Annotated in this window: 52 protein-coding genes (1 of these 52 only partly in view); 19 read left to right on the top strand and 33 right to left on the bottom strand. The window is 61.9% G+C overall.

Annotation, left to right across the window (positions count from 1 at the left end; genetic code table 11):
• From ACQ7C1_RS27920 to ACQ7C1_RS27885, 8 genes are all read right to left on the bottom strand, one after another.
• Positions 1–364, bottom strand: the beginning of a protein-coding gene (locus ACQ7C1_RS27920) for an LLM class flavin-dependent oxidoreductase (protein WP_430960605.1). Its footprint begins 707 nt before the window's first position; only the first 364 of its 1,071 coding nucleotides appear in the window; the start codon lies at positions 362–364; its stop codon lies off the left edge, out of view.
• Between the two features lie 313 nt (positions 365–677).
• A complete protein-coding gene (locus tag ACQ7C1_RS27915) occupies positions 678–1,016 on the bottom strand; it encodes a hypothetical protein (RefSeq protein ID WP_430960604.1) in 339 nt (112 codons plus the stop codon).
• 95 nt (positions 1,017–1,111) lie between these two features.
• A complete protein-coding gene (locus ACQ7C1_RS27910; RefSeq protein ID WP_430960603.1) occupies positions 1,112–2,209 on the bottom strand; it encodes an ABC transporter substrate-binding protein in 1,098 nt (365 codons plus the stop codon).
• A 50-nt stretch (positions 2,210–2,259) separates the two neighbouring features.
• Positions 2,260–3,300 carry an ABC transporter permease gene (locus ACQ7C1_RS27905; RefSeq protein ID WP_183699998.1) on the bottom strand — a complete coding sequence of 347 codons (1,041 nt, stop codon included), beginning with the start codon at positions 3,298–3,300 and terminating at the stop codon, positions 2,260–2,262.
• An 18-nt stretch (positions 3,301–3,318) separates the two neighbouring features.
• On the bottom strand, positions 3,319–4,815 hold the full coding sequence (locus tag ACQ7C1_RS27900; protein ID WP_221127221.1) for a sugar ABC transporter ATP-binding protein: 1,497 nt from the start codon (positions 4,813–4,815) through the stop codon (positions 3,319–3,321).
• Positions 4,816–4,919: 104 nt separating this feature from the next.
• Complete coding sequence (locus tag ACQ7C1_RS27895; RefSeq protein ID WP_430960602.1) at positions 4,920–5,813, bottom strand: NAD(P)-dependent oxidoreductase; 894 nt, start codon at positions 5,811–5,813, stop codon at positions 4,920–4,922.
• On the bottom strand, positions 5,803–6,360 hold the full coding sequence (locus tag ACQ7C1_RS27890; protein WP_430960601.1) for a gluconokinase: 558 nt from the start codon (positions 6,358–6,360) through the stop codon (positions 5,803–5,805). The genes ACQ7C1_RS27895 and ACQ7C1_RS27890 overlap by 11 nt, the downstream gene beginning before the upstream one ends.
• Positions 6,361–6,373: 13 nt before the next feature.
• Complete coding sequence (locus ACQ7C1_RS27885) at positions 6,374–7,138, bottom strand: SDR family oxidoreductase (RefSeq protein WP_430960600.1); 765 nt, start codon at positions 7,136–7,138, stop codon at positions 6,374–6,376.
• A gap of 135 nt (positions 7,139–7,273) precedes the next feature.
• Here ACQ7C1_RS27885 and ACQ7C1_RS27880 point away from each other — a divergent pair, with 135 nt between their 5' ends.
• Positions 7,274–8,215: a 2-hydroxyacid dehydrogenase gene (locus tag ACQ7C1_RS27880; RefSeq protein WP_430960599.1), complete on the top strand. Its 942-nt coding sequence runs from the start codon at positions 7,274–7,276 to the stop codon at positions 8,213–8,215.
• A gap of 10 nt (positions 8,216–8,225) precedes the next feature.
• Positions 8,226–9,257 (top strand): L-idonate 5-dehydrogenase, encoded by a 1,032-nt coding sequence (locus tag ACQ7C1_RS27875; protein WP_430960598.1) that lies wholly within the window; start codon positions 8,226–8,228, stop codon positions 9,255–9,257.
• Here ACQ7C1_RS27875 and ACQ7C1_RS27870 read toward each other — a convergent pair whose 3' ends face one another.
• A complete protein-coding gene (locus tag ACQ7C1_RS27870) occupies positions 9,258–10,331 on the bottom strand; it encodes a LacI family DNA-binding transcriptional regulator (RefSeq protein ID WP_430960597.1) in 1,074 nt (357 codons plus the stop codon). It lies immediately after the preceding gene.
• A gap of 220 nt (positions 10,332–10,551) precedes the next feature.
• On the opposite strand from ACQ7C1_RS27870, the gene ACQ7C1_RS27865 reads away from it, so the two are divergent.
• Positions 10,552–11,478, top strand: a complete 927-nt coding sequence (locus tag ACQ7C1_RS27865; RefSeq protein ID WP_430960596.1) for an SMP-30/gluconolactonase/LRE family protein — start codon at positions 10,552–10,554, stop codon at positions 11,476–11,478.
• A 56-nt stretch (positions 11,479–11,534) separates the two neighbouring features.
• On the opposite strand, the gene ACQ7C1_RS27860 is transcribed toward ACQ7C1_RS27865, so the two are convergent.
• Together ACQ7C1_RS27860 and ACQ7C1_RS27855 are read right to left on the bottom strand one after the other, a co-directional pair.
• Positions 11,535–13,646 (bottom strand): vWA domain-containing protein, encoded by a 2,112-nt coding sequence (locus ACQ7C1_RS27860; RefSeq protein WP_430960595.1) that lies wholly within the window; start codon positions 13,644–13,646, stop codon positions 11,535–11,537.
• On the bottom strand, positions 13,643–14,167 hold the full coding sequence (locus ACQ7C1_RS27855; protein ID WP_430960594.1) for an RNA polymerase sigma factor: 525 nt from the start codon (positions 14,165–14,167) through the stop codon (positions 13,643–13,645). Before ACQ7C1_RS27855 ends, ACQ7C1_RS27860 begins: the two co-directional genes overlap by 4 nt.
• Before the next feature lie 263 nt (positions 14,168–14,430).
• Between ACQ7C1_RS27855 and ACQ7C1_RS27850 the strand changes: the two genes are divergently transcribed.
• The gene (locus ACQ7C1_RS27850) at positions 14,431–15,342 is read left to right on the top strand and encodes an alpha/beta hydrolase fold domain-containing protein (protein ID WP_430960593.1); all 912 of its coding nucleotides are present in this window, start codon (positions 14,431–14,433) and stop codon (positions 15,340–15,342) included.
• A 3-nt stretch (positions 15,343–15,345) separates the two neighbouring features.
• Here ACQ7C1_RS27850 and ACQ7C1_RS27845 read toward each other — a convergent pair whose 3' ends face one another.
• From ACQ7C1_RS27845 to ACQ7C1_RS27800, 10 genes are all read right to left on the bottom strand, one after another.
• Complete coding sequence (locus ACQ7C1_RS27845; protein ID WP_430960592.1) at positions 15,346–17,349, bottom strand: CocE/NonD family hydrolase; 2,004 nt, start codon at positions 17,347–17,349, stop codon at positions 15,346–15,348.
• Positions 17,350–17,369: 20 nt separating this feature from the next.
• Positions 17,370–19,001 (bottom strand): ABC transporter ATP-binding protein, encoded by a 1,632-nt coding sequence (locus ACQ7C1_RS27840; RefSeq protein WP_430960591.1) that lies wholly within the window; start codon positions 18,999–19,001, stop codon positions 17,370–17,372.
• Positions 18,994–19,821: an ABC transporter permease gene (locus ACQ7C1_RS27835; RefSeq protein WP_085780699.1), complete on the bottom strand. Its 828-nt coding sequence runs from the start codon at positions 19,819–19,821 to the stop codon at positions 18,994–18,996. Before ACQ7C1_RS27835 ends, ACQ7C1_RS27840 begins: the two co-directional genes overlap by 8 nt.
• Complete coding sequence (locus ACQ7C1_RS27830; protein ID WP_184460015.1) at positions 19,818–20,825, bottom strand: ABC transporter permease; 1,008 nt, start codon at positions 20,823–20,825, stop codon at positions 19,818–19,820. The genes ACQ7C1_RS27835 and ACQ7C1_RS27830 overlap by 4 nt, the downstream gene beginning before the upstream one ends.
• 95 nt (positions 20,826–20,920) lie before the next feature.
• On the bottom strand, positions 20,921–22,510 hold the full coding sequence (locus ACQ7C1_RS27825; RefSeq protein WP_430960590.1) for an ABC transporter substrate-binding protein: 1,590 nt from the start codon (positions 22,508–22,510) through the stop codon (positions 20,921–20,923).
• A 115-nt stretch (positions 22,511–22,625) separates the two neighbouring features.
• Positions 22,626–23,408, bottom strand: a complete 783-nt coding sequence (locus ACQ7C1_RS27820; RefSeq protein ID WP_430960589.1) for a carnitinyl-CoA dehydratase — start codon at positions 23,406–23,408, stop codon at positions 22,626–22,628.
• Positions 23,409–23,415: 7 nt separating this feature from the next.
• Positions 23,416–25,470: an acetate--CoA ligase family protein gene (locus tag ACQ7C1_RS27815; RefSeq protein WP_430960588.1), complete on the bottom strand. Its 2,055-nt coding sequence runs from the start codon at positions 25,468–25,470 to the stop codon at positions 23,416–23,418.
• Positions 25,471–25,474: 4 nt separating this feature from the next.
• Complete coding sequence (locus ACQ7C1_RS27810) at positions 25,475–26,635, bottom strand: acyl-CoA dehydrogenase family protein (protein WP_285194039.1); 1,161 nt, start codon at positions 26,633–26,635, stop codon at positions 25,475–25,477.
• A gap of 10 nt (positions 26,636–26,645) precedes the next feature.
• Positions 26,646–28,136 carry a carnitine 3-dehydrogenase gene (locus ACQ7C1_RS27805; protein ID WP_430960587.1) on the bottom strand — a complete coding sequence of 497 codons (1,491 nt, stop codon included), beginning with the start codon at positions 28,134–28,136 and terminating at the stop codon, positions 26,646–26,648.
• A 7-nt stretch (positions 28,137–28,143) separates the two neighbouring features.
• Complete coding sequence (locus ACQ7C1_RS27800) at positions 28,144–29,046, bottom strand: 3-keto-5-aminohexanoate cleavage protein (protein WP_430960586.1); 903 nt, start codon at positions 29,044–29,046, stop codon at positions 28,144–28,146.
• A 97-nt stretch (positions 29,047–29,143) separates the two neighbouring features.
• Here ACQ7C1_RS27800 and ACQ7C1_RS27795 point away from each other — a divergent pair, with 97 nt between their 5' ends.
• A complete protein-coding gene (locus tag ACQ7C1_RS27795; protein WP_430960585.1) occupies positions 29,144–30,142 on the top strand; it encodes a GlxA family transcriptional regulator in 999 nt (332 codons plus the stop codon).
• Here ACQ7C1_RS27795 and ACQ7C1_RS27790 read toward each other — a convergent pair.
• Positions 30,117–30,992, bottom strand: a complete 876-nt coding sequence (locus ACQ7C1_RS27790; protein WP_085780691.1) for a LysR substrate-binding domain-containing protein — start codon at positions 30,990–30,992, stop codon at positions 30,117–30,119. The two genes, ACQ7C1_RS27795 and ACQ7C1_RS27790, sit on opposite strands and share 26 nt — an antisense overlap.
• A gap of 110 nt (positions 30,993–31,102) precedes the next feature.
• Between ACQ7C1_RS27790 and ACQ7C1_RS27785 the strand changes: the two genes are divergently transcribed.
• Positions 31,103–31,999 carry a DMT family transporter gene (locus ACQ7C1_RS27785; RefSeq protein ID WP_097599139.1) on the top strand — a complete coding sequence of 299 codons (897 nt, stop codon included), beginning with the start codon at positions 31,103–31,105 and terminating at the stop codon, positions 31,997–31,999.
• A gap of 154 nt (positions 32,000–32,153) precedes the next feature.
• On the opposite strand, the gene ACQ7C1_RS27780 is transcribed toward ACQ7C1_RS27785, so the two are convergent.
• A complete protein-coding gene (locus ACQ7C1_RS27780; protein WP_085780690.1) occupies positions 32,154–32,588 on the bottom strand; it encodes a hypothetical protein in 435 nt (144 codons plus the stop codon).
• A gap of 718 nt (positions 32,589–33,306) precedes the next feature.
• Between ACQ7C1_RS27780 and fdhA the strand changes: the two genes are divergently transcribed.
• Positions 33,307–34,497, top strand: coding sequence for a formaldehyde dehydrogenase, glutathione-independent (gene fdhA, locus ACQ7C1_RS27775; RefSeq protein WP_020922845.1), 1,191 nt, complete (start codon positions 33,307–33,309; stop codon positions 34,495–34,497).
• Between the two features lie 79 nt (positions 34,498–34,576).
• Here fdhA and ACQ7C1_RS27770 read toward each other — a convergent pair whose 3' ends face one another.
• Positions 34,577–35,383, bottom strand: a complete 807-nt coding sequence (locus ACQ7C1_RS27770; protein ID WP_430960584.1) for a transporter substrate-binding domain-containing protein — start codon at positions 35,381–35,383, stop codon at positions 34,577–34,579.
• Between the two features lie 118 nt (positions 35,384–35,501).
• Here ACQ7C1_RS27770 and ACQ7C1_RS27765 point away from each other — a divergent pair, with 118 nt between their 5' ends.
• The 3 genes from ACQ7C1_RS27765 (at position 35,502) to ACQ7C1_RS27755 (ending at position 38,924) form a co-directional block, all read left to right on the top strand.
• A complete protein-coding gene (locus ACQ7C1_RS27765) occupies positions 35,502–37,871 on the top strand; it encodes a putative bifunctional diguanylate cyclase/phosphodiesterase (protein WP_430960583.1) in 2,370 nt (789 codons plus the stop codon).
• 75 nt (positions 37,872–37,946) lie between these two features.
• Positions 37,947–38,531 (top strand): cysteine hydrolase family protein, encoded by a 585-nt coding sequence (locus tag ACQ7C1_RS27760; RefSeq protein WP_430960582.1) that lies wholly within the window; start codon positions 37,947–37,949, stop codon positions 38,529–38,531.
• 138 nt (positions 38,532–38,669) lie between these two features.
• Entirely contained in the window at positions 38,670–38,924 is a 255-nt protein-coding gene (locus tag ACQ7C1_RS27755; RefSeq protein WP_430960581.1) for a hypothetical protein, read from the top strand.
• 110 nt (positions 38,925–39,034) lie between these two features.
• On the opposite strand, the gene ACQ7C1_RS27750 is transcribed toward ACQ7C1_RS27755, so the two are convergent.
• Positions 39,035–40,291, bottom strand: a complete 1,257-nt coding sequence (locus ACQ7C1_RS27750) for an MgtC/SapB family protein (protein WP_430960580.1) — start codon at positions 40,289–40,291, stop codon at positions 39,035–39,037.
• Positions 40,292–40,525: 234 nt separating this feature from the next.
• Here ACQ7C1_RS27750 and ACQ7C1_RS27745 point away from each other — a divergent pair, with 234 nt between their 5' ends.
• Positions 40,526–40,897: a hypothetical protein gene (locus tag ACQ7C1_RS27745; RefSeq protein ID WP_430960579.1), complete on the top strand. Its 372-nt coding sequence runs from the start codon at positions 40,526–40,528 to the stop codon at positions 40,895–40,897.
• 11 nt (positions 40,898–40,908) lie between these two features.
• Here ACQ7C1_RS27745 and ACQ7C1_RS27740 read toward each other — a convergent pair whose 3' ends face one another.
• Positions 40,909–41,208, bottom strand: coding sequence for a hypothetical protein (locus ACQ7C1_RS27740; protein ID WP_430960578.1), 300 nt, complete (start codon positions 41,206–41,208; stop codon positions 40,909–40,911).
• A gap of 189 nt (positions 41,209–41,397) precedes the next feature.
• Here ACQ7C1_RS27740 and ACQ7C1_RS27735 point away from each other — a divergent pair, with 189 nt between their 5' ends.
• Positions 41,398–42,231 carry a universal stress protein gene (locus ACQ7C1_RS27735; protein WP_430960577.1) on the top strand — a complete coding sequence of 278 codons (834 nt, stop codon included), beginning with the start codon at positions 41,398–41,400 and terminating at the stop codon, positions 42,229–42,231.
• An 83-nt stretch (positions 42,232–42,314) separates the two neighbouring features.
• On the opposite strand, the gene ACQ7C1_RS27730 is transcribed toward ACQ7C1_RS27735, so the two are convergent.
• Both ACQ7C1_RS27730 and ACQ7C1_RS27725 read right to left on the bottom strand, forming a co-directional pair.
• Entirely contained in the window at positions 42,315–42,770 is a 456-nt protein-coding gene (locus tag ACQ7C1_RS27730) for a pyridoxamine 5'-phosphate oxidase family protein (protein WP_430960576.1), read from the bottom strand.
• A 205-nt stretch (positions 42,771–42,975) separates the two neighbouring features.
• Complete coding sequence (locus ACQ7C1_RS27725) at positions 42,976–43,314, bottom strand: TraR/DksA family transcriptional regulator (protein ID WP_430960575.1); 339 nt, start codon at positions 43,312–43,314, stop codon at positions 42,976–42,978.
• 232 nt (positions 43,315–43,546) lie between these two features.
• Between ACQ7C1_RS27725 and ACQ7C1_RS27720 the strand changes: the two genes are divergently transcribed.
• Entirely contained in the window at positions 43,547–44,371 is an 825-nt protein-coding gene (locus tag ACQ7C1_RS27720) for a universal stress protein (protein WP_430960574.1), read from the top strand.
• 102 nt (positions 44,372–44,473) lie between these two features.
• Here the strand turns inward: ACQ7C1_RS27720 and ACQ7C1_RS27715 are convergent, their stop codons facing one another.
• Positions 44,474–45,541: an ABC transporter ATP-binding protein gene (locus ACQ7C1_RS27715; protein ID WP_430960573.1), complete on the bottom strand. Its 1,068-nt coding sequence runs from the start codon at positions 45,539–45,541 to the stop codon at positions 44,474–44,476.
• 335 nt (positions 45,542–45,876) lie between these two features.
• Between ACQ7C1_RS27715 and ACQ7C1_RS27710 the strand changes: the two genes are divergently transcribed.
• From ACQ7C1_RS27710 to ACQ7C1_RS27685, 6 genes are all read left to right on the top strand, one after another.
• Entirely contained in the window at positions 45,877–47,517 is a 1,641-nt protein-coding gene (locus tag ACQ7C1_RS27710) for an extracellular solute-binding protein (protein WP_430960572.1), read from the top strand.
• 73 nt (positions 47,518–47,590) lie between these two features.
• The gene (locus ACQ7C1_RS27705) at positions 47,591–48,709 is read left to right on the top strand and encodes a carbohydrate ABC transporter permease (RefSeq protein ID WP_221112907.1); all 1,119 of its coding nucleotides are present in this window, start codon (positions 47,591–47,593) and stop codon (positions 48,707–48,709) included.
• Positions 48,709–49,620, top strand: a complete 912-nt coding sequence (locus tag ACQ7C1_RS27700; protein ID WP_183700060.1) for a carbohydrate ABC transporter permease — start codon at positions 48,709–48,711, stop codon at positions 49,618–49,620. Before ACQ7C1_RS27705 ends, ACQ7C1_RS27700 begins: the two co-directional genes overlap by 1 nt.
• A gap of 17 nt (positions 49,621–49,637) precedes the next feature.
• Positions 49,638–50,687: a LacI family DNA-binding transcriptional regulator gene (locus tag ACQ7C1_RS27695; protein WP_430960571.1), complete on the top strand. Its 1,050-nt coding sequence runs from the start codon at positions 49,638–49,640 to the stop codon at positions 50,685–50,687.
• Positions 50,688–50,811: 124 nt separating this feature from the next.
• The gene (locus ACQ7C1_RS27690; protein ID WP_011427726.1) at positions 50,812–51,273 is read left to right on the top strand and encodes an RbsD/FucU family protein; all 462 of its coding nucleotides are present in this window, start codon (positions 50,812–50,814) and stop codon (positions 51,271–51,273) included.
• Positions 51,270–52,196, top strand: coding sequence for a ribokinase (locus ACQ7C1_RS27685; RefSeq protein WP_430960570.1), 927 nt, complete (start codon positions 51,270–51,272; stop codon positions 52,194–52,196). The genes ACQ7C1_RS27690 and ACQ7C1_RS27685 overlap by 4 nt, the downstream gene beginning before the upstream one ends.
• A gap of 58 nt (positions 52,197–52,254) precedes the next feature.
• On the opposite strand, the gene ACQ7C1_RS27680 is transcribed toward ACQ7C1_RS27685, so the two are convergent.
• The 4 genes from ACQ7C1_RS27680 to ACQ7C1_RS27665 form a co-directional block, all read right to left on the bottom strand.
• Positions 52,255–52,980, bottom strand: coding sequence for a response regulator (locus tag ACQ7C1_RS27680; RefSeq protein WP_430960569.1), 726 nt, complete (start codon positions 52,978–52,980; stop codon positions 52,255–52,257).
• Positions 52,981–53,532: 552 nt separating this feature from the next.
• Entirely contained in the window at positions 53,533–54,213 is a 681-nt protein-coding gene (locus ACQ7C1_RS27675) for an NnrU family protein (RefSeq protein ID WP_430960568.1), read from the bottom strand.
• A 56-nt stretch (positions 54,214–54,269) separates the two neighbouring features.
• Positions 54,270–54,965 carry a Crp/Fnr family transcriptional regulator gene (locus ACQ7C1_RS27670; protein ID WP_210633550.1) on the bottom strand — a complete coding sequence of 232 codons (696 nt, stop codon included), beginning with the start codon at positions 54,963–54,965 and terminating at the stop codon, positions 54,270–54,272.
• Entirely contained in the window at positions 54,955–55,920 is a 966-nt protein-coding gene (locus tag ACQ7C1_RS27665; RefSeq protein WP_430960567.1) for an SUMF1/EgtB/PvdO family nonheme iron enzyme, read from the bottom strand. Before ACQ7C1_RS27665 ends, ACQ7C1_RS27670 begins: the two co-directional genes overlap by 11 nt.
• Between the last annotated feature and the right edge of the window lie 315 nt (positions 55,921–56,235).

Raw genomic sequence — 56,235 nt, 5'->3', positions numbered from 1 at the left:
TGTCGCCATAGGCGGCCAGATCATCCTTGCCTGAGACGATGTTGATCCGCACGCGACCGCCCGTGAGGTGGTCGAGCGTCGCCGCTGCGGACGCGAAATTCGCCGGCTGCCAATAACCCGGACGGATTGCAATCAGCGGCTCGAAGGTGGTGGTGCGTGCGGCGAGCGAGGCGGCGACGGTGAACGTGTCGGGGCGGCCCCAGCCGGTGCCGATGAGCGCGCCCTTCCAGCCATGCTCCTCCAGCGCCTTCGCATGGCTAGTCAGCGTGTCGAGGCTGTTGTGATTGTCGACGGCGGAATCGCCGCGATGGCCGGGCCTGACATCGTTTGGAATATACCAGAGAAATTCGGAATTATTGCTCATGCGATGCTGCGGATCTTCGTGGTTGGAAGAAGAAGGCCTCCCGGCGAATCATGCGGTTATCTGCCTCGCCGAGGCGCCCATGCGGGGTAAGATGGAGCATTACCCACTAAATCAGTAGACTATTTTATTTAATAATGGCGGCGCTGATGAAAAATTGTGCCACAGGTCGGTGCCCGCGGGCTTGGCAGCGTCCCAATAGGAAAAACGCCTGGAATGCTTGTTCGCAGACGCTTTAAGATTGTTCGATCCCTGTTCTCGATCTTACGGCCGGGCAGCGTCCGTCGCTCCAGTCGGCGCGGAAAATGCCCGGCGGTCAGGCAATGGCCGGCGGGTATTCGTTGGCCCGGAAGACGTGATGATGCACCTTGCCGGTGAAGAGCTGCAGGAGTTCGCCGGTGACCTCGCGGCTCTCGAAGCGCACATCGGAGCGAAGCGCTGCGTTCACCGCATCCATATCGGGATAACGTATGGCGAGAGCCATGGCATAGACCGGAGCGCCTTCGTCGCGCTCCATGCCATCAAGCACCCGGACTTCCTCGGCGCCTGGAAATTTCGTCCAGAGAGGGACGAGCCGCTGCCTGACAAAGGCCCGGAATTCCTCTTCTCGGCCGGGATGGATTTGGCCTTCAAACAAAGCATAACGAATGATCATGGGTTCTCTTTTCCAAAACTCGCCGGAGCTGGATCGATATTGGCGTGGTGTCAGCGGGGGTAAGGGCGTATCCGCAGATACGCCCTTGGGAAGGCTTATTTGCCCCAGATTTTCTTGTATTGATCGCGATAGCCGTTGTCGGGATCGAAGCTGTTCTTCGGCCCGCCGTCGAATTCGACGTTCGCGCTGGTCACCACGTGCAGCGGCGACACGTAGCCCGACCACGGCGCACCCGCGAAAGCGCGGTTCAGTTCGTCGACGAGCTGCCAGCCCTGGAGGTTGAGCGGCTCGGCGACCGTGACGGCCTGATACTGCTTGGCGCGAATGCGCTGATAGGCGCTCTCCGAACCGTCACCCGCGGCGACGTTGACCGGCTTTCCGTCGCCGGCAATGCCGGCCGAGGCGAGCGACGGTCCCATGAAGTCGTAATAGAGGTCGTTGATCGCCAGCGAATGCGTCCACTTGGCGCCGTACTTCTGCAGCAGCGACGTGGTCAGCTGCGGCATGCGCTGCGAGGTTTCGGCAATTGGCGTGTCGACATATTCGAGCACCGTGCCGCCGAGATCTTCGATCTCCTTCTTCATGCGGTCTGCCTTGGCAATCGCGATCGCATAGGTGGAGTCGGTGAAAATAATGACGCCGGGCTTGCCGCCGGCATCGGCAAAGGCCCAGTCCGCCGCAGACTTGGATACTTCCATTGCATCGGTAGTCACGTTGGCGAAGACGCCGACTTCCGGAACCGGACCGACGGCCGAGGCGGCGTGCCAGGAGACCATCGGAATGCCGGCAGCCTTTGCCGCTTCCATTGCCGGCTTCTGCTCGACGGCGTCGAAGCCGTTGATGATGATGCCATCGGGCTTCAGCGCCATGGCTTGGCCGAAGGCCGCCGTCCGGCCGCCGATCGAACCAGCGCCGTCGAGCACTTTCACGGTCCAGCCGAGCGCGCTGGCCGCTTCCTGCACGCCATTGGCCACGCCGAGGATTCCGCCGTTTTTCATATCGGCCGCAAGAATGACGATGTTCTTTCCGGTGGCGCCTTTGGGGCCGCTCGTCGGGCCATCCCATGCGCTCACCTTGGACGCATATTTCTCGACCACCGCTTTGGCGTCGGCCATGGAATCGGCCAGTGCCGGCACGCTGAGCATAAAGGCGACGGTTGCGACCGTTGCCTGCAATAAAGTCCTGCGCTTCATGTTCACTCCTCCATTTTGTTTGTTATGAAATGCCGGCCGGGCCGGCATCCTCATTTGGATGCGGGTGTGATCCTCCTCACAGCTCCGCGCTTGCGCTGGGCGTAGCCTGCGATGCCGATGGCAATCAGCAGGGTCACGCCGTTGAACAGCGGTTCGACGAAAAACGATCCGCCGAATTGCTGAATTCCAGATATCCCCACCGCCAGGATGATGACGCCGATCAAGGTGCCCCAGACGTTCACCCGTCCCGGCTTGATCGTCGTCGATCCAAGGAAAGCGCCGACAAGCGCCGGCAGCAGATATTCGAGGCCGACGCTCGCCTGGCCGATGCGCAGCTTCGAGGCCAGCAGGACCCCGGTCAGGGCCGCCAGCAGACCTGACGTGACGAATGCGCCCATCACGAATTTGCGGACGGGAATGCCGTTGAGGGCCGCGGCCTTGGGATTGGCGCCGATGGCATAGAGATAGCGGCCGATCGGCAGGTATTCGAGCACGATCCACATGCAGATCGCGATCAGCAGCACGTAGAAGCCGGTGATTGGCAGGCCGAACAGCATAGTGCCGTTCAGCGCGTAGAAACCTTCAGGCAGGACGCCGACCACCTGCCGGCCGCCGGTGTGCCAAAGGGCAAGCGCATAAAGGACCGTACCGGTGCCGAGGGTGGCGATGAAGCTGTCGATCTTGGCGACCTCGACGAGCAGACCGTTGATGAAGCCGGTGAGGACGCCAAGCGCGAGAACGATGAGGACGGCGACCGGCCAGGGAAGGCCGTAGACCGTCTGCAGGCTGATTGCGAGAATATGCCAGAGCACGATGCCGTAGCCGACCGTCAGGTCGATGCGGCCCGACGCCATCGGGATCATCGCGGCGAGCGACAGGAGCGCAATGATCGCCTTGTCGGAGACGATCGAACGAACATTCAGGACCGTCGGAAACGTATCCGGCAGCATGATCGAAAAGAGCAGGATCAGGCCGACTGTCAGGATCACCAGACCATAAACCGGAATCAGGCGCCCGATCTTCTGTCCGGCGGACAAGCCGGCCATTTCGCTCTTGGTCGGCTCCAGCGCGGTGGATTCAATGGATTGCATGGCTGTTCTCCCGATGGCTCAAGCAGCTTCCGATGCGGATGCGGCCGTGATGACCGCCTCCGTCGTCAGGGCGCTTCCAGTCAGTTCGCTGACGATTTTGCCGCGCGAGAAAACCAGCGCGCGGTGGCAGATATGGGCGATTTCCTCGAAATCCGTCGACACAACGACGACTGCGAGACCAGCTTCCAGCGCCTGCGTGATCAGGCGGTAGATTTCCGCACGCGCGCCGATGTCGACTCCGGCGGTCGGATCTTCGGCGATCAGCAGCTTCCGGCCGGTCGCCAGCCAGCGGCCGACGACGACCTTCTGCTGGTTGCCGCCCGACAGAGCTTCCACCGGCAGATCCGGATCGTTCGGCCTGAGGCCGACGGACTGGCCGATCGCATGGGCAAGGTCGGCTTCGCCGCGCGGAGACAGGAAGGAAAAAAGCCCGCGTCCGACGGCGCCGGGGTTGATATAAGTATTTTCCCGAATGGACAGCGAGAGCGCGACGGATTCCTCCGTCCGGTCGCGGGCGATCAATCCGATGCCCGACGCCATTGCGCTCAGCGGGCTCGAAAGGTCTGGAGTTTGGTCATGCAGCAGGATCGTGCCGCCGAAAGGCTCGCAGCCGAACAAGGCGCGGCCGATCCGTTCCTGACCGGCGCCGCGCAGGCCGGCGAGGCCCAGAAGTTCGCCCTGTCTTATATCGAACGATATCGGGCTCGTGCCGGCGCAGACGAGATCGCGCACCTTGACGATCGCCTTGCCGGGCTTGATCTCGGTCTTCGAAAAGAGACCGTCGCCGCTGCGGCCGATGATCATCGTCACCAGTTCGTCGGGAGTGGTCTCGCTGACCGGCTTCTGCCCGACCATGCATCCGTCGCGCAGGACGGCGACGCGATCGGCGATGCGGAAAATCTCGTCCAGCCTGTGGGAGACATAGATCATGCCGACGCCGCGCTCCTTCAGGGGACGGATCGCGTTGAACAGCCGATCGACTTCGTCGGCGGGCAAGCTCGCCGTCGGCTCGTCAAGCACCAGAACGTCGGCTTCGACGGCAAGCGCGCGGGCAATGGCGACGAGGGATTTTTCGGTGCGCGACAGAGCCGAGACCCGCGTCGTCGGATCGAAATCGCAGCCGACCAGCTTCAGGGCCTCTTTCGCGCGCGCCTGCGTCCTGTTCCAGTCGATCAGACCCCGGCGCATCGAGAAGCCCTGCGACAGGCCCATATTCTCGCCGACCGTCATCCACTCGATCAAGCCGAGATCCTGATGGATAAAAGCCACCGGCTGCCGCTCGTTCGGCTTCGGCGGGCGATGATGGTAGCTCTGCCCGCGAAACAGGATGTCGCCGTTATCGGGCTTGTAGATGCCGGCCAGGGTCTTGATCAGCGTCGATTTCCCGGCGCCGTTTTCGCCGAGCAGCGCCAGGATCTCGCCCTCGCGCAGGTCGATCGAGACGTCACGCAGCGCCTGCGTGCCGCCGAAGCTTTTGGTGATCGATTGGAACTCCAGCAGTCTCTTGGCTTCCACTGTGGCTCCTCCCAAAGCTGCAGCTGTCGTCATGAACGGATGTTATCGATAACATCGCCGAATAGTCAAGCGGAAAGTGACAATCTCGCAAGCCTGAAATGAGGTCAGTCGGCGGCAAATCCGTCGAGCAGGCGCATCATCTCGGCTGAGTCCTTCGGCCCAAGGCCGGCAGCGCAAAGCAGGCGATGAATCTCTACGACCGCACCCGTCATCGGCAGCGGCGTTTTTGTCTTCAGTGCAAAGGCCTGAACCGAGTCCAGATCCTTCAGCATGTTGTCGATCCGGCCTGTCGGCGAGAAATCCCGGGCGGCGAATTTCGCCATGAATTCCTGCAATATCCGGCTGTCCGCCCTGCCGCCGGCAAGGGCGGCCGGAATGGCGGAGGGATCGACACCGCCGGCTTCCGCCAGCTTGACGGCTTCAGCGACCGACTGGAACAGCACGGCGCAGAACAGCTGGTTGATCAGCTTGGTGGTCTGCCCGGCGCCGGATGCGCCCATAAGCGTATAATTGGCAGCAAGATGCCGCATCACCACGCGCGCCCGCTCGAAATCCTCGAGGCTTCCACCGGCCATGATGGTGAGCTTGCCACCGAGCGCACCGGGCACGCCGCCCGAAAGCGGGCAATCCACCCATGCCATGCCCGTTTCCCGCCGCAGCCGCTTCGCCATGTCGGCGGTCTCGGCCGGGTCGATCGAAGACATATCGATCAGCAGCCTATCAGCGCTTGCCGCCGCCGCAACCCCCTTCTCGCCGAAGACGACGGCGCGGACGATATTTGCGTGATTGAGGCTGAGGACGCAGAATTCCGACCGCGAGACCGCATCCTCCACCGAAGCGGCCGCGTGGGCGCCCTTGGCTGCCAACGCCGCGACCTTTTCAGTATCGAGATCGAAAACCGATACTTTGTGGCCGGTTTCGATCAATCGCGTGGCGATCGCCGCTCCCATGATGCCCGCGCCGATGACGGCGACATCTGCTCTGTGGTCATCCTGCATGATAATCTCCTCCCTTGACGGCCACGCCTCGCAGCCCCTCACAAGCCAGCGCCACCATATCATCCAAAGCCATATCGATCGCCACCGTCACGACACCGGGCTCACCGGTCGGCGGCTCCAGCGTCTGCAGCTGGCTGTCGAGCAGCGATGCCGGCATGAAGTGGCCCTGACGGGCCTGCATCCGCGACAACAGCAGATCACGCGACCCCTCCAGAAAAACAAAGGCCAGGCGCCCATCGGCCGCCTGCCGCAGCCTATCCCGATAACTTCTCTTCAGCGCCGAACAGGAAATCACCAATCCCTGCGACGCCTCTTGCACCGTCCTTATTTCCTCGCCGATCCGGTCGAGCCAGGGCAGGCGGTCATCGTCGGTGAGCGGGATGCCCTTGGCCATTTTCTCGACATTGGCAGCCGGGTGGAGTTGGTCGCCTTCCAGGAAGGGCATGCCGTATTGCACGGCGACGCGCTCTCCAACCGAGGATTTGCCGCAGCCGCTGACGCCCATGATCACGACGGCCAAGGGTAGTGCCTTTTTCTCGAGGTCCATGGACTGATCTTTATCAGAGGCAGGTCGTGATGCCGCCGTCGACATAAAGCGTATGGCCGTTGATGAAGGACGAACCGCGCCCCGAAAGGAAGACGGCGGCACCTACCAGTTCCTCGACATTGCCCCAGCGTCCGGCCGGCGTCCGCTTTTCGAGCCAGGACGAGAATTCCGGATTATCGACGAGCGCCTGGTTGAGCGGCGTCTTGAAATAGCCCGGCGCAATCGCGTTGATCTGCAGGCCGTGCTTGGCCCAGTCGGCGCACATGCCGCGGGTCAGATTGCGCACCGCGCCCTTGGTCGCCGTATAGGGAGCAATGCCCGGACGGGCGAGCTCGCTCTGAACCGAGGCGATGTTGACGATCTTGCCGTGCCCGCGGGAGATCATCGCTTTGGCGGCCGCCTGGCCGACGTAAAACACGCTGGAAATATTGGTGGTCAGCAGCAATTCCCATTTGTCCGCCGGGAAATCTTCCAGCGGCGTGCGGAACTGCATGCCGGCATTGTTGATCAGGATGTCGAGCGGACCGATATCGGCTTCGATCGCGGCGATACCCTGCGCGGCAGCCTCCTTGCTGGTGACGTCGAAGATCGCCGCATGGGCAGAAAGACCTTGAGCCTTGAGGCTTTCGACTGCGCGTTTGACGCTTTCGGGCGTGCGGCCGTTGATGACGACCTCGGCGCCATGCTGCGCCAGGCCCTCGGCCAGCGCATAACCGATCCCCTGGCTCGAGCCGGTGATTAGGGCAAGCTGCCCGGTCAGATCAAACAGGTTCTTCATGCAAATCACTCCTCCGGTGTCGCTGCGAATGACGGCTTATACCGCCACTTGCGGTGAAACTCACTTGACATCCCTTTCTCGGATTATATGTTATCGATAACATAATCAACAGCCAAAATGCGGGATGGAGACGAAATGCCAGACGTAGAAATCTTGATGGCCGGGGCCTATCCGGAGTGGGACATGGTCGATCTGGAGGCGAGCTACCGCGTCCACCGCCTGTGGGAAGCCGCGGATCGGCAGGAACTGATTTCGAAAGTCGGCAGCAATATCCGCGCCGTCGCGACGCGCGGCGAACTCGGCGCTTCGGCCGAGCTGATGAAGCAACTGCCGAGGCTGGAGATCGTTTCCTGCTACGGCGTCGGCACCGACGCGATCGACCTCTCCTATGCCCGCGCCAACGGCATTCGCGTGACGAATACACCTGACGTGCTGACGGAAGACGTCGCCGATATCGCGATCGGACTGCTGCTTTCCACGGCACGCCAGATTCCGCAGGCCGACGTTTTCGTCCGCACGGGCCAGTGGGGCAACGTTCCCATGCCGCTGGTAACGCGGGTTTCGGGCAAGAAGGTCGGGATCGTCGGCATGGGGCGGATCGGCAAGGCGATCGCCAAGCGGGCTGCCGCTTTCGGCTGCGACATCTCTTATTTCGCCCGCAATAGGGACCAGGATGTCGCCTATGGTTATGAAGCCAATCTGGTCGCGCTTGCCAATTGGGCCGACTTCCTGATCGTCATCGTTCCCGGAGGGGCCGCGACCATGAAGATCATAAACGCCGAGGTGCTGGAAGCGCTCGGTCCGGAAGGCATGCTGATCAATGTTTCGCGCGGAACGACCGTCGACGAGGAAGCGCTGATCACAGCGCTTCAGAACCGCACCATCCAGGCCGCCGGCCTTGACGTTTTCCTCAACGAGCCGAAAATCGATGCGCGCTTCCTGACGCTGCCGAACGTCGTGCTGCAGCCCCATCACGGCTCCGGCACCATCGAGACCCGCAGGGCCATGGGCAAACTGGTCAGAGACAATCTCGCCGCGCATTTTGCCGGTCGCGCGCTTCCGACTCCCGTCGTATGAGGATCCCGATATGAAAGCCATCGTCATTCACGCCGCCAAGGATCTCAGGATCGAAGAGCGCGAGCTGGAGGTTGCCGGAGCTGGGCAGGTGGAGATATCAATCGAAGCCGGCGGCATCTGCGGCTCCGACCTGCATTATTACAATCATGGCGGCTTTGGCGCCGTCCGCCTGCGCGAACCGATGATCCTCGGCCACGAGATCGCCGGCACCGTCAAGGCGCTGGGTGCCGGCGTGAGCGACCTTGCCATTGGAGACCGCGTTGCGGTTTCCCCGAGCCGGCCCTGCAGCCATTGCCAATATTGCCTGAAGGGACAGCAGAACCACTGCCTGAACATGCGATTCTACGGCAGCGCCATGCCGATGCCGCACATTCAGGGCGGCTTCCGCCAGCGGCTGGTGGCGGAGCGCTGGCAATGCCACAAGGTCGCCGACGGCATTTCCATTCATGAGGCCGCTTTCGCCGAACCCTTTGCCGTGACGCTGCATGCGGCAAGCCGCGCCAGATCGCTGCTCGGCAAGCGGGTGCTGGTCACCGGCTGCGGCCCCATCGGCATGCTGGCGATCGTGGCCGCCCGCGTTCTCGGCGCCCGCGAAATCGTCGCGACCGACGTCACCGATAGCGTCCTGGCAATTGCCCGCACCAGCGGCGCCGATCGCACGATCAACGTTGCCACGCATGCCGCCGACCTTGCCGCTTACGGCGCCGACAAGGGATATTTCGACGTCATGTTCGAGGCGTCGGGTAATGAACGGGCCGTCCGCGCCGGTCTCGAGGTGCTGAAGCCCCGTGCCGTTCTCGTCCAGCTCGGTCTCGGCGGCGATGTCTCCATTCCGCAGAACATGATCGTTGCCAAGGAAATCGAGATGCGCGGCACATTCCGCTTCCACGAGGAGTTCGGGCTCGCCGTCGAGCTGATCAACGCCCGCCGCGTCGATCTGAAGCCGCTGCTGACAGGCGTCTTCGGGATCGACGAGGCCGTCGCCGCTTTCGAACTGGCAAGCGACCGCAGCAAATCGATGAAGGTGCAGATCGCTTTCTGACTATGCAGCGCGGGCGCGGTCCGTGCTTTCGCGCAGCACGACCCTGTAGCTCGTCAATGTGATCTCGTCGCCGGTCGCCTCGCCGCTGCCCTGGAGGGCATCGAGCAGGCGGGCGGCGGCCTGACGGCCGATGCCGTAACAGTCGACATTGATGGTGGTGATGCTGGGATGACAGATCGACGAGATCTCGTAATCGCCGAAGCCGGCAATAGCGATATCACCCGGCACCCTCATCCCCCTGCGCTTGCATTCCATGATCGCGCCGAAAGCGGAAAGGTCGGAGACGCAAAGAACCACTTCCGTGTCCGGCCAGCGCTCCAGCAGGCTCACGACCGCCTGGCCGCCCTGTTCCATGGTGATGGGCGGAACGCCGAAGGAAATTGCCCGGCCCGGCCCCAGGCCCAACTCCTCGACGGTCTTCAGGAAACCGCTTCGCCGCTGGCTGCCGCGCGTATCGCGCGCCGTCGTTCCGCCGATATAGCCGAACCTCCGATAGCCCTGGCTGGCCAGCGTCCGCACCAGCAGCGACATCGCCTCGCTATTGGAAAAGCCGACGACATGGTTGATCGGCTCCTCCGGAAGCTCCCAGGTTTCCACCACCGGAATGCCTGCCTTATCAAGCATGCGTCGGGCGCGGTCGGTGTGCGAACCGCCTGTCAGGATGATGCCTTCGGGACGCCGGCGCAGCATCGCTTCGATCAGTTTTTCTTCTTTCTCGGCGGAATAGTCGGTATAGCCGAGCAGAAGCTGAAGGCCGGTATTCTCCAGCGCATCGGTAATGCCGCGGGCGGTGTCGGAGAAATTCGAATTGTTGATGGAGGGCACCAGCGCCGCGATGAAGCCGCTGCGCCGCGAGGAAAGACTGCCGGCCGAAAGGTCGAGCACGTAGCCCAGCGCATCGACGGCTTCCATGATGCGCTTGCGCGTCTCTTCGGAAACACTCGCATCCTGCCGAAAGGCGCGCGAAACGGTCATGGCCGATACGCCGACATATTTGGCGACCTCAGCCATCGTCAGCTTTTGGGCGTCTCCAGTCTTGAGGCGCTTGACCTTTGGCTCATCGTCGTTTTTCACTGCTCTCTGCTTTCAAACAACGCCGGAATTGTGTAATTCAGCACACGATAAAGTTATCGTTATCATCGCACAATCGATTTTATCGAAGAAGTATGCGGTTCCACAGCCGGAAAAGCCTGCTTCTCACCGGATTTGCTAGGTTACCGGCGCCTTGGCGGCTATACGAATCCCCGAAATCCGAGCAAGATGATATCGATAACAATCTTGAGGAGGAAGACTTATGTTCGGTGAAATCGAAGGTACCGGGTTCGAGGTCCTCGACCCGCGCTTTGAAAGCTGCTTCGTCGGCCATGCTCGGGTCGAACGCCTCTGGACGGGCGGCCGCTGGCTGGAGGGACCGGCCTGGTTTGCCGCCGGACGCTATCTGGTCTTCTCGGATATCCCGAACAACCGCATGATGCGCTACGACGATACCAGCGGACATACCTCCGTCTTCCGCTCGCCCAGCAACAACTCGAACGGCAACACCGTCGATAATCAGGGCCGGCTGATCACCTGCGAGCATCTGGCACGCCGGGTCACCAGGACGGAGTTCGACGGCAAGGTCAGCGTGCTCGCCGACCGGATCGCGGGCAGGCGGCTCAATTCTCCGAATGATGTGACCGTCAAGTCCGACGGCACAATCTGGTTTACCGATCCGAGCTACGGCATACTTCACGACTATGAAGGCGACTACGGCGAAGAGGAAATCGGCGGATGTCATGTCTACCGGCATGATCCGGAAACTGGCGTGACCGATCAGATGACGTCGGATTTCATCAAGCCGAACGGTCTGGCTTTCTCGCCCGACGAGTCGGTTCTCTACGTCGCCGACACCGGTGCATCGCACTTGCCGGGTGGTCCGCGTCATATCCGAAAGCTCGCGGTATCAGGCGACGGGACGCTGAGCGACCTCGGCGTGTTCGCAGAATGTACTGTCGGCATGTTCGATGGGTTTCGCGTGGACCGGAAGGGCAGGATCTGGACAAGTGCGGCTGACGGCGTGCACGCCTATGATCCGGATGGCACGCTGCTGGGCAAGATCCATATTCCCGAGATCGTCTCCAACGTGACTTTCGGCGGAGACAAATTGAACCGCCTCTTTATCACCGGGACTACGTCTCTCTACGCCGTTTATCTCACGGCCAATGGGTCGAGACCGGGGTAAACTCATGCAGCGCGGCCGCGCTTTCGGGCGGCCGCGCTTTCTGGGTGCTCCGCAGCTCACCGTTGACTGAGACCGTCGGCCAGCCTGATGAGCCCGAGGAAATCCGACCTGTAGCCGAAGGGATCCGCCCCCCGCGATGCCGCGGCCAGATCGGCAACCGCCTGATAGGAATAAGTGTCGAGGGCGGGGAGGCGGCTCAGTTTCTGGCCGAAGGCGGCGACGGCCACCGAGAAGCGGACATCCTGTGGCGCGGCATCGACGCTGGCGACCGCATTGACGTCGCCGACCGGCGTGGTGATGAGCGCGCTCTTATCCTCGCCCGGCCGCTTGTAGCGTATCTTGACGAAGGCGATCTCGCCCCGGTGGGCATTGTCCGGCGTTATGGTCGGCGCCTTCCCTTCCGCGCCATAACGCAGGTCGTCGTTCATGACCGCGGGGCTTCCCTTGGGCGTAATCTCGTAGATCGCCGTGACGCTGTGGCCAGAGCCGATATCGCCGGCATCGACGCGGTCATTGTTGAAATCCTCGCGGTTAAGGGCGCGCGTCTCGTAGCCGATCAGCCGATATTCGGCGATCCGTTCCGGATTGAACTCGACCTGGAACTTGACGTCCTTGGCAATCGGAAACAGTGTCGATCCGGCCTCTTCGACGAGCGTCTTCTGCGCTTCCGCCAGGGTGTCGATATAGGCGGCGCTGCCATTGCCGTTCTGCGCCAGCGTCTGCATCAGGGAATCGTTGAGATTGCCGCGTCCGAAGCCGAGTACGGTCAGGAAGATGCCGTCCTTGCGTTTCTCTTCGATGATGCGCTTCAGGTCCTCGTCGCTCGACGGGCCTACATTGAAGTCGCCATCGGTTGCCAGCATCACGCGGTTGACGCCGCCCTTGACGAAGGCCTGTTTGGCAAGATCGTAAGCCGCCTCGATGCCCTCGGCGCCGCCGGTCGAGCCGCCGGGCTCCAGTCTGTCGATCGCCGAGAGGATTTTCGATTTTTCGGCCACGCGTGTCGGTTCCAGCACCGTGCCGGCATTGCCGGCATAGGTAACGATCGAGACGGTGTCGTCGGCCTTCAGCCTGTTTACCAGCAGACGGAAGGCGCTCTTCAGCAGCGGCAGCTTGTCCGGCTCGTCCATCGAACCCGAAACGTCGATCAGGAAAACCAGATTGGCACGCGGCGTCGTCGCCGGCGCGATATCATAGCCCTTGATCGCCACATGCATCAATTGCGTGTCGTGGTTCCACGGTGTCGGCATCACCGTTACGGTCGCCTTGAAGGGCTGATCTGCGCTCTCGGGGCGCGGCCAGTCATAGGGGAAATAGTTGATCATTTCCTCGACGCGAACCGATTGCGGATCGGGCATCGCCCCGCTCGTCAACGATCGGCGGACAAAGGAATAGGAGGCGCTGTCGACATCGGCGGAGAAGGTCGAAACCGGGTCGGTTGCAACGCTCTTGACCGGATTTGCCGCAGCATTGGCAAAGCGCTCGCGATTGGCATCGGGCTGGATCTGCACACGCCCTTCCGCCGGCGGCAGAGGCGAGGGGGCGACTGCCATCGACTCTGCCAATTGCGGCTGGGGGGCGCCGGGAGCGGCCGGCGCGACGCGTTTGGCCGCGCCGAGCGCCGCAGCCGAGCCCTCGGACTTCGTCAGCGGGGCGATCTCGCCGGCATCGAATTCAGAAGGCGCAGCGGGTTTAGCGGCGGCCGGCTGCTCCTCGTCCTGCAAGCCTCGGGTGCTATCAGCCGCCGATGATTGAGCTGCCGGCTGCTTCTCTTTCGCCGGTGCTTGGGCAAGCTGAGGTGCGACCTCGACGGGTTCGGCCGGCTCTGGCGCATTATTTTGCGAGACGTCACTCGCGATCTTTTCCTGATCGACGATCGGCAGTCCGTTGTGATTCAGCGCTATCACGAGATAACCGGCAGCGGGAATGACGAGCAGCGTCGCAAGGGCTGAACCGGCAAGGAATTTCTTGTTCATGGCAGGGCTCCATATCCATTTGATGACGGAGCTTTGACGCCAGCCATTCAGATTTCCTTGGGCTGCGGCAGTATCATTTCCTGCGTCGTCGAAGGCCTGCATGGCGGCGGCAAGCGCACGTGCGCGCGCCTCCGGATCGGCTGCCGGCGGCGTGGTGCGGGAGAGTTTTTCCAGTTCCTTGTCCACGGTCATACCTCTTCCTTGCCGAGCATGGCCTTCAGTCTCTTGCGCGCTTCATGCACCTGCCAGGAGACGGTCGTTTCCGAGCAGCCCATAATATCGGCGGCAGCGGAATGACTGAGGCCTTCGCCATAGACGAGCAGCACCGCGTCGCATTGCCTTTCCGGCAAAGCGCGCACGGCCGCCCACAATTCGCTCGATATCTCATCGTCATTCTTACTGGGCGCATCGGGCAGCGGTTCGGCGGCATAAGCACGGAACGTCTGTTCTTCTCGAGCCAGCTTGCGCCTATGGTCGCGGGCGGCGTTCAGCGTCAGGGTGTAGAGCCATGTCCTGAAGCGGCTGGTGCCGCGAAAGCCGCGGATCGCCGCGCCGAGCTTGACACAGACGTCCTGAGCGATGTCGTCCGCATCGGTGGAACTGCCCGACCACCGCCACGCCGTCGCATGGACGAAATCATAATGGCGCGAGACCAGCTGCCCAAAGGCCTCCCGGTCACCGCGCTGCGCCCGTTCTATGAGCTCCGCATCCAATGCGCACCTACCCCCAAGCTATCAAGCAAGATGCTATTTCGGGATTGAGACGTTTCTCCGATGGCGTTCCTTGGGTCGACGGCAAAAAAATTATGGCTTTTTCTGAAGCGGCGGCAAGTCTCCGCCCCGCAGGCCAAAAATAGTGGACGCCGCGACATCCATGGGTCGCGACCAGACAGATTGCCTCCGTTTTGAAGGCGCATGATGATGGCAGAGTCGGCCAAGGGCATGGATCTGCATGTCCCAAATCGAAAGGACTCTTCATGTCCGCTCCATCGCCTGTCCCTACCGAAAAAGCCATCCTGCAGTTTCTCGAGATTTGCGATAGTTTCTATCCCGCCGACGCGGTCGAAGCGTCGGTCGAGCAGCAGCGAAACTGGTACGATGCCCTTTGCGCCCGGTTCGACCGCCCGCTGCCGCCTGAAATGATTTTTGCCGACGGCATGGTCCAGCGCATTGCGATCCGGCGCTACCGTCCCCGCAAGATCAGCACGCACACGGTACTTCTCTATCTCCATGGCGGCGGTTTCGTCGTCGGTTCGCTGGAGAGCCATCATGCCATCTGCGCGGAGATTGCCGATTTTGCCGGTGCCGAACTCGTTTCCGTCGATTATCGCCTGGCTCCCGAATATCGCTGGCCGGCACAGACGGATGACGCCTTTGCCGTGCTGAAGCATCTGCTTTCGGCCAACAACAAGGTCGTGCTGATCGGCGACAGCGCCGGGGGCAATCTTGCGGCGGGCCTTGCACTGCGGGCACGCGACGAAGGCCTACCGGGCGTCGTCGGTCAGGTCCTGATCTACCCGGCGCTCGGCGGAGACCTGGCCGCCGGCTCCTATGTCGAGATGGCTGCGGCGCCTGGCCTGACCACGGCCGATGTTGCCTATTATCGCGAGATCCTGCAGGCGCCGGCAGGCAGCGAGATCGCCGAGCCGCTGAATGCGTCTTCGCTTGCCGGACTGCCGCCCACCTACATCACGGTCGCGCATTTCGATCCGTTGAGAGACGACGGCCGCCAGTATGCGGCCCGGCTTGCAGCGGAGGGTGTCGAGGTCTCCTTTCGGGAGGAGCCGCAGATGGTGCATGCCTGGCTTCGCGCCCGTCACATGAGTGAAGGCGCGCGCGACGGCTTTCACGCCGTCTGCGAGGCGGTTCGGCATTTCGCATCAGCCTGACGATCACATCAGGTCGCGCGCGATCCGCTTTTCGGCAAAGATCTTTTCGAAGATCTGCACATCGTCCTCGAAAGCGGTGACGACGGCGCTGACGATCCAATCACTGCCGGTGCAGGCAATCCGCGCGGTCGCGACCGTGCGCACGAACCAGCCGGGCCGGTGCATGTCGCAAGTCCAGGTCGAGGTGCCGGTCATCGACAACGGGTCATCTGGCGAAATCGACCAGACCTCTTCGCGCAATTGCCGCGTCGACAGGCCGGTTTCCGGGTGTCCGTAAAGCCCGGTCTCCTCGTGGATGCAATAATCCGTGCGGTTGGCCGAGAGGTCACGGACGACCTGACGCTTCGTCACGGCGCCCGCATGCTCGATATATTTGGGCAGGGGATCGGGATTGGCCGGTTCATCGATTTCGATCTTCCGGTGGTCCCCGAGCAAGGGCAGCGCCAGGCCGAGCGAGGCGATATCAATCTCGACCCCTTGATCATCGGGCGGCGGCAGGATCATCGGCCAATAGGCGGTCGAAAGCGAAAGGCGGATTCGATGGCCCTTGCGGAAGCGATAGCCGCATGCATCGAGCACCAGCCGGATCGCCACTTTCTCGCCCGGCGTGAGAGGCTTGGGATCGGCATTGCCATCGCGGTGCGTGAGATTGACGACGCCGAAGGCGACACGGGTGGCCGTGCCGTCCGGATGGACATCGACCAGGCGGGCGCAGAGATTGCCGCCTGTTGCGTGGGGGCGCAACGCAAGCGTTACGACGGGCCGGCCGAGATAATCATGATCCTCTGCAAGCGGCACCGTGTCGAAGACCAGCGAGCCGGAATCGTCTGAGCGTTGGTCGATGGCCATTTCGGCGTCGGGCTTCAGCGTAAAATACTCTCCGGACGCCGTGCCGGTGTCGAGGGGAGAATGGAGATGGACGGGATGCTCGGGCGCATGCGGGATCGGCATGCCTTGCGTCAACCGGCCGAATTGCTCGACATAGAAGCATTGCATCCGCGGCGGCGTCCACATGTCCTTGGCGATCCAGAAGCCTGGATCGCTGTCGCGTCGGGCGGCAGGCCTGACGGCATCGAGAATATAGGCGCGAGCCTGCGGCAGTCGGTCGATGCCATTGTCGTCGCCGCGCAGCCATTTGTTCCACCAGGCGATCGCTTCGCTGTGGAAGTCGACGCGCGGCTTCGGCCAGGCGAAGTGCGGATATTTGTGGACCCATGGGCCGATCAGGGCCTTCGCCTTTCCGCCGAGACCTTCGACCGCCATCAGAGGCGTATTGCGGTAGCCGTCCGCCCAGCCGGCAATGACGAGCGCCGGGATATCCACCTGCGAAAAATCCTCCGAGATCGAACCGTGACGCCAGAAATGGTCGCGCCGCTGGTGCGCCAGCCACTCCTCCATGAAGAACGGTTCGCCGGCGAGGCGCTCCAGCCACATTTCCTTCCAGCGTTCGCCGACAAGTGCCGGATCGGGCGGGCGCGACTGGTAGCCGAGCATGGTCGCCGCCCAGGAGAGCTGCGCGGAGAGGTGGCAGCCGTTCTTATAGTGGATGTCGTCGTTGTAACGGTCGACGGTCGAGGCGATCGAGATGACGGCTTTGAGCGCCGGGGGGCGCAGTGCCGCGACCTGAAGGCTGTTAAAGCCGCCCCAGGAGATGCCCATCATCCCGACCGAACCGTTCGACCACGGCTGCGCGGCAATCCAGGCGATCAGCTCGCAGGCATCGGCAAGTTCGCGCTCGGTATATTCGCCGTCGATGACGCCTTCGGATTCTCCGGATCCGCGGATATCGACGCGCACGCCGGCAATGCCTGCGGCCGCGAAGACCGGATAGGTCGACTCGTCGCGGGGGCTGGTTCCGTCGCGCTTGCGATAGGGCAGGAATTCGAAGACGGCGGGAACCGGATCTTCTTCTGCGCCGTCGGGCATCCAGATGCGCGCGGCAAGCCGCGTTCCATCCTTGAGCTCAATCCATTCATTCTCGATGGTGGTGAAGCCGCGGGATGTCATGCTCACTCCTTCATTCACATTCAATTGCCGGCGCTTTCCATGCGGCGTGTCGCAAGCACCCGTTCCAGCCAGCCGATTTCCATTTCGGGCACGGATTTCAACAGCAGGTCGGTGTAGTCGTCAAAGGGCGGCGACAGTGCCGTCGACTTCGGGCCGAACCGCACCAGCTTGCCGCGATGCATCACCGCGACGCTGTCCGCGATCGCCCGGACGATGGCGATGTCGTGGGTGATGAAGACATAGGAAAGCTGCTCTTCCTCCTGCAGGCGCAGCAGCAGCTTGAGGATGCCCTCGGCCACCAGCGGATCGAGCGCCGAGGTCGGCTCGTCGCAGAGGATGAGTTCCGGCTTGGCGGCAAGGGCTCTCGCGATCGCCACGCGCTGCTTCTGACCGCCGGATAGTTCAGCCGGATAGCGGTCGATGAAGCCATTACCCATTTCGATCTGATCGAGCAATTCCTTCACTCTGGCGGTCTTCTCGCCACCTCTCAGGCCATAATAGAAAGTCAGCGGGCGGCCAATGATGTCGCGCACCGTCTGGCGCGGGTTCATCGCCGTGTCGGCCATCTGATAAATCAGTTGGATGCGTCTCAGATCCTCGTTCGGCCGGCTCTTGAGATCGGGCATCAACGGTTTCCCATCAAAGACAATCCGCCCGCTGCTAGGCGGCAAGAGGCCGGTAATGGCGCGCGCCAGACTCGATTTACCCGAGCCGGATTCGCCGACGACCGCAAGCGTCTGCCCCCTCGGCACATGCAGCGAAACATCGTGCAGCACCTTGAAGCCGTTGGAATATTCGGCGCTGAGATTTTCCACTTTAAGAAGGGCCGCGGATTGGTCCGACGCTTCCTCGCGATACGCCTGCCGGACATTGACGAGGGCGCGCGTATAATCTTGCCGCGGCGCCTCGATGATCTGCTGAACGCTGCCATATTCCACTTGGCGGCCATGGCGCAGGACCATAATGTCGTCGGAGATCTGGGCGACGACGGCAAGGTCGTGGGTGATGTAGAGCGCGGCCGTATGCGTTTCCTCGATGGCATGCTTGATCGCCGCCAGCACGTCGATCTGGGTGGTGACGTCAAGCGCCGTCGTCGGCTCGTCGAAGACGATAAGCTCGGGGTTCGAGCAGAGCGCCATCGCCGTCATTGCGCGCTGCAGCTGGCCGCCGGAAACCTGATGGGCAAAGCGCTCACCGAAGCTTTCGGGATTGGGTAATCCGAGAACACGGAACAAATAAAGCGCCCGTTTGCGCGCCTCGTCTTTGGTCATCAGACCATGTTTGACCGACGCTTCGATCACCTGATCGCCGAGCCTGTGCGCCGGATTGAAGGCTGCCGCCGCCGATTGGGCGACGTAGCAGACCCGGGCGCCGCGGATTTTCTGGATGCCGTTCTTGCCGAGCGCCAGAATGTCGGTACCGCCGAGCCGCACCTCGCCGCCGGTGATTTCGGCGCCGCCGCGGCCATAGGCCAGTGCCGAGAGGCCGATGGTCGACTTGCCGGCGCCGGATTCTCCGATCAGGCCGAGAACCTTGCCCTTCTGAAGATCGAAGGAAACGCCGTCGACGATCGTCACGCGCTTCGGCGGTTCGCCCGGCGGATAATTGGTCGCCTCGATCTTCAGATTGCGGACGGAAAGAAGCTCAGGCATCGCCGCGCCCTCCCTTGAGGCTGGATGTGCGTTTCAGGAGCCAGTCGACGACCAGATTGACGCAGATGGCGAGCACGGCGATCGCCGTACCCGGCACGAGGGCGGCCGATATGCCGAAGATGATGCCATCCTTGTTGTCCTTGACCATGCCGCCCCAATCGGCGGCGGGCGGCTGAATGCCGAGGCCGAGGAAGGAAAGCGTCGAGAGGAACAGGATCGAGAAGGCGAAGCGCAGCCCGAACTCGGCCAAAAGCGGCGACAGCGTGTTCGGCAGGATCTCGCGAAAGATGATCCAGAGCTTGCCTTCGCCACGCAGCTTCGCCGCCTCAACGAATTCCATCACCGCGACATCGAGCGCCACGGCGCGGCCGAGACGATAGACGCGGGTGGAATCCAGAACGGCCATGACGAGGATCAGGACGACGATGTTCTGCGGCAGGACCGCCAGCACCACGAGCGCGAAGATCAGTGTCGGGATCGACATCATCAGGTCGTTGAAGCGCGAAAAGACCGTGTCGATCAGCCCGCGCGACACCGCTGCCGTAAAACTCAGGATGACGCCGAGCGAGAAGGAGATGATCGTGGCGGCGGAGGCGACCAGCAGCGTCGTGCGCGCGCCATAGATCAGCCGCGAGAGGATGTCGCGACCGAGATTGTCGAGGCCGAAGAGATACTTATCGTCAGGCAGTTGCCAGACGTCGCCGACGACCTGCGTTTCGCCATAGGGAGCAATCCAGGGCGCAAAGAGCGCAAAGATGAAGGCGAGTGCGATGCCGGCCATGCCGATCCAGGCGGTGATGGGGATGTCTCTTGCTCTCATCTCGGATGCCTCAGCCTGGGATTGGCGATGATCGCCAGAATATCGGCCGTCATGTTGAGGAAGATGTAGACGGCCGCGAAGATCAGGCCACAGGCCTGCACGACTGGCATGTCGCGCACGGTGACTGCATCGACCATATATTGCCCCATGCCGGGATAGACGAAGACCACCTCGACGACGACGACGCCGACCACGAGATAGGCAAGGTTCAACGCGACGACGTTAATGATCGGCGCCAGTGCATTCGGAGCGGCGTGTTTGACGATGGCGCGGAAGGCGCTCAGACCCTTCAGTTCGGCGGTCTCCATATAGGCCGAGGACATGACGGAGAGGATCGCTGCCCGCGTCATGCGCATCATGTGCGCGAGCACGACGAGAACCAGGGTCGCCGTCGGCAGGGCGATCGCCTTCAAGCGCTCGACCAAGCCCATGCTGTCATAGACCGTCGCCGGGAAGGTCGCCATGCCGAACTTCACAGCGAAAAACAGGATCAGCAGGTAGCCGATGAAGAATTCCGGCAGCGAGATCGCCGCCAGCGAGATGACGTTGATGATCTTGTCGGGCATTCGATTGCGAAAATGCACCGACAGCATGCCGAGGCCGACGGCGAGCGGCACTGAAATGACAGCCGCGAAACCCGCCAGGAAGAGCGAATTGCCGAGTCGCTTGCCAATCTGCTCGCTCACCGAGTTCTTGCTGGCCCAGGAGGTGCCGAAGTCACCCTGAACGGCGCTGCCGAGCCATTCGACATAACGCGTCGTCACCGGGCGATCGAGCCCGAGGTCCCGACGGATATTGGCGACCGCCTGCGGCGTCGCCGACTGGCCAAGATAGGTGGTGGCAAAATCGCCGGGCAGGGCTTCCAGCCCGCCGAAGATCAGGATGGACACCGCAAAGAGCAGGACAATGCTGAGCACGAAGCGCTCGAGAATGAGGGCCAACAGCGGAAAACGCTGCCGGAACCGGAGACCGGGCAGGACATTGCTTGGGGCAGGATTGGTCATGGCGAAGACCTAGCGCTGAAACGTCGGGAGGACCGCGGGTTTTGTCCCACGGTCCCGGCTTCGTTAGGGATCGGAAGGGCGTGCGCCCTTCGCCGCTAGGCGTCCAGCCAGACACGGGTTGCGACGTAACCGTTCGACATATCGTTGCCGATGTCATGGACATATCCCTTCACCTGCTTGGTGGAGGCGTTCACGAAGTCGTTGAACATTGGCAGGATCACGCCGCCCTCGTCGCGCACCATCATCGCCATGGTGCGGTACATATCCTTGCGTTTGGCTTCATCAAGCTCGGCACGCGCCTGCAGCAGGAGCTTGTCGAAGTCAGGGCGCTTGAACTTGGTGTCGTTCCAGTCCGCCGTCGAGAGATAGGCGGTGGAATACATCTGATCCTGCGTCGGACGGCCGCCCCAGTAGGAGGTCGAGAAGGGCTGGACGTTCCAGACATTGGTCCAGTACCCGTCACCCGGTTCGCGCTTGACCTCGATCTCGATGCCCGCCTTCTTGCAGCTTTCCTGGTAAAGGACAGCCGCATCGACGGCGCCGGGGAAGGCGACTTCGGAGGTGCGCAGGAGAACCGAACCGCTATGACCTGACTTCTTGTAGTGGAAGGCGGCCTTGTCGGGATCGTAGGTGCGCTGCTCGATTCCCTCGGGGAACAGCGCATAGGTGCTGTTGATCGGGAAATCGTTGCCCACCTTGCCGTAACCGCCGAGGATCTTCTGCACCATGGTTTCGCGGTCCATGGCGTATTTGAGCGCCAGGCGCAGGTCGTTATTGTCGAACGGCGCCTTATCGCAATGCATGATGAAGACATAATGGCCGCGGCCGGCTGTCGAGAGAATCTCGACGTTGGGTGCGCGCTTCAACAGGCTGACCGTCTTCGGGTCGACACGGTTGATGTAGTGCACCTGGCCCGACGACAGGGCCGCGATGCGGGCGGTGGCGTCGTTCATGCCGATGATCTCGATCGAATCGACGTAGCCGCGGTCGGTGCGCCAGTCGTCCTTGTTCTTCTCGAAGGTAGCGCGGACGCCGGGCTCGAAGCTCGTCAGCTTGTAAGGTCCGGTACCGATCGAGGCCAAGGGATCGTCGACGCCGCCATTCGGCTGGATCACCAGATGGTAATCCGACAGCAGCAGCGGCATATCGGCATTGCCTTCACTGAGCGTCAGGACGAGATTGGCGCCATCGGCCTTGATCTCCTTGATCGAGCCGAGAACGCCCAGCGCGCCTGATTCCGAGCTTTTGTCGGTGTGGCGCTTCAGCGTTGCAACGACGTCGTCGATCGTCAGTTCCTTGCCGTTGTGGAACTTGACGCCCTTGCGGATCTTGAAGGTCCAGGTGACCGCATCCTTTGACGGCTCCCAGGATTCGGCGAGCGCCGGCACGGCAGCCCCAGTCAGCGGATCGGATTCGACCAGCATATCGCCCCAGCAGCGGCCGACGCAGAACATGAACTGCGACAGAAATTTCGCCGGATCCTTGGAATCGGTGGCGGCACCGCCTTCGAGGCCGAGCTTCAGGTGACCACCGTGCTTCGGTTCGGCGGCTTCTGCGCTTTCGGTGAAGAGTTTGTCGGCAACGGCAAGTGTGATGCCGGCCGCCATGGCGCGTCCCATGAATTCGCGGCGGCTGAGCCCGCCGGCGGTGACGCGGCTTGTGAGATATTTGGTGTAGTCGTTCATTCCCCTGTTCCTTCTTTGGTGCGTTGACAGAACTTCCGGGCAGAATCGCAGGCGGTTTCCTCTCCGCCTCCGGTGCCCGCATCATGCGGGAAAATGCGCGGTTGCTGCCGCCTCCTTATCGTCCTTTCCAAATGGGGCTTCGCTTCTCCGCGAAAGCCCGCGCGCCTTCCAATTGGTCTTCGCTCGAATAGAGCCGATCGACGGTCGCAAACTGCCGCTTGGTGATCTTGTTCATGGCAGTCTGGAACGTCGAACCCTCCGCTTCGCGAACGATTTCCTTGATGGCCGCATAGACGAGCGGCGGCCCGCTTTCGAGCAGCCGGGCAAGCTCCCAGGCTCTCGCCATCAAGCGATCGGCGGGCAGGATTTCATTGACGAAACCCCAGCGATGCGCTTCGTGGACGTCGAGCCAGCGACCCGTCAAAAGCATGTCCATCGCGATATGATAGGGGATGCGCTTCGGCAGCTTGATCGAAGCCGCATCGGCGACCGTGCCCGACCGGATTTCCGGCAGGGCAAAGGTCGCATGCTCGGCGGCGATAATGAGGTCGGTCGAGAGCGCGATCTCCAGTCCGCCGCCGCAACAGATGCCGTTGATCGCCGAGATGATGGGCTTGTTGAGGTCACGCAGTTCCTGCAGCCCGCCGAAGCCACCCACGCCATAGTCGCCGTCGACCGCATCGCCCGACGCAGCCGCCTTCAGATCCCAGCCGGCGCAGAAAAACCTTTCGCTCGCACCCGTGACGATGGCAACGCGCAAGTCGGGGTCGTCGCGGAAATCTCGGAAGATCAATCCCATGGCGCGGCTGGTCGCGAGGTCGATGGCGTTTGCCTTCGGCCGGTCGATGACGACTTCCAATATTCCGCCGTCACTTCGTGTACGAATGTAGTCGCTCAAACCTGCGCTACCTCCTTCGCCGTATGAGAGCATCAACTGCAACAACACCGCGCCCTTCGGGAAGAACCATCAAGGGATTAATGTCCAGTTCCTCAAGGCGCACCGCATTCTTTACGACATATTCTGCCGTAGCTGCGACGGCGTCTATAGTGGCTTCAAGATCGCCGCGCGGACGCCCGCGATAGCCATGGATCAACTTTGCGATTTTAAGACATGAAATCGCCGCACCAATATCGGCTTTCGTCGCCGGAAGCGGCAGGACGACGGAATCTTCGAGCAGTTCGACGAAGATTCCGCCCGCTCCCAATGTCAGCGACAATCCGAAGACCGGGTCCCGGCTGGCGCCGACAATGAGCTCGGCGACTGGCGGATCGATCATTTTCTCGACGAGATAACCGCCATTCGGCGGCATCGCCGCCGCCGCACTCGTCACCGCCTGTGGATCTTTGAGGTTGAGCACGACGGCGCCGGCCTCGGTCTTGTGCGCAATGCCGAGCCCCTTCAGTACGACGGGAAAACCGAGCCGCTCGGCCTGCTCGGCGGCTTCGCGAGGAGAAAAAGCCTGCAGCCCCCGGGGAACAGGGAGGCCGCAGGCAGCAAGCTCGGTCTTCGCATCGGCTTCCGACAGCGTATCGAGCTCGCCATCAATGGGGACGACGTTGAGGAGCGGCAGGGGAGGGGGACGATCCCAGGCCTCGCCGATCCCAGCGGCAACTTCCGCCGCGGTGATGGCTTCGTCGATACCCGAGAAGGCGACGATGCCCTTTGACATCAGACGAGCGGCAACCGGCTCCGGCATGTTCTCGGGAAGGGTCGCGAGCACGCCGGCCAGCGCACCGATCGCGGAGGCTGCGGCGATGACTGCGTCTGTCGTCGTCGTCCACTCGGATGAATCACACCGGTCGTCGCGGGGAAAATCTAGAACCACGAGATTGAGTGCGCAGCCACCTTTGAACATGGCGCTGAATGCCTCCGTCTGACGCGCGAGATCGCCCCAGACGAAGGTGTGGTAGTCGAGCGGGTTTGCAAGCGCTACCATCTCGCCGAGGACCTCGCGCAGGCGCGGCAACTGCTGCGGCTGCAGGGCGGGGAATTCCACTTTCCGGCCGACGGCGGCATCCGCCATCAAGGAAGCCTCGCCGCCCGAGCAGCTCATGGACGAAATCGAATAGCTTGGGAGAGGGCCGGCAAGATGCAGCAGTTTCAGAGTTTCGAGCAGCGCCGGCAGGCTCTGGACGCGGCCGAGACCGAGGCGAGCGAGCACGGCATCGGCCACCGCATCGCTGCCGGCAAGCGAAGCTGTATGCGACACGGCCGCGTGTTTCGCCTGCTCGGACCTGCCGACCTTCAACACGACGACAGGCTTCTTCGACCGACGGGCCATAGCGGCAAGGCGTTCCAGGCCGGCAAGCTCGCCGAACCCTTCGACGTGAAGGCCAACCGCCGTGACGCGTTGATCCTCAATGAGCGCGCAGGCGACATCGGCAAGCGATGTCTGCGCCTGGTTGCCCGATGTGACCACATAGGCGATCGGCAGTCCGCGCGTCTGCATGGTCAGGTTGAGGGCGATATTGGAGGACTGCGTAAGGATCGCGACACCGCGTTCGACGCGCTGCATGCCATGCTGATCAGGCCATAACAAAGCGCCGTCGAGGCCGTTGATCAGCCCGTAACAGTTCGGCCCGAGGATCGGCATGCCACCGGCCGCTTCCACAAGGGCCTGCTGCAGTTCGGCGCCATCGGCAAGTTCCACCGTCGCCTCGCTGAAGCCCGATGCATAACAGACGGCGCCGCCGGCGCCGGCCAGCGAAAGGCTGCGCACGATGTCGATGGTGAGCGTTCGGTTGACGCCGATGAAAGCGGCATCCGGTGCCGCGGGCAGATCGGAGAGGGAGCGATAGCAGCGCCGCCCAAGCACCTCGTCGAGTTTCGGATGAACCGGCCAGATCTCGCCCGAAAAGCCCATGCGGTCGCACTGCTCGATCACCCTGCGTGCCTCACGGCCGCCGAAGACGGCGATCGTTTGCGGTCTGAGCAGGCGGTCGAGCGGTCTTGAGGTCATCGGCTCATGCTCCCAGCGGCCGAAGCAGATCGCGGCTGATAATGTGCCGCTGGATCTCGGAGGTGCCGTCCCAGATGCGCTCGACGCGGGCGTCGCGCCAGAAACGGGCGAGCGGCAGGTCGTCCATCAGGCCCATGCCGCCGAAAATCTGGATCGCCTCGTCGGTGACGCGAGCCAGCATCTCGGAGGCGTAGAGCTTGGCGGAGGCGATCTGCCGGTCGGCGGGACGACCGGCGTCGACCTGCCAGGCGGCGGCAAGCGTTAGCCAGTCGGCCGCATCGATCTCGGTGATCATGTCGGCAAGCTTGAACGACACACCCTGATTGGCGCCGATCGGCTTGCCGAACTGCTTCCGCTCGGCGGCATAGGGGAGCGCCAGGTCGAAGACGCGCCGCGCCCGGCCGACGCAGGTGGCGGCAACCGTCAGCCGCGTGCCGTAGAGCCATTGATTGGCGATATCGAAGCCGCGATGCACCTCGCCCAGCACCTGGGCTTCAGGAATGCGGCAGTCTTCAAAGCTGAGTGTACAATTATGGTAGCCGCGATGCGACACGGACTCGTAGCCTTTGAGGATTTCGAACCCGGGCGTGCCGCGATCCACCAGGAAGGCGGTGATCTTCTTCTTGATGCCTTTCGGCGTTTCCTCCTCCCCGGTCGCGGCGAAGACGATGACGAAATCGGCGACATCGGCATGCGAAATGAAATGTTTCGTGCCGTTCAGGATAAAGTCGCCGCCATCGCGGCGTGCAGCGCATTTCATGCCGCGCATATCGGAGCCGGCATCCGGCTCGGTAATCGCAAGCGCGTCGATCTTCTCGCCGCGCACCGCGGGCAGGAGATAACGCTCACGCTGCTCGCCCTCACAGGCCATCAGAATGCCGGAGGGCCGGCCGAAGAAAACCGTCAGACCCAACGAGCCGCGCCCGAGCTCCCGCTCGACCAGCGTGAAGGTGAGATGATCGAGGCCCGCACCGCCGACCTCCTCCGGAAAGTTGCAGGCGTAGAAGCCGAGATCGATGCATTTGCGCTGGATCTCGCGCCCCAGTTCCGGTGGAACGATGCCGGTCCGCTCGACCTCGCTCTCATGCGGATAGATTTCGGTCTCGACAAAGGCGCGAACCGTGTCGACGATCATTTGCTGTTCTTCGCTGAGGCCGAAATCCATGCCGATCCTCTTACCGTTTCTGGCCGACATAACGGCCGGCGCCTTCGGGCAGCGCCAATTCCGAATGAGCCGCAGCGATCATCCTGACCTTGTCGAGCACGGCGGCCGGCGCCGGTGCCGCCTTACCCATCTTGCTGTCGACATGCAGCAGCATGTGCTCAGCGGTGGCGAGAGCCTCGCCGCTCGACGTATCGTACAGCGTGTGAAAGACATGCAGCCGTTTGTCGTCGGCGGCGAGCACCTGACAGGTCGAGTGAATCGCCTGGCCGAGCTTTGCCTCGCCGAGATGGCGGATGTGGCTTTCCACCGTGTAATAGCTCTGCCCCGCCTCGACATAGGCGAGATCGACGCCGATCAGGCGCAGCAGCGCATCCGAGGTATCGCCGAACACCTGCAGGTAGCGGTGCTCGGTCATGTGGCCGTTATAATCCACCCAGGCCGGGCTGACCTTGGTTTCGACGAGCCTCAGCGGCTTCGACGGGTCGAGCGACGCGGTCGCGCCGCCGCCGCCTGCCCAGAGCGATTGCTCGAAGTCCTTCAAAAGCTTGCCGGCGCCCCAGCCCTTGCCGCCGTCACCGCCCTTCAGCGCCTGCAGGATGCCGACGAGGTTTTCGTCGCGGATGCGTTCGAGCTCGCGGATCGAAAGGCCAGCCGCCTGTTCGTCGGATTGGCGGCCAATCTTTTCGATCAGCGCCTCGTCGAGATCGACGACATCGGTGAGCTTGGTCCAGGGCCAGGCGAGGCATGGGCCGAACTGCGCAAGGAAGTGGCGCATGCCGGCCTCGCCGCCGGCGATACGATAGGTCTGGAACAGGCCCATCTGCGCCCAGCGCAGGCCGAAGGAATAACGGATGACGTCGTCGAGCGTCTCGACGGTGCAGATGTCGTCGTGGATAAGCCACAGGGCCTCGCGCCAGAGCGCTTCCAGCAGCCGGTCGCCGACGAATGCTTCGATCTCCTTGGCGATGTGGACGCCCTTCATGCCGATCGGTGGCAGTTTGTCCATCGCCGCCTTGATGGTCACCGCCGATGTCTTCTCGCCACCGACGATTTCGACCAGCGGCAGCAGATAGACCGGATTATAGGGATGGGCGACAAACAGCCGTTCGGGATGTTTCATGTCCCGCTGCAGGTCGGTCGGCAGCAGTCCTGACGTGGATGAGCCGATCAGGGCATCCGGCCGTGCCGCGGCATCGATCTGCGTCAAGACACCGCGCTTGAGGTCGAGCCGTTCCGGCACGCTTTCCTGGATCCAGTCGGCGCCGGCGACCGCTTCCTCCAATGTCTTGCAGAAGGTGAGCCGGCCGCGCGGCGGCAACGGTGCGCCGGTCAGCATGGCATAGGCCTTTTCGGCATTGGCGATCACTTCGCCGACGATGCGTTCGGCCTCCGGATGCGGGTCGAAGACATCGACGTCGATGCCGGCAAGCAGGAAACGAGCGATCCATCCGCCGCCGATGACGCCGCCGCCGATACAAGCTGCCTTGCTGATCCCTGTCATGCCGCCCTCAGCGCTTCGTCAGTTTGAGTTTCTTGCGGACGTCTTCCGGACCGATGATCCGCGCGCCCATGCCTTCCACCACCTGCACGGCCTTTTCGACGAGCTGCGCATTGGTGGCGAGCTGGCCCCTGCCGACGAAGAGGTTGTCCTCCAGGCCGACACGCACATTGCCACCCGCCAGAACCGCCGCGGCCGGATAGGCCATGGCATTGCGGCCGATCGAGAAGGCCGAAAAGGTCCAGCTCGCAGGCACATTGTTGACCATCGCCATGAACGTGTTGAGGTCGTCAGGAGCACCCCACGGAATGCCCATGCAGAGCTGGATCAACACGGGGTCTTCGATCAGCCCCTCTTCGGCGAGCTGCTTGGCGAACCAGAGATGGCCGGTGTCGAATGCCTCGATTTCGGGCCGCACCCCGAGAGCCGTCATCTTGCTTGCCATCGCCCGCAGCATGGCCGGCGTGTTGGTCATGACATAGTCGCCGAGGTTGAAGTTCATCGTGCCGCAGTCAAGCGTGCAGATCTCCGGCAGGCACTCGGCGACGTGGCTGACACGCTCGCTGGCGCCCGCCATGTCGGTGCCTTTCGCATTGAGGGGCAGGGGGCTTTCGACGTCCCCGAAGATCAGGTCCCCGCCCATTCCGGCGGTGAGGTTGAGAACGACGTCGATATCCGCCGAGCGGATGCGGTCGGTGACCTCCCTGTAGAGATCATTGCGGCGGCTGGCGGCCCCGGTTTCCGGATCGCGGACATGGCAGTGAACAACGGCCGCCCCAGCCTTGGCGGCGTCGATCGCTGAATCCGCGATCTGCTTGGGAGTGATGGGAACGTGGCTGGATCTGGAAACCGTATCGCCGGCGCCGGTCACGGCGCAGGTGATAAAGACATCGCGGTTCATCGCAAGAGGCATGTTTTTGTTCTCCCGTCTTATGGTCATTACGCGACAACATGAACAGAGATGCTTTACGCTTTCAGAAGCTCTTGATACATTATCGGAATCGATGGAGGTGACATTGCTACAGCGATCGACCGAGCGGCTCGATATCGACCTTCTCGTCCTTCCGGATACGAACCTGATCCTGATCGCGTCGGTCATCGAGCCGCTGCGCGGCGCCAATCGCATTTCCGGCAGCGAGCTCTACCGCTGGCGGCTCCTGACACCGGACGGAGCGCCGGTTCCGACCACCAGCCACATCGCCATTCCGGCGGACGGGATCTTCCGGGCGACGGCCGAGGATAGACCGCTCTTCGTGCTTGCGAGCTACAACTGGCGCGGCAGCGCCACGCCGGCGCTGAAGATGCAGCTATCCCAGGCCGCCCGCCACCGCACGGTGATCGCCGGCATTGAGTCAGGCACCTGGCTGCTCGCGGAGGCGAGCTTGCTCGACGGGCAGCCAGCGACCGTTCACTGGGAAGATTACGAGGATTTTGCGCTTGCTTATCCTGAGGTGCGGGCCGTCAAGGATCGTTTTGTCATCGACGGCAAGCGACTGACGACATCGGGTTCGCTGCCGACCGTCGACCTGATGCTGGAGATCATCAGGCAGCGACAAGGTTATTCGCTGGCGCTCGAAGTCAGCCGGCTGTTCCGTTACGAGCAGCCCTCCTTTCATGGCGACGAACCGCTTTCCGCAGCCTCGGCGGGGCTCAGCATGCACGATCCCCGCGTGGCGCAGGCGGTGCGGCTGATGGAGGAACATATCGAGCAGCCCCTGATCCTCGCTCGGATCGCCCGCAGGGTCGGCATCAGCGCCAGGCATCTGCAGGACCTCTTCCAGCAGAGCATCGGCGCACCGCCGCATGTGCATTATCTCGCACTGCGCCTGAATGCGGCGCGCCGCAAGGTGATCGAGACGACGGCCTCCTTCGCCGATATCGCGGCGGCAACCGGTTTCAATTCGGCCTCGGCCTTTGCCAGAAGCTACCGGGCGAGTTTTTCCGAAAGCCCGTCCGAGACAAGGCGCCGCTTGCGCCGCCGCATCACGTCATCGGCGGCGGCGACGTAGGCTGGAACGCGTCCCGGATCATCTCGGCAAGCTCGCGGATGGCTTCGGTGGAACGGTAGGTGCTGCGGCGGAGCACCACCTTCGAGGAATCGACCGGCGGGAAACCGTCTTCGGCGGTCAGCTCCCGGCAGCCGGGCGGGATGCTGCTGCGCGAAAGCGTTGTCACGGCAAGGCCCGCGGTCAGCGCATTCTTCAGTCCCGAACCCGTATCGGCGATGAAAGCAATGCGATAGTTGCGGCCGATCTGCTCCAGCGACCGGAGCGCAAAATCACGTGACCAGGTGGAGTTGCGATAGGTCGCAATGGGGAGGGGGTCGAGATCGTGCAGCCGGTGGACCATCGAGGTGACCCAGACTGTGGGATCGATGCAGATGACCTCACCTTTCGTTTGGTCGCTCCAGTCGAAAACGACGGCGAGATCGAGTTCGTCCCGCTCCAGGGCGGCGAGGTTGCGTGATGTATAATCACAGGACACGGTGACCTCGACAGCCGGGTGACGCACAGCGAAAGCCGCAAGCGCTGCCGGCAAAACTGTCTGGCTGTATTCCTCGGGGATTCCGATGCGCACCGGCCCGTCCAGCGGCTTGCTGCGGATCGTCGCGGCCGCCTCGTTCAGGAGATCAATGACCCTGCGGGCGTAAGGCACCAGCTGTATGCCCTGGCGCGTCAGCAGCACGCCGCGGGCGCCGCGCTCAAAGAGGCATTCGCCGATCGTCTGCTCAAGCCTCTTGATCTGGGTGCTGACGGCGGACTGCGTCCGGCCGATCCGCTGGGCAGCCGCGGAGAAATTCGATGTCTCGGCGACAACCAGGAAGGTTCTCAACAGGTCGCTTTCGATTGGCTCGTGCATGGTCAGCCATAGATAAAATCGATGATAGTCATCTCTACTATTCGTTTGTCTAATGTCAAATCCTGGCGCAGAAATGGGCGGCGTTCGACTTCCTTCTTTGAGAATCTGTGGTGACCATTGACAATCCGACCACGCGCCTCGCAGGCAGCGAGCACGAGAAGGGTGTGCTTCTCATTGTTGCCGCGACGCTCGCCTGGAGTGCGAGCGGCGTCTATTCGCGGCTGCTCACGACCGACGTATGGACGGCGATCGCCTGGCGGTCGTTGTTCGGAGGCCTGTTTCTGCTAATCCCCTGCCTTTTCCTCGAAGGGGGAATCTCGCGGCGGCAATGGCACTCCGTCTTCCATCCGTCCGGACTTGCAATGATCGCATGCCAGACCTTCAGTCAGGGATGCTTCATCGGGGCGCTCTATATGACCACCGTCGCCAATGTGACGATGATCTACGCGACGACCCCCTTCATCGCCGCGCTGTTCGGCTGGCTCATCCTCAAGGAGAGAGTGGCCAGGCGAACGATGATTGCCGGCGCCGTCTCCCTCTTCGGCGTCGGCATCATCGTCGCCTCGTCGATCGGCGGCGGCACCGGCTGGGGCGATCTCTTAGCGCTCGGCATGACCGCCTCCTTCGCGCTCGTCATCATTATTCCGCGCATCGATCCCGGCGTGCCGAGCCTGCCGCCGACCGTGGTCAGTGCTTTCCTGACGCTTGTCATCTTCGCGCCCTTCGGCTCGGTCGGCTCGCTCGATCTGCACAATTGGATCGTGCTAGCCGCCTTCGGGGCGACGAATTTCTCGCTGGCGCTGGTGCTCTTCCTCGCCGGGGCAAAGCGAATGCCGCCGGCCGAAGCCGCGCTGATCGGCACGATGGAAATCGTGCTGACGCCCTTCTGGGTCTGGCTGCTATTTTCCGAAGAGCCGCCCGTCGCCACCTATTTTGGCGGCGCCATCATCCTCGGCGCCGTGTTCTGGCATACGGCGGTCGATTTCAATCGGGGCCGCCGGCCATAGGGCGGCTGGCTGCCGCCTGTCCTCCGCTCCGCTGACGAATCTTGTCGTGTTCGCTCATGCGCCGATGAGCGACCATGCGATTGCCGTGACGGCCGTTTCAGCCGGCGGTGGGGCCACCCCCTTTGATAGTTCCAGGTGGCGGCCTCAGCCTCAATTAGCCAAAGAACGCACGAAGCTGAGCGAAAAACCCGCCTGGTTTATGAGCCGCCATCTTTCGTACGCGGCGAGCCAGTGTCGCAGCGCTGACGCGTTCCCCGAAATGGCAAAAGCAGACCAGGTCATGCAATTGCTCATCACTGAGTTCGAAGAACCGCCTGGCTTCGCCATAGCTGTCGTTTTCCATTCCTGCCGCCCGCAGAATGGGATCAGCGAACGCAACAGAGATCGGAGTGTCGTCGTCACGCAAGGCGAGCCGATCGGCAATCGGCTGATACTCTGTCTCGTGAAGCGTTCTGAGAAACGGCTTAGGGCTGCGTTCCAGAATGTCCGCCCACCGTTCTAGGCGTTCGCGCCTCGTCATTTCAAGGCGATCATAGGTCGGGCTGACCTTAGCGATCGTTTTCAATTGCTCGAGTGCATGCTGTTCCATTTCGGCCTCCTATCCCCGGAAAAATAGATGGTCCGCTCCCAGAAACAGCCTCGCTCAGGTCACAGCCGAAGTCCAATCACGATTGAAAACGACATCTGCTGCTGGCCGAAAGATGTGATTACAAGTGCCACATGTTCAGCGGTGCGAAGCCCGACAGTTGCGATCACATCATCCGGAGCGATCCGGAAAACTGCCGCATTCGCGAGATCAATCTGTCGTTCCCCACGGAAAGTGATTGCGGCTTTGCCGCCTGTCGCCTGGAGGTGCGCCCATGTCGCTTTTTCGGGCGCTGTTTTCGACCAGGCATGGTTTTCTGGTCATGTTCACGGCGCTGCCTTGCAAGCTGGCGACATGAACATGCGAGGCTGGCCAGCGGCCGGCGCGCTGCCGCGCGGCGGTGGTAGAACTGAAGTCCTCAAGGCGGTCGCTGGCTTGATACCCAGAGATCGAGACGGATCGAAAGGAGGTTCTGGAGCCCGAACCAGCTCTTTGCGCAGCAGATCTCCGGATTGCGGCGGGCGATGACGAGCGGAACGACAGGCCAGACCTATCGTGCCACTCTCTCCTCGATCCAGCCTGTCCCCGCCTAGCTGCGAAATTCGAATATCGCCCGATGCGGCGATGTGAATACCGGACTGCAGAGGAGGCAGGCCGGAGGAAAGCTTGCCGTCGACTGCATCGGTTGCAGCTCGAGGCATTCAACACATGGGAGGAATCCATGAGCAAGAACAGAGGCGTCGTCTATCTCCGGCCGGGAAAGGTCGAAGTCCGCGATATCGACGATCCGAAGCTGGAAGCGCCGGACGGCCGCCGCATCGAACACGGCGTGATCCTGAAGGTGATCTCCACCAATATCTGCGGCTCCGACCAGCACATGGTCCGCGGCCGCACGACGGCAATGCCAGGCCTGATCCTCGGCCATGAAATCACCGGCGAAATCATCGAGAAAGGCGTCGATGTCGAGATGCTCGAGATCGGCGATATCGTCTCGGTGCCCTTCAATGTCGCCTGCGGCCGTTGCCGTTGCTGCAAATCTCAGGATACCGGCGTCTGCCTGACCGTAAACCCGGCTCGCGCCGGCGGCGCTTACGGCTATGTCGACATGGGCGGATGGATCGGCGGACAGGCTCGCTACGTCACCATACCCTATGCCGATTTCAACCTGCTGAAAATTCCGGACCGGGACAAGGCGATGGCGAAGATCCGCGATCTCACCATGCTTTCCGACATTCTCCCCACCGGCTTTCACGGTGCTGTGCGCGCAGGCGTCGGCGTCGGCTCGACCGTCTATGTCGCCGGTGCCGGTCCTGTCGGCTTAGCGGCTGCGGCTTCGGCTCGCATCCTCGGGGCTGCGGTCGTCATGATCGGCGATTTCAACAAGGACCGCCTCGCACATGCGGCGAAAGTCGGTTTTGAGCCCATCGACCTCTCCAAGAGCGACCGTCTCGGCGACATGATCGCTGAAGTCGTCGGCAGCAACGAAGTGGACAGCGCCATCGACGCGGTCGGCTTCGAGGCACGCGGCCATTCGGGCGGCGAACAGCCGGCAATCGTGCTCAACCAGATGATGGAGATCACCCGCGCCGCCGGCTCGATCGGCATTCCCGGCCTCTACGTGACCGAGGATCCGGGCGCCGTCGACAATGCCGCCAAGCACGGCAATCTCTCGCTTCGCTTCGGTCTCGGCTGGGCAAAGGCGCAGTCCTTCCACACCGGCCAGACTCCGGTGCTCAAATATAATCGCCAGCTCATGCAGGCGATCCTCCACGACCGGTTGCCAATCGCCGATATTGTCAACGCCAAGGTCATCCCGCTCGACGATGCCGCCGCTGGATATGAAAGTTTCGACCATGGCGCGGCAACGAAATATGTCCTCGATCCGCACGGAGAGGTCGCGAAAGCCGCATAAAGCGAAGGAGCGGAGACCAAACCGACAGCGCCGCGCTTCTTTTCGAAGCGCGGCGCTATTTAGTTTTAACTTGGCAAAACTACTGGATGCTGAACGGAAAATACTTAGCGTTGATCATGTCGTAAGTCCCGTCCGCCTTGATCGCCTTCAAGGCTTCGTTCAAACGCTCAAGACGCTCCTTGTCGTCCAGGCGCAACGCGATGCCGGCACCCTCGCCGAAATAGGTGACGTCAACCAGATCCGGCCCCTTGAACTCGCAGCAGGTTCCCGCCTTCGTGTTGGCGATCCAGTCATAAATGGCGAGTTTATCCTCAAGGATAATGTCGACTCGCCCGTCCGACAGGCCTTTGTATAATTCCGGCGAAGACCGGAAAACCGTCTTCTCCAGGTCAGGATAGAGGTGGTTAGCATAGGATTCCTGCGCTGTGGACGATGTCACTCCGAGTTTCTTGCCACTGAGGGCGGCGGGGCTGACGTCGCTGATCGGCGAATCTTTCCGGGCGATGAACACCGACGGGCTGGTGTAATATTTCTCGGTAAAAGCGACTTTCTGGCGGCGCTCCAGGCTCATCGACATGGACGAGATGATCGCGTCGTATTTGCCGGCGACGAGATCGGGGATCATGTCGTCCCACTTTTCGATGATGAACTGACATTCGAACTTGCCGGCGTCGCAAAGCGCGTTGGCGATATCGATGTCGAAGCCTTGCAGCTGGTTATTTGCATCGAGATAGTTGAAGGGCGGAAATGCTCCTTCGACGGCAACTCTCAGAGGCGTGCGATCTTGCGCAGCCAGCTGCAGCGGCGAGGCGGCGGCGAGAAGGAGGCCCAATCCGCCCGCCATCAGCGCTCCGCGCAGTATAGTCTGAATGGATAGGCGCAACATCGTCGGAAACTCCTTGTGGCGTAGTCTCCGCCATAGTGCGCCCCAGCCTTTAATTCTACGTGAACGCTTCTTTGTTAACGTCCACGAATGCGCCCGTGGTGGGTTCAGGGGTTTAGGCTTGCACATCGTTGTCCCTTCCAGCTCCAATACGTTTCAGCAATCCTGGATCGCTTCGGGGAGAATTCTATTCCTGATCGCTGTCAGCGGGCTCGGAGCGATCGGACTGGTCGTGCTTTCCGCGCTCTGGGCGGGAACCGAGAGCGACGCGGCAGCCCTCGATCGACAGCGTCAGCTTGTCAATGCGCGCCTCAGGGAACAGGTCGATCAAGTTGCGCATGTCATTGGTCAATTCGGCAATGGCTACCTCTCCGGCGTTTATCCGGCCTCCCGGGCAGCCGGAGTTTCCTCCAGCCTCGATACTGTTCTCACGGCGGCGGCCGGGAGTGCGATCAGCCACACTGCGATGTCGGCCTTCGGCTATGACCAGGCCTTCGTCGTCGATGACAAGGCGCAGCTGATCATGCTGACCGACGCCGAAACCGAAAAGCGCTATCGCTGGATGAGACCGCTCTTTCTGCCTCTCCTGAAAGACGCGCGCCTGACGGCGAACCACGGCACCGCTTCCAGCGAACGGATCCCATCATCATTGGAAAGCCGAGCGGCCAATACCGCCCGCTCGAACCATGCACTGGCCAATCTGATGCGGCTCGAAGGCCGGCCGACGATCGTTGGCGTCGTTGCCGTCAACGAAGCCGCCGAGCCGCAGCCGCAGCCGATGCGGCAATTCCTGATCGTCGTGCGGTTTCTCGACGGCGCGGCGCTCGACGAGTTGAGCCGGCAACAAGGCCTCAACGGCGCGCGCTTCGCGCGCACGGCCGACGCTGACGAAAACGAGGTGGCGTTCCAGATCGACGCAACGGCAAACGGCGAACCGATCGGCTTTATCGTATGGCGACCTGATCTTCCTGGTTCGAGGGTGATCGGCCGCTTGATGCCGGCGCTTTCGATTGCCGCCCTGGTGATCGCGGTCCTGTTTTCGGTTCTGCTGGTCCGCCTGCGAAGCAGTCTCGGCGAACTGAAGAAAAGCGAGCTGCACGCCAGGCAGCTCGCCCTGCATGACGTGCTGACCGGCCTTCCCAACCGCGCCCTGTTCGCGATGCGCTTGGAGGAGTGTCTGGCCGACACGCGCAATTCCGCCGAGCGGTCGGCAGTGGCGCTCCTTGACCTCGACCGCTTCAAGGCGGTGAACGACACGTTCGGGCATGCCGCCGGCGACGAGCTCATCAGGCTGGCTGCGGAGAGGGTCCACGCGTTGCTTCGTTCGGGCGACACGCTTGCCCGGCTCGGCGGGGACGAATTTGCCCTGCTTCTCCGGAATGTCAAAGATGATCAAATCTTGCCCTCCATCTGCGAAGCGATCGTTGCCGAACTTGGCAGACCCTTCCCGCTTTTGAGGGGCGAAGCGGTCGCCCGGGTCGGCGGCTCGATCGGGGTGACCGTGGTGCCGGACGCCGGACGCAATGCCGACGATCTCATGCGTTATGCCGACGTCGCGCTCTACGAGGCTAAGATGGGCGGAAGAGGCCAGTGGCGCGTCTATTCGCCGTCCATGGACGGTGGCAGGAATGCGCGTGACGTCCTCAAGAACGAATTGCGGGATGTTCTGGCAAAGAGCACGGCCTTGTCGGCCGGCGTTCCACAACCCGGTCCGATCGGCCACAGACCGGACTTCGGGTCGCTTGAGGTCTACTATCAGACAGTGCATCGCGCCGGGGGCGGATACTCGGCGTCGGGCGCGGAGGCTCTCGTGCGCTGGCGTCATAGCCAGCGCGGACTGTTGACGCCTGCCAGCTTCATCCCGGCGGCCGAGGAAGGCGGCCTCATCGACGCTCTCGGTTTCTGGGTGCTGCGCGAAGCCTGCAGGGCTGCCGGCAGCTGGCCGAAAAACACCTTTGTGGCCGTGAATGTGTCTCCCTCCCAGCTGAGAAGGCCCAACTTCGCCGAGGAGGTCTTCGCCGTGCTTGAAGAGACCGGCTTGCCGCCGTCTCGACTGGAGCTCGAACTCACCGAGTCCTCGCTGATCGAGGATAGCTCGGATGTCTATTCGGTACTGAAATCGCTGCGTGGCGGTGGAGTTCAGATTTCGCTGGATGATTTTGGAACCGGCTTTTCGTGCCTCAGCCACCTGGTCCGCTTCGACATAGACCGCATCAAGATCGATCGCTCCTTCGTCTCACAGCTGGGCGCAAAAGCCAATGGCGCCGCCATCATCGGCGCCATCGTTACCCTCAGCCGCAACCTCGGCATTTCGACGACGGCCGAAGGGGTCGAAACCGAATATCAAAGGGACTTTCTGGCCGCCCTCGGCTGCACCGACCTCCAGGGCTACTTCTTCTCCAAACCGGTTCCGCTTCGCGAACTCGACTGCTTCGGCAAATCCGAAGGCGGCCCCGCATCACGGACGATCGCTCCGGGAGCCATTGCTTAGCGCCCTTTGATCTTTCGGCATCAGGAACTTTCGCCCCGGGCAGCGGTTGACGCCCCAAGACGAATGGAGGATGTGATGGGCGAGATCGGCGAGTGGCGGCACCTTTGCGTCGACATGCAGCGGATGTTTGCCGAAGACACGCCTTGGCACGTTCCATGGATGGCCCGGATCTCCCCTCAAATCGAGGAACTCGCCGGCCGCTACCCGTCCCGAACGATCTTCACCCGTTTCGTGCCGCCTCAGCATGCGGATGCGATGCCGGGAAAATGGCGCGATTATTACCGGAAATGGTGGATGATGACGGGTGAGCATCTTCCACATGGCCTCGTCGAGCTGACTTCCTCGCTCGCCTCGCATGTTCCGCCGGCAAGATATTTCGACAAACGCACCTATTCCCCCTGGATCGACGGCCGCCTTCACACGATTCTTCAATCGGAACGGGTCAACACCCTTGTGATTACCGGTGGGGAAACAGACGTCTGCGTGCTTGCCGCGACGCTCGGCGCCATCGATCTCGGCTATCGTGTCATCATGCTGAAGGACGCCGTCTGCAGCAGCGCCGACGACACCTATGACGCATCGCTGGAACTTCTGCACGACCGCTTTTCCGTGCAACTGGAGCTCATGGAGACCGATGAATTCTTGAGCGGCCTTGGCTGAGAAGTCGTTCCGGCGATCTTTAATTGATATGTATCAAGGCTGGGCTGCCCGCGCCGGCATAAGCTCTCCGGGCAGCCTGCCAGAGGAGCCCGGCAGCGCATCTTGCGGCAGCGAAATCAACCGGTCCGGAGATAAGCAATGTCTTTGAAGCTGATCAGCGGAATGATGAGGTCGTCCGGCGAGGAAGCCCTGCTGGTCATGGATGCCGGCGGCACGAACCAGATGGTCGTTATCGACAGGGAAGCCCTCCTTGAGGTTGCCCAGCCGCCGCGTTGCGACGAAAGCCGGCTGCAGGAAAATATCGGCCTTTTCAGCCGGATTGCCTGCGCGAAATTCAATCGCGGCGATATTGAGCGCGACGGGCGCATCAGAATTCATGCAGCCGACCTTTGAGTGCCGCTCACCTCCCCGACGGTGGTGAGTCTCGGCACTCATATGAAGTGGCGCGTCAGATCCGGCGCGATCGAGCGGCAGGCACCGGCGCCAACAACGAGATCAGTCGCTTACGTCATGAACGAGCCGGCGAGGCCGGCGAGCACCGCGATACCGCTCACGATGGCGAGCCGAACCGCATAGCCAAGGCTTCCCGCGCTTGCTGCAAGCCCTGTTTTCGCAAGAAGATTGGCGAAAGCAGCGACCGCTATGGCTTGTGCAGCCGCGTCCGCCGGCAGGTTCGGGAGCTTCGCGATCGAAAGCGTTATCGCATCGAGATCGCCGAGCCCGGTGATGAAGGCGACCACCGCCAGCGACTGCGTTCCGAAGAATTCCAAGGCCGCCCGCGTCACGATGGTGACAGCGGCAAGAAGAAGAGCAAAGCGTAGGACGACGATCACCTCCAGCGGATTTTTCGGTGAAAAGTCGGGACTGTCACCGGCGCGCGGCGACAAGCCGGCCAAGCCACCGCCGATGGCAAGCGCCGCCGCACCCGGGCCAAGCAATGCCGCAAGCTCCTCCAGCACCGCCGGTGCGATGACACCGCAAATCAAAAGCACCCGGCTCAGGGATACCGCCCCCGCCATCATCGCTCCGGCTGAAAGCAGCGGCGAGAGCGCGGGCATCTGCCTGGACTGTCGGGCAAAGGAAAGGGTCAGGGCCGTCGAGGAAACGATACCCCCACATGCGCCCGTCAGGAGCAGTCCGGCTCTGGCGTCGGTGAGCCGGATCATCACATAGCCAACAAATGAAACCGCTCCCACGAATATGGTCAGCATCCACAGCTCGAAGGGGTTGATCATTTGCCAGGGATCGACCGCCTCGTTGGGAAGAATTGGAAGAATGACGACGGTCATCGTCAACAAGATCAGGGCGGCTCTCAACTCGAGCCAGGTCAGTTTCCGCAGAAATCCGTGCAGTGGCTCCCGCGCCGCCAGAAGTGCCGTCATGGCGACCGCGCTCGCCGCGATCGTCGTCATATCTGCAACGACGGCTCCGAAACCGAGCGCAAACACTGTGATCGCAGCAATGGCGCCGGTTGCGCTGTAGTCACCCTCCCGCAGCGCCTGCATGCGGCTGAAGACAAGGATCGTGATGCAAAAGAATACGAAGATGGCCGTCGGTAGGATCGGCCCCGCAATAGGTTGCAGGAAGCCGCAGAAGCCGCCGAGGAAGCTCGAGAGGCCATAGGTGCGGATACCGGCCACTCTCTTGCCCGGCGGGGCCTCGCGTTCTTGCCATCCACGTTCGATGCCGACGAGTATGCCGATCGCAAGCGCAAGACTGAGGCGCTGGAATGCATCAGCCATCACCAATGAAGTCATCATCCGAAGGTCCAGTTTTTGTCGGCGCCGCCTCCCGGAGGTCTTCTGCCCGATATGCCATGGCAAGCATGCATTTCCATTCCGCTGCTCCTGAAAGCCATCCACCCTATGCGGCCCGGTCATTGCGATTGCTGAATCACTCCATCGTGCCGTTGCAATGAGCAGAGTCCGCTTGATGCAGATCAACGAGATCTTTCGCCGCGACGATAATCTTGAAGGAGACGAGAGGATTCCGCCATGGTCGATGACGCGCTTTTGATACCGGAGCAGGCGCTGCCTGCCTCTGCAAGGAATCTTTTCCTCGCAGCCTACAGACTGAATATCGAGGCGTCGCGGACGATGCTGCGTTGTCAGATCGAGCTACTGGCGTCATTCCGGCGCCGGCTTCAACTCTACCAGATCTTCCTGGATGACCTCACCGAAAGTGCCGAACTGAACGATACGTTCGAGGTCGTGGCCGACTTTGCGCAGAATGCCTTGGCCGAGGCGCCTCGAGAGACCGCGCGACTGGCCGGGATCTCCTCGAAAATGGGGGTGGTCTCCGCAAAGGTGGTGCGCAAGCTGGCGGATGAGACGGTCAAAGACCTGGGCGCTCGAACCTGCGCTTGAGGCGTCGGCACTCAGCCCGCTCCCTCGTCTTCTGCTTCTTCCAGGGCTGCGTTCAACAGTTGGAGCGCGAACTCCTCTGCCGCCTTTTCGTCATCCGCGCAAAGCTTCAATGGGGCGCACCGCTCCTTCAGATTACGGATAAGTCTCCGGCGAAGCCTGGGGACCAGGGGCGATTCCGTTTTGGCGAGAAGCTCCTGCAAACAGGTGACGGCAACCGCTTCGAACATGAGAAGCTTGCCTTCGACTTCACCTTGCGAAGGAATGGGCAACCGCTCGCCGCCCCGTTTGAAATCTCGCTCCGTCGACAGCATTTGCTGCCTCCTTTCCGATGACCGGTCCCGCACCTCTCCGGATTCCGCGATAGGGACGTCTACAGCCACTCCCTGTCAATCGGGAAGCAGCCTACAGGGCAGAAATCGACAGCGCTTTGACGAAGGTCAAGGAAGCCGGGGCCATCGCGACTATCTTTTTCCATTCCAACCAGAGAGAGGTATATCGACATGACCATCAGGACCGTACTCAGCATCCTCAGCGTTCATCAGTTCGAGGAAGATCTCAAAACCGCAATCGACTTCTGCAGCGCCCATGGCGCGCATCTGAACGCGCTGGTGATCTCGTTGGGAACTGCACCAACGATCGGCAATTATAACACCATCTCTTCTGTCTGGCTTGACGAACGCCAACGCGAAATCGACGTTCTGTCCCGGAAGACTGAGGAGATCAAGACTACTCTCGACCGAAGCGAGATCTCCTGTGAGGTCCAGGACGTCTACACGGAACTCGCATGGGCTGACGAAGATATTGCCGAAAGGGCACTCTATGCCGACGTCGTCCTGGTCGGGCGGCAGGCGGCCCGAGACGACGATCTCCGCAAACGCATCATCGATGGTGCACTCTTCCAGACGCCGACGCCGATCCTCATCAACCGCGGAACACGAGCAATGAATGCCTCGTCGAGATCGGTTTTGCTGGCATGGGACTCCAGCGACGAAGCGTCACGCGCCACCCGGCAATCGCTTGATCTGCTCAAGCAAGCCGACACCGTTTACGTCACCATGGTGGACCCCATGGCACGGATGCGGGCGAACGGCGAGGAGCCGGGCGCCGACATTGCCGCCTATCTTGCCCGGCACGGCGTGAAGGTGCAGGTGGATCGCGTCGCCAGCGGTGGCCGGCCGGCAGACCAGGTCCTGCGGCAGCATGCAGTCGACGTGTCCGCCGACCTGATCGTCATGGGTGCCTATAACCATCCGCGCTGGCAGCAGACGATCTTTGGCGGGGTGACACGGGGCATGATCGAGGAAAGCACGATGCCCATCTTCATGGCACATTGAACCGGCCGGCGTTCAGCCGGCCCGTCGCCTCACACCTTGTTATGCATGTCGCCCGGTTGCTGCACGTGTCCGGGCGATAGCTATTAATCGATGGCGAAGGCCGCGCGGCCTGACAATGTCTGGACAAGGATGCCAAAGAAAATGTGCGGAGATTCGGCAAGAATCGGAACCTCCTTCGGGCTGAGCGAACCGACTTCCCACCAGTCCGGGTGCTTCTGCAATATTTCCCAGGCGTGCACACGCTCGCTCCGCCGGAGCTCAGTGTCGGGAAACTCCTCGAACTTTCCTTCGGCGATAACGCTCGTCCAGCCTTTGCCGACCCGCCGGTCCACCTGCAGGCACACTCTGTCGTTTTCCCGCATCCATTCGACTTTGCGGCCGGGCATCGAAAAACAGTATGCGACGCCATCTTCGAAGGCGAAATAGATAGGCACGACATAGGGCCGACTGTCCTTGCAGCAGGCTAGGTGCCCAAATCTTGTCTCTCCCAGAACGGCGTGGCATTCAGCCAGCGTAAGTTCCCGTAAACCCAATGACATGAGACGCTCCTTCGGATGTTCGAGGAGTCATTCTAGGCCAACCGCGCGGCTTCGCGCATTGATAAAGAGCAATGTCGTATTGGGTCCGCAGGGCCGACTTACGGCTCGGGCAGCAAGAGTGCCGCTCATGCCGGGATGACCATACTCGCCGCCACTCACGCTTATCGATTCGTGATGGAATCTGCTCGGGCAGAATGCTTCAATCCTACGAGGAATGCCTCTCGTCCGCCAGGCGGGCACAGGTCACGCAGTATGGCGTGTAGGGGATGGCCTCCAACCGGTTGGGTTCGATCGGGGCGAGGCATCTAACGCAGCGACCGAAGCTTCCGCGCTTCAGTCGTTCGAGGGCCGCCTCGATCGATGTGATTTGCGCAGCGGCTTCCCTTCGCATTTCGGTCAGCACCTGATCATTCTCGACCTGGGTGATGCGATCTTCGCTGTCCGCATCCAGCGCGACACCGAGATCGGCATCGATCGCCGACCGCCGGCGCTGCAGGTCCGCTTTCATGGTCTTCAGTTTGTTTTCTATCTCTTCGTTCTTCATCGAAGCTTTCCCGCTGCGTGAAACGGCGGCACATGCCGCGCTCTGTTCGCCCATTCGGCCGGCCGGCGGCTGGCCGAATGCAACGTTCATCACCGTACAACCGTCTGGGAAGGCTGCATTGATCGGCGTCAATGGGGGAGGGATGGGCAGATTGAGACATGTCAACGCGCAAATCCCGCTCAATTGCGAGAGTGGCGACACAGACCGCCATTCTCTTCTTGGGGTGTACACCATGAAACGGCATATCTTCCTTCCGCTTCTCACCTATCCTGACGCGACTTCGGAAATCATGATCGCCAATGCGGTGATGCTGGCGCGCCATATGCAGGCGACGCTCACCGTCTGTGCCGTGGAGATTACCGTACCCGACGTCTCCAACGCCCTGTCCTCACTGATCATCGATGCGGCACGAATGGCGCGGGAAGCGGCGGCGCTGAGCCATAAGCGCGCTTCGACGCTGACGCAGAAAGCGGTCAATGAGGCACGGTTGGCTTCCGTCGATCTACGCACCCGCGAGATCAAGGTCGAGGAGCCATTCGTCGTCGACGCACTAGCGGAAGCATCGCGCGCCTACGATCTCGTGCTTCTGGAACTGGCAGGCCTCTCCCGTCCGATCGTCGAGGCGGTACTGTTCGGGTCGGGGCGGCCGCTGATCCTCTATCCGCCGGCGCCTTTCGGCGGCCGGATCGATCGTGTCGCCATCGCCTGGGATGGCAGCCGCGCGGCTGCGCGGGCGGCACATGATGCCTCCGTCTTCCTGGAGCAGGCCTCCAAGGTCTGCCTGCTTTCCGTGATCGACGAGAAGCCGGTGACATACGAGACGGGCGATTATCTCATCGAAAACCTGCTGAAGAGCGGCGTGACGGCGGAGGCGACGCACCTGCGCACGCACGGCGATCCAGTCGGCGAGGTACTGCAGAGCAAGGCCTTCGAATTGCGGGCCGACCTTCTCGTCATGGGCGGGTTCGGTCATTCGCGTTTGCGCGAATTCGTGCTCGGCGGCGCGACGCAGGCGGTGCTGACCAGCATCACCCTGCCTGTCCTGCTATCGCATTGAGAGACGGCATGCGATCAAGCACCGGCTCTCGAACTCATTGTCAACGCCACGAAGGCCGCGCGCCTCATCAGCCGCGGCATGTTGGCGAGCAACAGTGGCTCCTCAATCCCGTCGCAGCGTCTTACCGGTCTCCGCATCGAACAGATGAAGCTTGCCCGGCCGGGCAGCGATCGTTACGGCCTGCCCCGGCTCGAAATCGTGACGTTCAGACAGCACGGCGACAAGCTCGCCGGATCCGTAGCGCAGAAATACCATCGTCTCGTGACCGGTGGGCTCGGTGACGTTGACGGTCGTCTTCAGGCCGCTCGGAGCGAGCGACAGGTGTTCGGGCCGCACGCCCAGACGCACAGCCTGGCCATCGGAGGCCTCCAGCGTGAAACCGAGCGCGATCTCATCGCCTGTCTCCGTGACGAAGACGGCTCCATCGGCCTTGTAATGACCTTTCAGCAGGTTCATCGACGGCGAGCCGATGAAGGTGGCCACGAAGGTATTGCGCGGACGGTCGTAGAGTTCCAGCGGCGTTCCCGTCTGTTCGACCTTGCCGCCCTGCATGACCACGATCTTGTCCGCCATGGTCATCGCTTCGACCTGGTCATGGGTGACGTAGATCGTCGTGGTTCTCAGTCTTTGGTGGAGTTCCTTGATCTCCTTGCGCATCTGCACGCGCAGCTTGGCGTCGAGATTCGACAGGGGCTCGTCGAAGAGGAAGACCTGCGGCGATCGGACAATGGCTCGTCCCATCGCCACGCGCTGCCGCTGGCCGCCCGAAAGCTGGCGCGGATAGCGGTCAAGATAGGGCACGAGGTCGAGCGTTTCAGCCGCCGCCTGCAGGCGCTGCTTGATGAGATCGGCCGGCTGCTTCTGGAGGCGCAGCGCGAAGACCATGTTCTCGGCAACGGTCTTGTGCGGATAGAGGGCATAGCTCTGGAAGACCATCGCAATATCGCGGTCCTTCGGCGGCAGATTGTTGACGATCTTTCCGCCGATCGAGATGGTGCCGCCGGTAATGCTCTCGAGCCCTGCGACCATGCGCAGCAAGGTCGACTTGCCGCAGCCGGACGGGCCGACGAGCACCACGAACTCGCCGTCGCGAATGTCTATATTGACCCCATGCAGGATATTTAAGGCGCCGTATGCCTTCCGCGCCTCTGAAATACTGACCTCAGCCATATGCCTCCCACTCGCTTTCCGGTCACCCCAGGCACATTCCAGGGGATGAATCTCTCGACAGTATCCAGCGTATGAGGCACAACGAAAACGCGCTCTGCCACGACCCGAAATACCTTCAAAACTCCTCCATGAAACGTTTCATTTTTTATTGACTTTTTCCGCTTCCCGTCTAATGCTCAATGATGAGACCGAGAGGAGCGGTTTCAAACAAGAATTATGAAACGTTTCATTTTCTTGTTTACCAGATAGTTCTGCACGAGACCAGTCCCAAATTCGGGCCGGAGCCTATCCGGAACATGGCTGGCGGCAGCGCACCAAACGTGGAGGAGAAAGACATGAAAGTCGAAATTTACGATGCATTGATGCGCCGTCAGGCAAGCCGCCGCGACGTTTTACGCGGAACGGCAAGTGCGGCGGCTCTGCTCGGGCTGTCCGGCGCGATGGGCGGAATTGCCGGCACCGCATTCGCCGCCGATGACCTACGCGCGCAGATCCTGCAGATCCCGGGCGTCGGCAAGGGTTCGCCGACGGACGCGGACTGGCAGAAGGTCGGCGAGCTCTGCCTCGGCCCGACCAAGGCCAATGTCAAGCAGGGCGAATTCGCCGGCGTCGAGCTGACCTTCATGGGGCTCAACAACCAGAATCTGCACAACTTCCTGTTCCGCGGCTTCCTGAAGCCTTGGGAAGCCTATACCGGCGCCAAGATCAACTGGATCGACCTTGCTCAGGCCGATTACAACGCCCGCCTTCAGCAGTCGATCGCAACCGGCACGGTCGATTTCGACATCCTTGAAATGGGCGCGCCTTTCGAAGGCGATACCGCCGGACGCGGGCTTCTCGACGAGATGCCTGATTGGGCTGCAAAGCAGGTCGAAGCCGACGACCTGGTGAGCTACCTGAAGCCGCCGGTCGGCACCTGGGACGGCAAGACCTATCGCGTCACGATCGATGGCGACTGCCACACCTTCGCCTATCGCAAGGACTACTTCGGCGAAGGCTCGATCAGCGGCATGGCCGAGCCGCCGAAGACCTGGCAGGACGTCAACGCAGCGTCCAAGGCGCTGATCGGCAAGACCGATCCCTTGACCAGCCAGCCGGCCTACGGCTATCTCGACCCGCTCAAGGGCTGGGGCGGCTTTGGCTTCTATTTCATCGAGAACCGGGCGACGGCCTATGCCAAATATCCCGGCGATCCGGCTTGGCTGTTCGATCCCGAAAATATGAAGCCGCTGGTCAACAACCCCGCCTGGGTCCAGGCGATCCAGGATGTGCTGGATCTGATCGCGGCCAAGGCCTATCCTGCCGACCAGATCAATGCGGACCCCGGCACCACAGCCTTCTCGCAGTTCCTGGCAGGCACCGGCGCCATGCTGATGTGGTGGGGCGACGTCGGCTCCAGCGCGCGCACCTCGGATACGTCGGTCGTCGGCGACGTGGTGGGCTTCGGCATCAACCGCGGCTCCAACCGCGTCTACAACCGCAAGTCCGGCCAATGGGAAGACAAGTATAACGAAGCGCCCAACATGGCTTATCTCGGCTGGGGCATCTATGTCACCAAGCGGGTGTCGAGCGACGAGAAGAAGCGCAAGGCGGCCTGGTCTGCTGCAGCCCATCTCGGCGGCAAGGATCTTTCCCTGTGGACGTCGGCCTATCCGTCCGGCTTCCAGCCCTATCGTCAGTCGCACTTCAACTACGACGAATGGGAAAAGGCAGGTTACGATCGCGCCTACATCGAGGATTATCTGGGTTCGAACGCCGACAGCTACAACCATCCGAACGCTGCGATCGAGCCGCGCATCCCCGGCATCTTCCAATACTACTCCGTTGCGGAGGACGAATTGGCGAAGGGCTTTGCCGGACAATACAAGTCGGCACAGGAAACCGCGGATGCAATTGCCGCCGCCTGGGAAAAGATCACCGACCAGATCGGCCGTGATAGCCAGCTGAAGCTCTATCGGACGAGCCTCGGGCTCTGATCGATTGGCATAAACGCGCTGGCGGACTGAAAAGGCTCCGCCGGCGCCCATCCTGTCCGGGCGAGGAATATCAATGTCGACAGTCGAAGGCGACCTGCTCCACACGGTCGAAGCCGGCTCCATTTCCGCGAGCCGCCGTTTCTGGGGCCGCGCGGCTCTGTGGCTGAGCGCCATATGGTTCATCGCATCCTTTGTATTGGAAGCTGTCCACGAACTTGGCTGGACCGATTGGGGCTTTGCCAACTGGCGGCCGGTTCTCTACGCCTATTTCATCTGGGCCGCGGTTCTTTGCGTCACCCGCGTCGTAATATACGGCGAGGCCGGCAAGAAGGCGCTCTTTGTTCTGCCGGCAGCACTCTTCGTCGTATCGATGGTGGTCTTCCCGCTGCTCTTTGCGCTCTGGATCGGCTTCTCCGACTGGAACCTCGCCTCTTCTGCCGGGCGACGCTTCAACGGGCTCGACAATGTGCGCCGGATGATCGCCGATCCGTTCTATGCCAATGCCTTGCTCAACATGATCCTTTATTGCCTTGCGATTGCCGTGGAATATGCGATCGCCTTCGGCTTGGCGCTGCTCCTTAACCAGGAAATCATTGCCCGAAAGTTCTGGCGCGTCACGTTCCTCGTGCCCTTGATGCTGTCGCCGGTCGCGGTGAGCTGGATGGTGGGAAAATCGATGCTGGAAACCCGTTTCGGCCCGATTGCGCGCATGGCCCGCTGGCTCGGCTGGGAAAACCCCTCCTTTTTCGGCGATCCGCTGACGGCGCGCCTCTCGATCATGATCATGGACGCCTGGACCTTCATTCCCTTCATGATGATCATGCTGCTCGCCGGATTGCAGGCCTTGTCGAGGGAGGTGCTGGAGGCGGCCGAAGTCGACGGCGCCACCAAATGGCAGCGCTTCTGGCAGGTGATTTTCCCGCTGATGCTGCCTGTGTCGGTCACGGCAGTGATGATCCGCATCATCTTCAAGCTCAAGCTCGCCGACATCATCATCACGGTGACATCGGGGGGGCCTGGCGGGGCGACCGATTCCGTCACCAGTTTTATCTACCGCGAATACCGAGACCGCTCGAATGTCGGATATGGGACCCTGCTCGCGCTCGTCTATCTCGTGATCATCGTCGTCGGCATGACGGGGCTGATGAAGATCTCCGACCGCATCGTCAAGCGGATGACAGGAAGGCTCTGATGGTTCGCATCGATTTCGAAAAATACGGACGAGGCCAACGCATTCGCTGGTGGGCCATGCGTTTGGCCGTTTACGGGCTGCTCGTCATCTGGGCTTGTGTCTGCATCTTCCCGCTGTTCTGGACGGTTTCAACCTCGTTCAAGACAGCCGCAGACGTCATGCGCGGCAATCTGATCCCGTGGTTCAATTTCGCGCCCAACTGGCTCGGCTGGCGCTCGCTCGGCCTCTCTCCCGATACGATTCCCCAGATCTCGACCGTGCGTGACGAGTTCATGCGCAGGCTCTGGAACAGCGTCATCATCTCCGTCACCGCATCCGCTCTTGCGGTTGTGCTCGGATCGCTCGCCGCCTACGGCCTCAGCCGCTTCTCCTACAAGTTCGGCCATATGCGCAATTCCGACATTTCCTTCTTCTTCCTGTCGCAGCTCATTATGCCTCCCGTCGTCCTGGCCCTGCCATTCCTGGTTCTCTACAAGGAACTGGCGCTGCTCGACACCTATGCCGGCATGATCGCCGTCTATACGCTGATGGTTCTGCCGATCGTCGTCTGGATCATGCGCGACCAGTTCGCCACCATACCGGTCGAGCTCGAGGAGGCCGCGCTGGTCGACGGCCTGTCGATCTGGGGAGCGTTTGCCCGCATCATCGTGCCGCTCGTCCTGCCGGGCATGGTTGCCGCCTTCCTTTTGGCGCTGATCCTGTGCTGGAATGAATATTTCTTCGCCGCATTGCTGACTTCCACCAATACGAACACGCTGCCGGTGATGATCGCCAGCCAGACAGGCAGCCAGGGCATCAACTGGTGGTCGATGGCCGCGCTTTCCACCGCCGGTATTCTTCCGCTGGTCATCGTCGGCGTCGTGCTGGAAAAACACATCATCGCCGGGATGACCGCAGGAGCGGTAAAATAGCCGCGGGACGTTTGAACATGGTGAAGATGCCCACAGTCAAGGATGTCGCCGAATATGCGGGCGTCTCCGTGGGCACTGTTTCGCGTGTTCTGTCGGGCGAAGCCGCGGTCAAACCCATGCTCCGTGAAAGGGTCAACGACGCCATTTCGGCGCTCGGTTACCGACCGAACGTGACTGCACGAGCCTTGCGCACCAGCAGAACCGACGTCATCGGCCTCGTCGTTCCCGACATCACCAACCCTTTTTTTGCGCAGCTTGCGGCAAGCGTCGAGCGCGCGGCGCTCGAATGCGGTCACAGCCTGATGCTGGCAAGCTCGCATAACGACAGCGAGGCGGAGCAGAGCCATGTTTCGGCTTTTCTCGACCGATCAGTGCGCGGCATCATCGTGGTGGCTTCGAGCGACGGTTCAGGTCTCGATCTGCCAGCCTCGGTGCCGGTCATATCGCTGGACCGGCGCTTCGGCGCCTTTCCCCTGGTATCAACCAACCATGCGCAGGCGGCCACGCTGATTGCCGATCATCTCTATGGGCTGGGGCACCGGCGCATCGCCTACATTGCCGGGCCGACCGACACCGAAGCAGGGCGCATCCGCAAAGAGGCTTTCATCAGCCGCATGGACGGCTTCGGCAAGACCGGCGAGCCTGTCGAGCTGGAAATCGCCCATGGCAGATTCGACTACGAATCCGGCGAAAGAATTGCCCGTGAGCTGCTTTCCCGCCCGCCGCAAAGCCGGCCGACGGCAATCGCGGCCGCCAGCGACCAGCAGGCGATCGGCGCATTACGTGCCGCCCGTGACCTCAAGATCGACGTGCCGCGAAAACTATCCGTCACAGGTTTCGACGACATTTCGCTTGCCAATCTCGTAGTGCCGCGGCTGACAACCATCCGCCAGCCGGCCGACATGCTGGCGCGGCGCGCGGTCAGCCTTCTCCTCGAAGAACCGCCGGGGAAGGGGGACGAAATGGTGGACGGATCGCTGATCGTGCGCGGTTCGAGCGGCCCGTGCCCGCAACCTGGCGCACCGGCCCGAAAATCGGAAGCGATGCTCGGAAAGCCCGATGCGTAGATCCAAAGAGTGGGAGCGCCCTTTGTGCGTCCGAAAGGGCGCGCGGCGCTCCAAGCCGGATCTCGCCGGGCACAGAAATTGAAGCACGGCCGGTGTTCCGGCTAGAGAAAGGATGGAAGATCAAATGCTCAAGGGAATTCGGGCCGAACTCAACGGCGACATTCTTCAAGCACTCTGCAACATGGGACATGGCGACTATCTCGTCATCTCCGACATGAATTTTCCATCGGATTCGATAGCCCGCCAAACGCGTCTGGGTAGACTGCTGACCATGGAAAACATTCCCGCGCCGCAGGCGATCGACGCGGTCCTTTCGGTCCTGCCTCTGGACACTCCGATCCAGCCTTCGGTTGGCCGCATGGAAGTGATCGGCAAGCCGGATGAAATTCCGCCGATTCAGCAGGAAGTGCAGGCGATTGTCGACCGCGCCGAAGGCAAGCCGTCGCCGATGTATCCCGTCGAACGGATGGCGTTCTACGACATCGCCAAAAAGGCTTATTGCGTGATCGCAACCGGGGAATTGCGGTTCTATGGATGCTTCCTTTTGACCAAGGGCGTCATTCCAGCGGAAGAGGCCGTGAGATGAGCGAGAAAAGCGGGATTATCATTTTAGGCATTTTTGCCGCCGACACCGCCTATAAGGCGAAGCGCCTGCCCCATATCGCCGAGACGCTGATGGGATCGGGTTTCACGCTCGGGCCGGGAGGCAAAGGCTCCAACCAGGCGATTGCCGCGGCAAAGGCAGGCGGCAAGGTGACTTTCATTTCACGGGTCGGCAACGACGCGTTCGGCGCTATGGCCCTTGCGGCCTATGCGGAGGCGGGCGTCAAAGCCAATGTGATGAAGATGGAGGGCGTTTCCACGGGCGCTGCCTTCATCTTCGTCGACGAAGTGAGCGGCGACAACGCCATCATCGTGGTGCCTGGCGCCGCGGGGCTGATCGGCATCGAAGATGTCGAAGTGAACCGGGCGGCGATCGAAAGCGCCGCCATCTTCATGACACAGCTCGAACAACCGCTGGAAGCGGCCTTGCACGGCCTGTCGATCGCAAAGAGGGCAGGGGCCATTACGATCTTCAACCCCGCGCCGGCCGGCGCCATTCCGGACAGCATCTACGGCTTGTGCGATTTCATCGTTCCCAACGAAGTCGAAGCAGCGGAATTGGTGGGCCATGCGATCGAAACCGATGAGCAGGCACGTGCAGCGGCACACACGCTGATCGATCGGGGCGCAAAAGCAGCGGTCATCACGCTCGGCGCCCGCGGTGCGTTCTATCACACCGCCGGGCAGAGCGAATTCGTGCCCGCATTTTCGGCGGGAAATGTCATTGACACAACCGGGGCCGGCGACGCCTTCCTCGGCGGGTTCGCGACGGCGATTTCGGAAGGCCGGGCGCCAATCGAGGCCGTCCGCTTCGGCTGCGCGACCGCCGCAATCGCGGTAACACGGCCAGGCACGGCTCCCGCCATGCCTTCTCGCGCCGAGATCACCGTCTTGCTGGGCTCCTGATGCTTGGACGTCGCAGGGAGATGGCGAGGCGCGTCAGCCTCGCCATCTCCAGAACCAATTAATCCAGCCTTGCGGTAAAGACGTAGCCGACGCCTCGCACGGCCTTGATGAATTGCGGCTTCTTCGGGTCGGTCTCGATCTTGCGCCGCAGCCGGACGATCTGAGCATCGATCGTCCGGTCGAAAGCTTCGAGGCTTCGGCCCCGGGTCAGGTCCATCAGCACGTCGCGGGTCAGAACCCGTCCGGCATGGCGGACGAAGGTCGTCAGCATATCGAACTCGCCGGTCGTCAATTCGATTTCCGTGCCTTCCGGATCGAAAAGCTGCCTGCGGCTGAGATTGAGCTTCCAGTCTTCGAAGCCGATAATCTCCTCGCCAGCCGCCTCGCTGCTACGCGCCGGAGCTTGCCGGCGGCGCAGGATCGATTTCAGGCGCGCATGGACCTCCCGGAGATGGAAGGGCTTGGCGACGTAATCGTCGGCGCCGACCTCCAGACCGACGATTCGATCGACGACGTCGTCGCGGCCCGTCAGCATCATGATCGGCACGTCGGATTGGGCGCGGATTTCGCGGGCAAGGTCAAGGCCGTCCGTACCGCCGGGAAGAACGAGGTCGAGCAGGACGGCGTCGAAATTCTGCTGGCGCAGGCGCACACGCATCTCGGTCCCGTCGGCGGCGGAAGAGACCGTGTAACCCTCATCCTCGAAATAGCGCGTCAACATCTGGCGAATGCGCGGATCGTCGTCGACGACGAGAAGATGCGCGTCATGCTGAAGTGCTGTCATCGTCCATCCGCCAAGCCGTTGCTCGTTACAGATCGTATCAATGGCATCGTCTTTAACATGCCCCTCAAGCTGGTGTCACCAGCCGGCCGGCGTTGTCCTCATCGGAAGCCGCAAATCCACTCAGGTCGGATTTATGCAGGTCTGGCGTCGTGCAGCCAATGGCGTTTCGGCGGCATCGGGACGGGGGCCGGCGAGGACTGCCATGCGCAGAGCCATCCGCGGACATCGTTCGCCGTAATCAGAATCGTGTTGCCGCTCGTTAAGGCAAGGCGGCGCGCGGCTATTTGGCAGAAAGTGTCAACGTATTGAAGAAGGCGGAATTCGGTTGCCCGCGGCGGCGACGCAACGGACAGCAATGCCCGCCGGGACACGATGACGGTCTTCATGTCGGGCCCGAACCGCACATCGATATGCCCTGACTTGTCTTTCGCATCGAGACTTGCTGTGACGATTTCATATGGCATTCCATCACTCCGGATCATTGGCTCGTCGCTGCGGCTTCCAAATTTTTCTCCAAGTTACGGCGCCGGTCGCAAGACGCTTTGACTTCGGTCAAATGAACAGGGCGAGGGGGTCAGCGCCGAACACCGCGCTGTGCCCGCCTGCGAACAGCAGCCACAGGGTCAAGACCGCAGTTACAAGGCCTGCGACAAGCATCGGCATATCGAAGGTGGACTGCTCGCCTTCCAAACAGGCGGCGAACGGCAGGATCGAGCTATGCCCCGCCAGCTTCGCCCAAGAGCCGCCGAGACGTCGTTTCGACCTTTTTTCGGTCATCGGGATCGCGCCCAGAGCAAATGCGGCAAATCCTCCGAACAGCAGCAGCGAACGCAGGTCGCCGTTTGCGGCGATATGGCCGCTCGCCCAGGCGGCAAAACCCCAAAGCACCGGATGTCTGGTGATTTTTGTGACAGCGCCGAGTGAGGGCGACGGGTTCAAGGTAATGGACAGAGGATTGGCGCTCAAAAGCCCGGCGATGACCAGAAATATGCCGAAAGGGGCAAGCACGAAAGCGACCGTTGCGTTTGCCGGCCTGAGCTCCCATAAGGGTATATAGTCCAAGGCGAGCGCTGAGGAAAAAACCCAGATCAGTGCGGCGGTGGAAACGGCCGAGTAACCGGCGAAATAGACTGGACGACCGACGTGGCGGATTATTTCCGACCGGATGGCTGGAACCGCCGGAATGGAATGGAGCAAGACAAAGAGGACGAAGGCGGCAAGGAATTCGGTCAAACTCATCTCCTGGTTTCGCAGCGAACTGGCAAGGACCACGCGGGTATAGACAGATGTCAATCCCGCTCGCCATTGGCGAGATTGAGAAGTTTCTGAGGATCGGTCACCGTCAGCTTTTGCCGGCCGCCTTCGACCATTCCCTTCGCCTCCCAGGCGCTCAGAATTCTCGACACCGTATGCAGCGTCGTTCCCGTCATTTCGGCGATGTCCTGACGCGATATCGGGAAATCGATGCGGATGCCGCTTGCCACTGGCCGCCCCGCCTGTTTGGATAACCGCAGGACGGCGTGCGCCACCCGCTTTTCCACTTCCTCGGTCGACATCTCACGAATGCGCGTATGCGCTTCTTCCAGCCGCTGACCGATAGTCTGCATGGCCGTCACAGCCAGGCGGGGGTTCTGCTCGACGAAACGCGGCCACATATCCGTCGGCCAGCTGATGACGAGGCTTTCGGCCGCCGCCACTGCTGTCCCGGGATAGTCCTCCCTGCGCAGCGCCATCGCAAAGCCGAACAAATCGCCCGGATGGACCATCCGCACGATGATCTGCTGTCCGTCCTGCGTCACCTGCGTCACTTTCAGACGCCCGTGCAGGAGCAGGAAAAACGATTTTGCCCGCGCGCCTTGCTCGAACACCGCATCACCCTGGGCGACGCGGCGCGGAGCTGCGTGCTGCAGCATCGCGTCGAGATCCGTATCCGTCATTCGCTCGAAGAGCGGCAGCGACTTCAAGATCGTCCGGTCAACTTTCATCGTCATCCTGTTCTGGCCTTGTCGCTCGCCGCCTTTCGAACCTGTCGGTCATTGCTCTGCGCGCCCAGTCTTTCAGGCCTTCGAGCAGCCCGTGCTGGCGAACGAGGCGAAAGCCGAGATTGTCGGGCGGACTTCCGACGGAGCATCCGCCGCCTTTGGGAATCCGAACGAAACTGCTCATGGGAGCGCGATGCTTGCCGGCGGCGATCATGATCCCACAGTTCCTGGGGTCAGGCTCGTCGGCGCGGCGGTTCTGGCCGAGATCAACCCGCTTGTTACAGGTCGACGTCCACTCCCAGACGTTGCCGGCGAAATCCACCAGACCGGTTTGACTGATCCCGAACGAGCCCTGCGGCTGTGGTCGGGGGTCGATCGCCGCTGCCCTGCGCGCTTCACGCTCGTAATCGGCGAGCCAGCGGTTAGCAGGATTCCTGTCGTCGGGATCTATGCCGAGAGCATCGTCAGGAAAACGGTCGGCGGCGGCATAGGCCAGCTCGAAATCGGTCGGCAGCCGCCATTCGCTCCCCGTGCGTTCCGACAGCCAGGCCGCATATCGGAGCGCGTCGTCGTAGCTCACGCCGGTCACCGGAGTCTCCTCCCGCGGCGGTGCGCCGTCTCCGGTCTCGGCCGGCGGACAAATGGCCTCGGCCACGCAGCGATTATAATCGCGAAGCGTGGTCTGGTATTTCATGATTTCGAGCGATGAAATCACGCTCACGTCGCGTTTGGGTGCGTCGATGGCCAGACCGTCACGGAAATACTCGGCGGCGTCGCGATAGGCGAAACGATGCGGCGCAACCGTGATTGTCTGCGGCGCCGCAACGGTCGCCTCAGGCCCTTGCGCCACCACGAATCCGGATTGCACCGCAAGCGCGGCCGAGAGGACCACGAGCAGCGCGAGAGGAATTGCGATGGATATGCCTGAAACCGGCTCAATGGTTGTGTTCCGGGCCATATTTTTTACGCAAGTCGCGTCCCCTGAAGCATGCTGCCGAAAATTATTGCGGCGACATCATGCTCCTGTTCCAAAAATGAGAATGGTGCGCGGGCCGCCCCCGGGCCGCCCCCCCCCCCCCCCCCCCCGCCCCCGCCCCCCCCCCCCCCCGCCCCCCCCCCCCCCCCCCCCACCCCCCCCCCCCCCCCCCCCCCCCCCACCCACCCCCCCCCCCCCCCCCCCCCGCCCCCCCCCCCCCCCCCCCCCCCCCCCCTCCATACTCCTATCAGCGGGGCCCTGCCGGCTCAACTCGGCGAGGCTTTCATGCTGCTGCGC

Origin of the sequence: Rhizobium sp. Nf11,1, assembly GCF_050587665.1 — a bacterium.
GTDB lineage: Bacteria > Pseudomonadota > Alphaproteobacteria > Rhizobiales > Rhizobiaceae > Rhizobium.
The sequence above is the reverse complement of the archived record's forward strand: the minus strand, read 5'-3'. Positions and strand labels throughout refer to the sequence as shown.

What these genes read in the sequence shown, in the direction of transcription:
- ACQ7C1_RS27890 (WP_430960601.1), bottom strand. Translation starts at nt 6,360, where the DNA reads ATGGACCTCGAGAAAAAGGCACTACCCTTGGCCGTCGTGATCATGGGC.
- ACQ7C1_RS27825 (WP_430960590.1), bottom strand. Translation starts at nt 22,510, where the DNA reads ATGAACGACTACACCAAATATCTCACAAGCCGCGTCACCGCCGGCGGG.
- ACQ7C1_RS27680 (WP_430960569.1), bottom strand. Translation starts at nt 52,980, where the DNA reads ATGACAGCACTTCAGCATGACGCGCATCTTCTCGTCGTCGACGACGAT.
- ACQ7C1_RS27720 (WP_430960574.1), top strand. Translation starts at nt 43,547, where the DNA reads ATGAAACGGCATATCTTCCTTCCGCTTCTCACCTATCCTGACGCGACT.
- ACQ7C1_RS27780 (WP_085780690.1), bottom strand. Translation starts at nt 32,588, where the DNA reads ATGGAACAGCATGCACTCGAGCAATTGAAAACGATCGCTAAGGTCAGC.
- fdhA (WP_020922845.1), top strand. Translation starts at nt 33,307, where the DNA reads ATGAGCAAGAACAGAGGCGTCGTCTATCTCCGGCCGGGAAAGGTCGAA.
- ACQ7C1_RS27860 (WP_430960595.1), bottom strand. Translation starts at nt 13,646, where the DNA reads ATGACCGTGGACAAGGAACTGGAAAAACTCTCCCGCACCACGCCGCCG.
- ACQ7C1_RS27850 (WP_430960593.1), top strand. Translation starts at nt 14,431, where the DNA reads ATGTCCGCTCCATCGCCTGTCCCTACCGAAAAAGCCATCCTGCAGTTT.
- ACQ7C1_RS27755 (WP_430960581.1), top strand. Translation starts at nt 38,670, where the DNA reads ATGTCTTTGAAGCTGATCAGCGGAATGATGAGGTCGTCCGGCGAGGAA.
- ACQ7C1_RS27805 (WP_430960587.1), bottom strand. Translation starts at nt 28,136, where the DNA reads ATGACAGGGATCAGCAAGGCAGCTTGTATCGGCGGCGGCGTCATCGGC.
- ACQ7C1_RS27810 (WP_285194039.1), bottom strand. Translation starts at nt 26,635, where the DNA reads ATGGATTTCGGCCTCAGCGAAGAACAGCAAATGATCGTCGACACGGTT.
- ACQ7C1_RS27800 (WP_430960586.1), bottom strand. Translation starts at nt 29,046, where the DNA reads ATGCCTCTTGCGATGAACCGCGATGTCTTTATCACCTGCGCCGTGACC.
- ACQ7C1_RS27790 (WP_085780691.1), bottom strand. Translation starts at nt 30,992, where the DNA reads ATGCACGAGCCAATCGAAAGCGACCTGTTGAGAACCTTCCTGGTTGTC.
- ACQ7C1_RS27885 (WP_430960600.1), bottom strand. Translation starts at nt 7,138, where the DNA reads ATGAAGAACCTGTTTGATCTGACCGGGCAGCTTGCCCTAATCACCGGC.
- ACQ7C1_RS27840 (WP_430960591.1), bottom strand. Translation starts at nt 19,001, where the DNA reads ATGCCTGAGCTTCTTTCCGTCCGCAATCTGAAGATCGAGGCGACCAAT.
- ACQ7C1_RS27910 (WP_430960603.1), bottom strand. Translation starts at nt 2,209, where the DNA reads ATGAAGCGCAGGACTTTATTGCAGGCAACGGTCGCAACCGTCGCCTTT.
- ACQ7C1_RS27735 (WP_430960577.1), top strand. Translation starts at nt 41,398, where the DNA reads ATGACCATCAGGACCGTACTCAGCATCCTCAGCGTTCATCAGTTCGAG.
- ACQ7C1_RS27835 (WP_085780699.1), bottom strand. Translation starts at nt 19,821, where the DNA reads ATGAGAGCAAGAGACATCCCCATCACCGCCTGGATCGGCATGGCCGGC.
- ACQ7C1_RS27770 (WP_430960584.1), bottom strand. Translation starts at nt 35,383, where the DNA reads ATGTTGCGCCTATCCATTCAGACTATACTGCGCGGAGCGCTGATGGCG.
- ACQ7C1_RS27730 (WP_430960576.1), bottom strand. Translation starts at nt 42,770, where the DNA reads ATGTCATTGGGTTTACGGGAACTTACGCTGGCTGAATGCCACGCCGTT.
- ACQ7C1_RS27830 (WP_184460015.1), bottom strand. Translation starts at nt 20,825, where the DNA reads ATGACCAATCCTGCCCCAAGCAATGTCCTGCCCGGTCTCCGGTTCCGG.
- ACQ7C1_RS27695 (WP_430960571.1), top strand. Translation starts at nt 49,638, where the DNA reads ATGGTGAAGATGCCCACAGTCAAGGATGTCGCCGAATATGCGGGCGTC.
- ACQ7C1_RS27895 (WP_430960602.1), bottom strand. Translation starts at nt 5,813, where the DNA reads ATGCAGGATGACCACAGAGCAGATGTCGCCGTCATCGGCGCGGGCATC.
- ACQ7C1_RS27865 (WP_430960596.1), top strand. Translation starts at nt 10,552, where the DNA reads ATGTTCGGTGAAATCGAAGGTACCGGGTTCGAGGTCCTCGACCCGCGC.
- ACQ7C1_RS27710 (WP_430960572.1), top strand. Translation starts at nt 45,877, where the DNA reads ATGAAAGTCGAAATTTACGATGCATTGATGCGCCGTCAGGCAAGCCGC.
- ACQ7C1_RS27700 (WP_183700060.1), top strand. Translation starts at nt 48,709, where the DNA reads ATGGTTCGCATCGATTTCGAAAAATACGGACGAGGCCAACGCATTCGC.
- ACQ7C1_RS27705 (WP_221112907.1), top strand. Translation starts at nt 47,591, where the DNA reads ATGTCGACAGTCGAAGGCGACCTGCTCCACACGGTCGAAGCCGGCTCC.
- ACQ7C1_RS27915 (WP_430960604.1), bottom strand. Translation starts at nt 1,016, where the DNA reads ATGATCATTCGTTATGCTTTGTTTGAAGGCCAAATCCATCCCGGCCGA.
- ACQ7C1_RS27685 (WP_430960570.1), top strand. Translation starts at nt 51,270, where the DNA reads ATGAGCGAGAAAAGCGGGATTATCATTTTAGGCATTTTTGCCGCCGAC.
- ACQ7C1_RS27665 (WP_430960567.1), bottom strand. Translation starts at nt 55,920, where the DNA reads ATGGCCCGGAACACAACCATTGAGCCGGTTTCAGGCATATCCATCGCA.
- ACQ7C1_RS27845 (WP_430960592.1), bottom strand. Translation starts at nt 17,349, where the DNA reads ATGACATCCCGCGGCTTCACCACCATCGAGAATGAATGGATTGAGCTC.
- ACQ7C1_RS27815 (WP_430960588.1), bottom strand. Translation starts at nt 25,470, where the DNA reads ATGACCTCAAGACCGCTCGACCGCCTGCTCAGACCGCAAACGATCGCC.
- ACQ7C1_RS27905 (WP_183699998.1), bottom strand. Translation starts at nt 3,300, where the DNA reads ATGCAATCCATTGAATCCACCGCGCTGGAGCCGACCAAGAGCGAAATG.
- ACQ7C1_RS27750 (WP_430960580.1), bottom strand. Translation starts at nt 40,291, where the DNA reads ATGATGACTTCATTGGTGATGGCTGATGCATTCCAGCGCCTCAGTCTT.
- ACQ7C1_RS27725 (WP_430960575.1), bottom strand. Translation starts at nt 43,314, where the DNA reads ATGAAGAACGAAGAGATAGAAAACAAACTGAAGACCATGAAAGCGGAC.
- ACQ7C1_RS27760 (WP_430960582.1), top strand. Translation starts at nt 37,947, where the DNA reads ATGGGCGAGATCGGCGAGTGGCGGCACCTTTGCGTCGACATGCAGCGG.
- ACQ7C1_RS27670 (WP_210633550.1), bottom strand. Translation starts at nt 54,965, where the DNA reads ATGAAAGTTGACCGGACGATCTTGAAGTCGCTGCCGCTCTTCGAGCGA.
- ACQ7C1_RS27875 (WP_430960598.1), top strand. Translation starts at nt 8,226, where the DNA reads ATGAAAGCCATCGTCATTCACGCCGCCAAGGATCTCAGGATCGAAGAG.
- ACQ7C1_RS27880 (WP_430960599.1), top strand. Translation starts at nt 7,274, where the DNA reads ATGCCAGACGTAGAAATCTTGATGGCCGGGGCCTATCCGGAGTGGGAC.
- ACQ7C1_RS27745 (WP_430960579.1), top strand. Translation starts at nt 40,526, where the DNA reads ATGGTCGATGACGCGCTTTTGATACCGGAGCAGGCGCTGCCTGCCTCT.
- ACQ7C1_RS27740 (WP_430960578.1), bottom strand. Translation starts at nt 41,208, where the DNA reads ATGCTGTCGACGGAGCGAGATTTCAAACGGGGCGGCGAGCGGTTGCCC.
- ACQ7C1_RS27690 (WP_011427726.1), top strand. Translation starts at nt 50,812, where the DNA reads ATGCTCAAGGGAATTCGGGCCGAACTCAACGGCGACATTCTTCAAGCA.
- ACQ7C1_RS27715 (WP_430960573.1), bottom strand. Translation starts at nt 45,541, where the DNA reads ATGGCTGAGGTCAGTATTTCAGAGGCGCGGAAGGCATACGGCGCCTTA.